Origin of the sequence: Caulobacter sp. D5 (assembly GCF_003185805.1) — a bacterium.
Classification (GTDB): domain Bacteria; phylum Pseudomonadota; class Alphaproteobacteria; order Caulobacterales; family Caulobacteraceae; genus Caulobacter.
In genome coordinates, this window is the sequence record NZ_QHJY01000112.1 from 1 (window position 1) to 40663 (window position 40663).

44 protein-coding genes and 1 pseudogene are annotated in these 40663 nt (G+C 68.4%); 17 read left to right on the top strand and 28 right to left on the bottom strand.

What is annotated here, in order from left to right:
* From DMC18_RS08320 to DMC18_RS08350, 7 genes and pseudogenes are all read right to left on the bottom strand, one after another.
* Positions 1 to 424 (bottom strand): annotated as a pseudogene (locus tag DMC18_RS08320) (hypothetical protein); the annotation flags it as partial.
* A 269-nt stretch (positions 425 to 693) separates the two neighbouring features.
* Positions 694 to 2265 (bottom strand): DUF4139 domain-containing protein, encoded by a 1572-nt coding sequence (locus DMC18_RS08325; protein ID WP_110132852.1) that lies wholly within the window; start codon positions 2263 to 2265, stop codon positions 694 to 696.
* Positions 2266 to 2426: 161 nt separating this feature from the next.
* The gene (locus tag DMC18_RS08330) at positions 2427 to 3809 is read right to left on the bottom strand and encodes a DUF4139 domain-containing protein (protein WP_110117881.1); all 1383 of its coding nucleotides are present in this window, start codon (positions 3807 to 3809) and stop codon (positions 2427 to 2429) included.
* Positions 3810 to 4025: 216 nt separating this feature from the next.
* Positions 4026 to 4607, bottom strand: coding sequence for a peptide-methionine (S)-S-oxide reductase MsrA (msrA, locus tag DMC18_RS08335; RefSeq protein ID WP_110117893.1), 582 nt, complete (start codon positions 4605 to 4607; stop codon positions 4026 to 4028).
* 64 nt (positions 4608 to 4671) lie between these two features.
* Positions 4672 to 4947, bottom strand: a complete 276-nt coding sequence (locus tag DMC18_RS08340; RefSeq protein ID WP_370443970.1) for a hypothetical protein — start codon at positions 4945 to 4947, stop codon at positions 4672 to 4674.
* The gene (locus DMC18_RS08345; protein ID WP_110117883.1) at positions 4944 to 5240 is read right to left on the bottom strand and encodes a hypothetical protein; all 297 of its coding nucleotides are present in this window, start codon (positions 5238 to 5240) and stop codon (positions 4944 to 4946) included. The genes DMC18_RS08340 and DMC18_RS08345 overlap by 4 nt, the downstream gene beginning before the upstream one ends.
* Before the next feature lie 378 nt (positions 5241 to 5618).
* Positions 5619 to 6809, bottom strand: a complete 1191-nt coding sequence (locus DMC18_RS08350) for an acetyl-CoA C-acyltransferase (RefSeq protein ID WP_110117884.1) — start codon at positions 6807 to 6809, stop codon at positions 5619 to 5621.
* Positions 6810 to 7054: 245 nt separating this feature from the next.
* Here DMC18_RS08350 and DMC18_RS08355 point away from each other — a divergent pair, with 245 nt between their 5' ends.
* Positions 7055 to 7561, top strand: a complete 507-nt coding sequence (locus DMC18_RS08355; RefSeq protein ID WP_110117885.1) for a helix-turn-helix domain-containing protein — start codon at positions 7055 to 7057, stop codon at positions 7559 to 7561.
* A 20-nt stretch (positions 7562 to 7581) separates the two neighbouring features.
* On the opposite strand, the gene DMC18_RS08360 is transcribed toward DMC18_RS08355, so the two are convergent.
* Together DMC18_RS08360 and DMC18_RS08365 are read right to left on the bottom strand one after the other, a co-directional pair.
* Positions 7582 to 7794 carry an MbtH family NRPS accessory protein gene (locus DMC18_RS08360; RefSeq protein WP_110117886.1) on the bottom strand — a complete coding sequence of 71 codons (213 nt, stop codon included), beginning with the start codon at positions 7792 to 7794 and terminating at the stop codon, positions 7582 to 7584.
* Between the two features lie 471 nt (positions 7795 to 8265).
* A complete protein-coding gene (locus DMC18_RS08365) occupies positions 8266 to 8718 on the bottom strand; it encodes a DUF3617 family protein (protein WP_110117894.1) in 453 nt (150 codons plus the stop codon).
* 214 nt (positions 8719 to 8932) lie between these two features.
* On the opposite strand from DMC18_RS08365, the gene rpmB reads away from it, so the two are divergent.
* Complete coding sequence (rpmB, locus tag DMC18_RS08370) at positions 8933 to 9235, top strand: 50S ribosomal protein L28 (protein ID WP_109100091.1); 303 nt, start codon at positions 8933 to 8935, stop codon at positions 9233 to 9235.
* 116 nt (positions 9236 to 9351) lie between these two features.
* Here the strand turns inward: rpmB and DMC18_RS08375 are convergent, their stop codons facing one another.
* The 4 genes from DMC18_RS08375 to DMC18_RS08390 form a co-directional block, all read right to left on the bottom strand.
* Positions 9352 to 10236, bottom strand: coding sequence for a GyrI-like domain-containing protein (locus DMC18_RS08375; RefSeq protein ID WP_110117887.1), 885 nt, complete (start codon positions 10234 to 10236; stop codon positions 9352 to 9354).
* A 98-nt stretch (positions 10237 to 10334) separates the two neighbouring features.
* Positions 10335 to 10532: a hypothetical protein gene (locus tag DMC18_RS08380; RefSeq protein WP_110117888.1), complete on the bottom strand. Its 198-nt coding sequence runs from the start codon at positions 10530 to 10532 to the stop codon at positions 10335 to 10337.
* A gap of 149 nt (positions 10533 to 10681) precedes the next feature.
* Positions 10682 to 10984 carry a hypothetical protein gene (locus DMC18_RS08385; RefSeq protein WP_110117889.1) on the bottom strand — a complete coding sequence of 101 codons (303 nt, stop codon included), beginning with the start codon at positions 10982 to 10984 and terminating at the stop codon, positions 10682 to 10684.
* A 288-nt stretch (positions 10985 to 11272) separates the two neighbouring features.
* On the bottom strand, positions 11273 to 11584 hold the full coding sequence (locus DMC18_RS08390) for a hypothetical protein (RefSeq protein ID WP_110117890.1): 312 nt from the start codon (positions 11582 to 11584) through the stop codon (positions 11273 to 11275).
* Positions 11585 to 12066: 482 nt separating this feature from the next.
* On the opposite strand from DMC18_RS08390, the gene DMC18_RS08395 reads away from it, so the two are divergent.
* Positions 12067 to 15012 carry a TonB-dependent receptor domain-containing protein gene (locus DMC18_RS08395; protein ID WP_110117891.1) on the top strand — a complete coding sequence of 982 codons (2946 nt, stop codon included), beginning with the start codon at positions 12067 to 12069 and terminating at the stop codon, positions 15010 to 15012.
* 283 nt (positions 15013 to 15295) lie between these two features.
* Here the strand turns inward: DMC18_RS08395 and DMC18_RS25615 are convergent, their stop codons facing one another.
* From DMC18_RS25615 to cobT, 3 genes are read right to left on the bottom strand one after another with little or no spacing between them, the layout of a single operon-like run.
* Entirely contained in the window at positions 15296 to 15493 is a 198-nt protein-coding gene (locus tag DMC18_RS25615) for a hypothetical protein (protein WP_146218016.1), read from the bottom strand.
* A gap of 45 nt (positions 15494 to 15538) precedes the next feature.
* On the bottom strand, positions 15539 to 16609 hold the full coding sequence (locus DMC18_RS08400; protein WP_110117892.1) for an esterase-like activity of phytase family protein: 1071 nt from the start codon (positions 16607 to 16609) through the stop codon (positions 15539 to 15541).
* Positions 16606 to 18534, bottom strand: coding sequence for a cobaltochelatase subunit CobT (gene cobT, locus DMC18_RS08405; protein WP_110132853.1), 1929 nt, complete (start codon positions 18532 to 18534; stop codon positions 16606 to 16608). The genes DMC18_RS08400 and cobT overlap by 4 nt, the downstream gene beginning before the upstream one ends.
* Before the next feature lie 110 nt (positions 18535 to 18644).
* Between cobT and DMC18_RS08410 the strand changes: the two genes are divergently transcribed.
* Complete coding sequence (locus DMC18_RS08410; RefSeq protein WP_110121042.1) at positions 18645 to 18824, top strand: DUF1328 family protein; 180 nt, start codon at positions 18645 to 18647, stop codon at positions 18822 to 18824.
* A gap of 131 nt (positions 18825 to 18955) precedes the next feature.
* Here the strand turns inward: DMC18_RS08410 and DMC18_RS08415 are convergent, their stop codons facing one another.
* From DMC18_RS08415 to DMC18_RS08445, 7 genes are all read right to left on the bottom strand, one after another.
* On the bottom strand, positions 18956 to 20095 hold the full coding sequence (locus tag DMC18_RS08415) for a DUF3089 domain-containing protein (RefSeq protein WP_110121041.1): 1140 nt from the start codon (positions 20093 to 20095) through the stop codon (positions 18956 to 18958).
* Between the two features lie 95 nt (positions 20096 to 20190).
* Positions 20191 to 21138, bottom strand: a complete 948-nt coding sequence (locus DMC18_RS08420; protein WP_110121040.1) for an intradiol ring-cleavage dioxygenase — start codon at positions 21136 to 21138, stop codon at positions 20191 to 20193.
* A gap of 254 nt (positions 21139 to 21392) precedes the next feature.
* Positions 21393 to 22298: a flagellin gene (locus DMC18_RS08425; RefSeq protein WP_110132854.1), complete on the bottom strand. Its 906-nt coding sequence runs from the start codon at positions 22296 to 22298 to the stop codon at positions 21393 to 21395.
* 2 nt (positions 22299 to 22300) lie between these two features.
* Positions 22301 to 24028 carry a flagellar hook-associated protein FlgK gene (gene flgK, locus DMC18_RS08430; protein WP_110121037.1) on the bottom strand — a complete coding sequence of 576 codons (1728 nt, stop codon included), beginning with the start codon at positions 24026 to 24028 and terminating at the stop codon, positions 22301 to 22303.
* 4 nt (positions 24029 to 24032) lie between these two features.
* Positions 24033 to 24359 carry a hypothetical protein gene (locus DMC18_RS08435; RefSeq protein ID WP_110121036.1) on the bottom strand — a complete coding sequence of 109 codons (327 nt, stop codon included), beginning with the start codon at positions 24357 to 24359 and terminating at the stop codon, positions 24033 to 24035.
* 5 nt (positions 24360 to 24364) lie between these two features.
* Positions 24365 to 25642, bottom strand: a complete 1278-nt coding sequence (gene flgE / locus DMC18_RS08440) for a flagellar hook protein FlgE (protein ID WP_110132855.1) — start codon at positions 25640 to 25642, stop codon at positions 24365 to 24367.
* Between the two features lie 12 nt (positions 25643 to 25654).
* Positions 25655 to 25981, bottom strand: coding sequence for a flagellar hook capping FlgD N-terminal domain-containing protein (locus tag DMC18_RS08445; RefSeq protein WP_110121034.1), 327 nt, complete (start codon positions 25979 to 25981; stop codon positions 25655 to 25657).
* 323 nt (positions 25982 to 26304) lie between these two features.
* Here DMC18_RS08445 and DMC18_RS08450 point away from each other — a divergent pair, with 323 nt between their 5' ends.
* The 7 genes from DMC18_RS08450 to DMC18_RS08480 all read left to right on the top strand — a co-directional run bounded on the left by DMC18_RS08450 (position 26305) and on the right by DMC18_RS08480 (position 31728).
* Positions 26305 to 27144 carry a flagellin gene (locus tag DMC18_RS08450; protein ID WP_110121033.1) on the top strand — a complete coding sequence of 280 codons (840 nt, stop codon included), beginning with the start codon at positions 26305 to 26307 and terminating at the stop codon, positions 27142 to 27144.
* A gap of 97 nt (positions 27145 to 27241) precedes the next feature.
* Positions 27242 to 28930 carry a flagellar filament capping protein FliD gene (gene fliD, locus DMC18_RS08455; RefSeq protein ID WP_110121032.1) on the top strand — a complete coding sequence of 563 codons (1689 nt, stop codon included), beginning with the start codon at positions 27242 to 27244 and terminating at the stop codon, positions 28928 to 28930.
* Positions 28917 to 29288 carry a flagellar protein FliS gene (locus tag DMC18_RS08460; protein WP_110121031.1) on the top strand — a complete coding sequence of 124 codons (372 nt, stop codon included), beginning with the start codon at positions 28917 to 28919 and terminating at the stop codon, positions 29286 to 29288. Before fliD ends, DMC18_RS08460 begins: the two co-directional genes overlap by 14 nt.
* 116 nt (positions 29289 to 29404) lie before the next feature.
* The gene (locus tag DMC18_RS08465) at positions 29405 to 30073 is read left to right on the top strand and encodes an RNA polymerase sigma factor (RefSeq protein WP_110121030.1); all 669 of its coding nucleotides are present in this window, start codon (positions 29405 to 29407) and stop codon (positions 30071 to 30073) included.
* Positions 30021 to 30236: a hypothetical protein gene (locus DMC18_RS08470; RefSeq protein ID WP_110121029.1), complete on the top strand. Its 216-nt coding sequence runs from the start codon at positions 30021 to 30023 to the stop codon at positions 30234 to 30236. The genes DMC18_RS08465 and DMC18_RS08470 overlap by 53 nt, the downstream gene beginning before the upstream one ends.
* Positions 30237 to 30320: 84 nt before the next feature.
* Positions 30321 to 30758, top strand: a complete 438-nt coding sequence (locus DMC18_RS08475; protein ID WP_233245309.1) for a lysozyme inhibitor LprI family protein — start codon at positions 30321 to 30323, stop codon at positions 30756 to 30758.
* Between the two features lie 331 nt (positions 30759 to 31089).
* On the top strand, positions 31090 to 31728 hold the full coding sequence (locus DMC18_RS08480) for a helix-turn-helix domain-containing protein (protein ID WP_110121028.1): 639 nt from the start codon (positions 31090 to 31092) through the stop codon (positions 31726 to 31728).
* 78 nt (positions 31729 to 31806) lie between these two features.
* Here the strand turns inward: DMC18_RS08480 and bfr are convergent, their stop codons facing one another.
* Together bfr and DMC18_RS08490 are read right to left on the bottom strand one after the other, a co-directional pair.
* Entirely contained in the window at positions 31807 to 32289 is a 483-nt protein-coding gene (gene bfr / locus DMC18_RS08485; protein ID WP_058349593.1) for a bacterioferritin, read from the bottom strand.
* A gap of 152 nt (positions 32290 to 32441) precedes the next feature.
* Positions 32442 to 32627: a bacterioferritin-associated ferredoxin gene (locus DMC18_RS08490; RefSeq protein ID WP_110121027.1), complete on the bottom strand. Its 186-nt coding sequence runs from the start codon at positions 32625 to 32627 to the stop codon at positions 32442 to 32444.
* A 248-nt stretch (positions 32628 to 32875) separates the two neighbouring features.
* Here DMC18_RS08490 and thiE point away from each other — a divergent pair, with 248 nt between their 5' ends.
* Together thiE and DMC18_RS08500 are read left to right on the top strand one after the other, a co-directional pair.
* Positions 32876 to 33523 (top strand): thiamine phosphate synthase, encoded by a 648-nt coding sequence (thiE, locus tag DMC18_RS08495; protein WP_110121026.1) that lies wholly within the window; start codon positions 32876 to 32878, stop codon positions 33521 to 33523.
* 83 nt (positions 33524 to 33606) lie between these two features.
* A complete protein-coding gene (locus DMC18_RS08500; RefSeq protein ID WP_110121025.1) occupies positions 33607 to 34020 on the top strand; it encodes a hypothetical protein in 414 nt (137 codons plus the stop codon).
* Positions 34021 to 34195: 175 nt separating this feature from the next.
* On the opposite strand, the gene DMC18_RS08505 is transcribed toward DMC18_RS08500, so the two are convergent.
* Both DMC18_RS08505 and DMC18_RS08510 read right to left on the bottom strand, forming a co-directional pair.
* Entirely contained in the window at positions 34196 to 35053 is an 858-nt protein-coding gene (locus DMC18_RS08505; RefSeq protein ID WP_110121024.1) for a sigma-70 family RNA polymerase sigma factor, read from the bottom strand.
* A 156-nt stretch (positions 35054 to 35209) separates the two neighbouring features.
* Complete coding sequence (locus tag DMC18_RS08510; protein ID WP_110132856.1) at positions 35210 to 35536, bottom strand: hypothetical protein; 327 nt, start codon at positions 35534 to 35536, stop codon at positions 35210 to 35212.
* Between the two features lie 260 nt (positions 35537 to 35796).
* Between DMC18_RS08510 and DMC18_RS08515 the strand changes: the two genes are divergently transcribed.
* From DMC18_RS08515 to DMC18_RS08525, 3 genes are all read left to right on the top strand, one after another.
* On the top strand, positions 35797 to 36594 hold the full coding sequence (locus DMC18_RS08515) for an inositol monophosphatase family protein (protein ID WP_199228554.1): 798 nt from the start codon (positions 35797 to 35799) through the stop codon (positions 36592 to 36594).
* A gap of 128 nt (positions 36595 to 36722) precedes the next feature.
* Positions 36723 to 37805 carry a glycerophosphodiester phosphodiesterase gene (locus tag DMC18_RS08520; protein ID WP_110121021.1) on the top strand — a complete coding sequence of 361 codons (1083 nt, stop codon included), beginning with the start codon at positions 36723 to 36725 and terminating at the stop codon, positions 37803 to 37805.
* A gap of 105 nt (positions 37806 to 37910) precedes the next feature.
* Positions 37911 to 38246, top strand: coding sequence for a hypothetical protein (locus DMC18_RS08525; protein WP_110121020.1), 336 nt, complete (start codon positions 37911 to 37913; stop codon positions 38244 to 38246).
* Here the strand turns inward: DMC18_RS08525 and DMC18_RS08530 are convergent.
* Entirely contained in the window at positions 38243 to 40096 is a 1854-nt protein-coding gene (locus DMC18_RS08530) for an ABC transporter transmembrane domain-containing protein (RefSeq protein WP_199228553.1), read from the bottom strand. The genes DMC18_RS08525 and DMC18_RS08530 overlap by 4 nt on opposite strands.
* Positions 40097 to 40211: 115 nt before the next feature.
* Between DMC18_RS08530 and rpmE the strand changes: the two genes are divergently transcribed.
* On the top strand, positions 40212 to 40439 hold the full coding sequence (rpmE, locus tag DMC18_RS08535) for a 50S ribosomal protein L31 (RefSeq protein ID WP_110121023.1): 228 nt from the start codon (positions 40212 to 40214) through the stop codon (positions 40437 to 40439).
* Positions 40440 to 40663: the final 224 nt, after the last annotated feature.

The following is a 40663-nucleotide window of genomic DNA, read 5'->3' on the forward strand; positions in this document are numbered from 1 at the left end:
CCAGGGCGCGGACCTCGTCCAGGGTGATGGTCCCGGCGTGGCGCAGGCGCTTGGCCGCCGCCGGCTCGGCCAGCAGGGTCAGCAGGACGCGATAGTCGGCTGCTGGCCAGGCGATCTCGCCCAGGTGCTCCAGCGCCCGGCGCAGGCCTTCGGGGGCGGGGTCGACGACCCGCCGCACGATCTTGCGCAGCGGCTCGTCCAGCAGGCGGGCGACGTCCAGCGGCGCGGCGTCGCGCGGCTCGATCGCCAGCATCAGGCAGACGAGGTGGCGACGCGCGGCCGGCGCGGTCAGGAACGGCGTATGGGGCGACGGCCACAGGGTGGCCAGCGTGTCGGCGTAGTCGGGCGCGATCAGGCGCAGCAGAGGCGAGGTAGTATGGGGCGAGGCGGTCAGGGACGGCCCGGCCAGAGGCAGGACGGACATCGAAAAGCTCCGGACGCGGCCGGAGCGGCCGCGATCAGCGGTTGGAAATTGTGGGGCGAAGGGCCGGGCGCGCCTTGGTCGACGCGCGCCATTCCGCCGGCATCGGCGGCTTCAGCTGTGCGACGAGGAAGGTCATGCGGCGGTTCGGCTCCGGAGACTGATCGGGAGCCGGCTGATCCCACGAGGCGCGGGTGAAGCGCAAGACCGGTGTTCGCCGATTTTGCGCATCGTCCGGTTGCTGTGGCGCTTGGGACACGCCAGGGGCGGCTTCAGCCCGCGTGTCTCACGACGTAGCGGAAGAGCCGCGTCTCGCCCGGGGCCAGGGTCACGCGCCAGGCGACCTGGCCCTGGCGGATGTCGTGTTTCGCGGGTTCGGACACCACCTTGAAGAACTCGACGCCCGGATCGTGGCGGATCTCGAAGGTGACCGGGATCGACTTGTCGTTGGCCAGGTCGACCTCGTAGGTGCGGCGGACCATGGTCTTGCCGGCCCGCTTGTCCTCGACGAGGCGCGGGCGGGCGCGGACGTCCATGCCCTCGCCGATCACCAGGTCGGCGGGCTCGCCCACGGCGACGTCGCGCACGGCCTGCTCGCCGGCGAAGGTCGGCAGGCCGCCGACCGTCTCCATCACCGACAGGGCGCCGGAGGGCAGGGGCTTGCCCAGGCCTTCGGCGGCCTTGTTGTCGAGGCGCAGCACCACCTGCGGGGCGTTGGTCTCGTCGTCGTCCGCGTAGTCTCCCCAGGGGCTGACCGGCACGACATAGAGCCGCTGGTAGCGGACGTCCTTCAGGTCGAGGAAGGCCATCTGCTTGGTCTGGCGAGCCGCCACCGTCACCGGTTCGGGCAGGGTGTAGAGCTTGTAGTCGCCAAGGTCGGACTGCTCGGCGAGAGCCCGCTTGCGGGCGCCGGTGACCGCCACGGACTGCTGGACGGCGCGGTTGGCCATCATGACCGGCGCGGCCCTCGGCGGGGGAGGCGGCGGTGGGGGAGGGGGCGGCGGTGGCGGCGGCGCGCCGTGGGTCGTGGTGTCCATCGGCCAGCAGGCGCGGCTGGCCCGCACCACGCGCGGTCTGGGCGTATTGACCGGCACGCGCGACAGCTTGCCGGCCACCAGCTGGGTCGGAGCGTCGGCGAAGGTCGAGCCGGAGCTGTTCATCACGGTCAGCCAGCCCAGCAGGTCCAGCGTCTTGCCGTCGGGATTGAGGGTGGCGACGTAGTCGGCCTGCCAGTTCACGCCGATGGCCAGGTAGGTCAGGGTCAGGCGGTAGTCGCCGCCGGTGGGCACGTCGACCAGGGCCGACAGGGTCGGCTTGCTGGAAAGGCCGTCGGGCGCGCGCTCGAACACCAGGCGCTCGGGCCCGCCCGAGCAGCCCAGGGCCTCGACCCCGTCGGCGGTCCGGACCATCAGGCCGTCCGGGCCCTGGATCAGGGTGGCGTCGACCGTCACCTGGCGGCCGGTCTCGCGGTTGGTGCGCACCACCTTGACCGGCTGGTCGAGAGAGCGCTCGACCAGGGTTCCGGGGCTGAGCAGGGCGTAGTCGTAGTTGCGCTCGACCGCGCCCTGCGGCAGGCCCTCGATGGCCGCGCTCTGCGGGATCAGGCCCTCGGCGACGCCGTCGAAGCGCAGCACGTGGCGGCCGGCCGGCAACGCGACCGTGCGGGTCTCGCTGACCATCACCAGCCCCTGCTCGGCGGCCCGCTGTTTCTCCCAGGGCGACAGCGTCTGCACCGGCCCCTGGCCGTCGCGATAGAGGGTGACGGCCACGGCTTCCGGGGCGGCGGAGGGGATGGTTTCGGCGCGGGCGGCGATGGGCGCGCAGATGAGGGCGAGGGCGAGCATCAGACCCTCCCCCTTCGGGGGGAGGTGTCGGCGAAGCCGACGGAGGGGGAAGTGGTCGCCGCTTTCAGCGATCGCACTCACCTCCGCAGGGACGTCCCCCTCCGGCCCTCCGGGCCACCTCCCCCTTCGGGGGGAGGGTCTATCCGCGCGGCCCATCAGCCTCACCAGCCGTTGTCCACCGTGAAGGTCAGGACGGTCTCGCCGTTGGCGGGGACGGGCACGCTCCAGCCCAGGGTGCGGGCGTCGATGCGGCGGCTGGGCAGGCTCTCGTCGCTGACCTTGCCGTCGCGCAGCAGGCCGGCCTGGCGCAGCTCCACCGTCACGGCCTCGGGCCGGGCGTTGCGCACCACGTACTTCATGACGTAGCGCGAGCGGGTCTTGGACAGCTTCTCCTGCGAGACCAGGGTGGCCTGGCTGGAGACGTCGAAGGCCTCGCCGGTCCTGATCGACAGCTCCGAGCCGGCCGAGGTGTGGCCGATCTGGTTCTCGCCGATGAACTTCGGGTCGCCCGCCTGGTCGCGCATGTAGACGCGCATCGTCCCGGCCGGCAGCTGGTCGCCCAGACCCTTCAGCTTGGAATTGCTGAACTGGATTGCGGTGATGGCCTTCTGCGGGTTCTCGTCGCTGGAGAAGCCGTATTCGCGCACCTCGTAGACCTTCTGGGCCGGCACGGCCTGGGCGCTGAGGAAGCCGACCTGCTTGTTCTGGTTGGCGGCGATCGTGGTGCGCTCGGGCAGGGGATAGATGTAGTAGTCGGCGATGCGCTCGCGGCCGCTGCTCTCGGTCCCGGCCGAGACCGAGCCGCGCACCGACGATCCGCCGCCGTTGAACTGGTTGACGTTGCCGGCCACCAGCTGGGTCTGGGCGTTGTCGAAGGCCGTGCCGGAATTGTTGCGCAGGGTGATCCAGCCCTGCAGGTCCAGCGCGTTCTTCTTCTCGTCGAACAGGGCGACATAGTCGGCCGCCCACGACAGGCCCGAGGTCAGGTAGCTGAGCGTCACGGGCGTGGGGCCGGCCTTGTCGGCGTTGACCGTCACCGACAGGGTCGGGCGGGCGCGCAGGGTCTCGGGCACCTTGTCGAAGATCACCCGGGTGGGCACGCCGTCGTCGCGCAGCACCTCGATGCGGTCGCCGATCTTCAGCACCACGCCCTCGTTGGCGGCCAGCACCGTGGCGGTCTCGGTGGTCTCCTTGCCGTCGCCGGGATTGGTGCGGACGATCTTGATCTGCCGCCCGACCGCCTTCTCCATCAGCTTGTCGGGGGTCAGCAGGTCGTAGTCGAAGTTCTGCTCGACCACGCCCAGGTTGGGCGAGGACAGGCTGACGGTCTCGGGGCGGATGGCGGCCGAGACGTCCTTGAACTCCAGCCGCTGGCGGCCGGCGGAGACGTCGATCGTCCGCTGGTCCTGAACCAAGGCGAGGTTGTTGTTGTAGATGGTGACCGAGACCTTCGGCGGCGATGCGGTCTGGACGGGAGCGGTCTGAGCGACAGCGGTGGAAGCGGCGGCCACGCAGACGGTGGCGAACAAGGCGGCCCGAAGCATCGGCGCGACGTCTCCCTACTCTCTTTGCGGCCACGGTTTCACGGCTGCGCGGGAAAGTCGAGAGATTATGGGTGTAATATTAGACGCTCCCCCTGAAGGGGGAGCTGTCGCGGAGCGACTGAGGGGGATCTGATCTGTGAGCCGGCGGCCGCTCTGACCTCAGCAGGGACTTCCCCCTCCGGCCCTCCGGGGCCACCTCCCCCTTCAGGGGGAGGATCATTTCCCCCAAACCTGCGCCAGCCGGCGATCCCGCCCGCACCCCGTGCGGTAGAGGTGGTACTCGACCGAATTGTTCTTCGCGTAGTCGCGGTGATAGGCCTCGGCCGGCCAGAAGGTTTGCAGCGGCAGGATCTGGGCCTTCATCGTGCCGGTCTTCAGGCGCTTGGCGGCCTCGGCGCGGGAGCGCTCGGCGGCGGGGCGCTGCTCGGCGTCGACGAAGACGGCGGGGCGGTAGGAGGGGCCGCGGTCGCAGAACTGGCCTTCGTCGTCGGTCGGATCGACCAGCTTCCAGTAGCGCTGCAGCAGGAAGGCGTAGGGCAGTTTGGCCGGGTCATAGGTGACGCGGACGGCCTCGTAGTGGCCGCTGCGCTCGCTGGTCACGTCGCGATAGGTCGGGTTCTTCACGTGGCCGCCGGTGTAGCCGCTCTCGACCTTTACGACGCCGGGAATGCCCCGCATGTCGTTCTCCATGCACCAGAAGCAGCCGCCGGCGAAGACGGCGGTCCTGGTCGGCGCCGCCAGGGCCGCGACGGGGAGGGCGGTCGCGAGGGCGATCAGCAGCAGGAGGCGGCGAAGCATGGGCGGTCCTTTCGAGGCGTCGTCCATAGATACGGCCAAGCGGGCCGAAAGGTTTTGAACGAGCCTATCGCCAACCGTGGCCGACGCCGCGCACCGCCGGAACCGCCGCCAGGCGCGCCGCGAGCGTGTGGGCCCGGTCGTCGCCCTGGTCGTCGATCTCCAGGCGGATGGCGATGTCGGCGCCCTCAGGCTGGGCGGTCAGGGCGCGCAGGCGCACCTGCTGCACGCTGGCCACGCCCAGCACCCGCATCAGGGTGTCGGGCGTGTCTTCAGCGGTGACGAGGAAGAGGCGGCGCCGATCCTCGCGAAATTTGTCGTCTTCCGGTTTGAGAAGGCTCAAGGCCGCACCCACTGATGTTCCACGCTGGCCGAGTTGACGCCGGGCCAGGCGGCCAGGTCGCGGGCGAGGAGGCGGGCGGCCTGGTCGCCCAGGTGGCGCACGCGCAGGGAGGCCTCGACCAGCTGGCCGACGGGCTTCAGGGACAGGTTGCACAGCTCGGCGCCGCTGTCGGCCAGGCTCTGGCGCACGGCGTCCAGCGCGCTGGGGGCGTCCTGGGCGCAGAGGAACAGCTGGTGGACCGTGACGCCGTCATGGTCGCTGTGGAAGGCTGGTGGGGAAGGCAGGTAGCTCATGTTCGAAGATCCTTTGAGTTTTTGAAGGACCGTCGGATCGCGCAACGAAAAAGCCCCGCTCCTTTCGGAGGCGGGGCTTTTTCAGATCTTGCGATCCTTCGGCTTGGTTTCTGGGGAACCCTTGTTCCCTAGTCTGCGCGCCGTCTTTGCCCCGTCCGTACAGGCACGGTTTTAATCTGGGTAATCTTCGACATCATGGCGCACCACATCGCGACGCCGGCGGTGAGGCCAGTCGTAAACAGCGCGATGGTGGTGAAGTTCGACAGCATGGGGTCGGAAGGGTTCCAGTAGGCTTGCAGGTCAACAGGTAACGCTTGCGGGCCCGCCGCGCAAGGTCTTGCCGCGCGACGGGCCTTAATGCCGCGGTTTGGGCAGATTTTAGGCGAGTTCGATGGCCATGGCCGTGGCCTCGCCGCCGCCGATGCACAGCGAGGCCAGGCCGCGCTTGGCCTTGCGAGCCTGGAGGGCAGAAATCAGGGTGCACAGGATGCGGGCGCCCGATGCGCCGATGGGGTGCCCCAGGGCGCAGGCGCCGCCGTTGACGTTCAGCCTGTCGTCCGGGATGCCCAGTTCCTTCTGGGCGATCATGGCCACGACGGCGAAGGCCTCGTTGACCTCGAACAGGTCGACGTCGTCGACGCTCCAGCCGGCGCGGGCCAGGGCCTTTCTCATGGCCGGCACGGGGGCGGTGGTGAACAGGCCCGGCTCATGGGCGTGGGCGGCGTGGCTGACGACGGTGGCGACCACCGTCAGGCCCAGGGCCTCGGCGATGCTCTTGCGGGTCATGACCAGGGCCGCGGCGCCGTCGCTGATCGAGCTGGAATTGGCCGCCGTGATCGACCCGTCGCGGGAGAAGGCCGGACGCAGGGTGGGGATCTTGGCCGGATCGGCCTTCAGCGGCTGCTCGTCGGTGTCGATGGTTTCGACGCCCTTGCGGGTGGTCACCGTCACCGGCGCGATCTCGGCGGCGAAGGCTCCGCCCTCGACGGCGGCCTTGGCCTTGAGCAGGCCGCGCGTGGCGTAGTCGTCCATCGCCTCGCGGGTGAACTGGTAGTCGGCGGCCGTGTCCTCGGCGAAGGCGCCCATCAGCTTGCCGGGGGCGTAGGCGTCCTCCAGGCCGTCCAGGTACATGGAGTCCCAGATCTGGTCGTGGCCGATGCGGGCCCCGCTGCGGTGCTTGGCCATCAGGTAGGGCGCCCCGGTCATGCTCTCCATGCCGCCGGCAACGACCACGTCGGCGCTGCCGGCCAGCAGGGCGTCGTGGGCCATGATCGCCGCCTGCATGCCGCTGCCGCACATCTTGTTGACCGTCGTGGCCTCGACCGACTTGGGCAGGCCCGCGCCCAGGGCGGCCTGGCGGGCGGGGGCCTGGCCCAGGCCGGCCGGCAGCACGCAGCCCATGATGATCTGGTCGACCTTGTCACCCGAGAGCCCCGCGCGCTCCAGGGCCGCCTTGACGGCCGTCGCGCCCAGCTCGGTGGCCTTCACCCCGCCCAGCGCGCCCTGGAAGCCGCCCATCGGCGTGCGGGCGAAGCCGGCGATCACCACCGGATCGGCGTGCTTGGACATGGTTGAGCTCCAGATTGGTTTGTTTTGCGGCGGAATAGGCCCCGGATCGGCGCGCTTGCGCAAGCGTCTTGCCGAAATCTTTCCGAGAGCAAGAAGCGGCCGGCGGCGGAAGGGCGGCTCCCGTCGTCGGCCGGTCAGTCGAGCAATGAACCGAGAGAGTCAATTGCGATTAGAAACCTACTCTGGTTCGTACTCAAAAGCAACGGCCCTTGCATTCCCTCGCGGAACGCCGCACTTTCCTCCGTATGGGTCGCACCGCCGATTACAGCCGCCAACGCTGCGCCATCGCCGCCACCCTCGAGGTCGTCGGCGATCCCTGGACCCTGCTGATCCTGCGCGACGCCTTCCAGGGCGTGCGGCGGTTCGAGCAGTGGCAGGACCGCCTGGGCGTGGCCCGCAACGTGCTGGCCGCCCGGCTCAAGAGCCTGGTCGGTCACGGGGTGATGGAGACCCGCCGCTATTCAGAGCGGCCGCCGCGCCATGAATATGTGCTGACCGCCAAGGGGCGCGATCTGTCGGCCGTGCTGCTGACCATGGCCGAGTGGGGCGATCGCCACGTCTATGGCGTGGGCAATGGGCCGGTGCGCTTCGTGCACAAGGCCTGCGGCTGCGACTTCCATCCCAAGCTGGCCTGCGAGGCCTGCGGTCAGGTGGTCGACAGCCGCGACCTGTCGCGGGTGATCCACGAGGGCCAGTCCCCGACCGTGGGGGAAGCGCTGGACGCGGTCGCGGTGAAGACGGCGGCCGAGTAGGGCGCGCCGCTTTTTCGATCTCAGCCCTGGCCGTCCATGGCGCGCCGCAGGCTCAGCGGGCGCATGTCGGTCCAGACTTCCTGGATATACTGCAGGCAGGCGGCCTTGGTTCCGCGGAAGCCCGCCTCGTTCCAGCCCAGGGGCAGTTCGCGACCGACCGGCCAGATCGAGTACTGCTCCTCGTGGTTCACCACCACGAGGTACTCGGTGGTGTCTTCCCGTTCTTCGCGCATCGTTTCCCCCGCCGTTCTTGTACTTGGCGTGGCGTGAGCCTTGGCTGGGGCGGGGCGACTGTCAATCGCATAGGAAGAGTCGTATCGGCGCGCGCCGAAAGGTTGCGCCGATGGGGTGGTTTGCGATGGATGCCTGGGGGTAAGCGCCGTGCATCCACAGCCAAGTTAACGGCAAGGCTTGAAGGGCGGGAACGCGCGCGAAACGAATCAGGACCGAATCGCTGACTCGGTCCGATTCGGGATTTGTTCCCTACAAGCTATTGTAGCTTAACGGCGATTAACCACAACGGTGTTCGGCGAGGGGCCTGTTACACCGCGCGCCCCACATCCGTCCTTCCCCGCGAAGGCGGGGAGCCGAGCGGGCTGTCGGGGCGTGGCGCGGCCGTGGCTATCCACGGACTCGGCTTGGATCCCCGCCTTCGCGGGGATGCTCGATATATAGTGTCGTGGATGTCGGTCAGGACCGCGGGGCTACTTCGCCTCGGCCGGGCAGGTGGCCGACAGGCGCTTGGCGTTCATGACGCCGGCCAGCGGCAGGCCGTCGACCGTCTTCAGCTTGATATCGAGCTTGAAGCTCTCGGGGGTGTAGGTCCCCTTGGCGTTGACCGGGGCCGCGCGGCCCTTCTTGTCGGTCCAGGTTCCCTTCAGCGCGATCTTGCCGTCATCGACCTGGTTGGTCGTGTATTCGCACTTGTAGCGACGGGTGCAGATGCCCTTGGAGAACTGGGCGGCGTCGGTCGGCTTTATGCACTTGTCCTCGCTGCCCACCGGGATGATGCCGATGCGGTAGCTGTATTCCCAGTGGCCGGGCAGAATCGTCGTCTTCGGCGCGGCGGCGCTCGCCGGGGCGGTCGCGGCGAATCCCACCGCCAGGGCGGCCAGGGAAGCGGCGAGAGCGGAGGCGGCGAGGGCGGTCGGACGCATGCTGTGGAACTCCTTCATGGCCGTGCATATAGGAAGTATCAGATGAACCGCGCTTGAAGGCGGGCTGATGGCGAGGCCCGAGGCTTTGCCGCCTTGACTCCGCAAGGCTCCATCGCCTATATCGCCCCCTCTCGCGCGGCGGACCTCGGTTCGGAAGCGCGCCTGACATTATGTTCGCGGGGCCTTCGGCTTCGCCTAGCCCAAGGTACTCGTCATGTCGCGCCGTTGCGAACTCACGGGCGTCGGTCCGATGATCGGCCACAACGTGAGCCACTCGAACATCAAGACCAAGCGCCGCTTCCTGCCGGCTCTGTCGCCTGCTTCGCTGCAGTCGGACTCGCTGGGTCAGACCTTCAAGCTGCGTATCAGCAACGCCGCCCTGCGCACCCTCGACTTCAAGGGCGGCCTGGACGTGTTCCTGCTGGGCGCCAAGGACGAGCAGCTGTCGCCGCGCGCCCTGAAGATCAAGGCTCAGGTCAAGGCCAAGGCCAAGGCCGCCGCGCAAGCCGCCGCCTAAGTCTTTCGGTCCTCCGGGGCCGATACGAAAAGCCCGCCGAGTTCGCTCGGCGGGCTTTTTCGCGTTTGGCGATCTGTAGGGGACGGCGACCCTGACAGGGCCGCCGTCCGCAGACGCTATTCCAAGGGCAGGAACAGCTCGACCACCACCTCGTGCACCGGCGCGTTGGGCGGGAACGAGAAGTGCCGCTGGCAGTAGATCGGGAAGTCCCGCGCCTCCTCGCCGCTGGCCGGCAGCCACTCGCGATAGAGATAGAGCGCGGCTGGCTCCAGATTGTGGGTGTCGTGCATCACCCGCAGCACCGCGCAGCGCCCGCCGGGAATCACGCCGGCCTTCATCAGCTCGTCGTCGGGATCGATCGGCCGGTCGGTCCCGATGCACAGGTCCATGCTGTAGTCGTCAGGGTTCTCGGGAATCCGTTCTGACCGGAAGATGTTGAAGGTCGGGTTGGTCTGCGGCGACAGGCCGGCGGCCTTGCGCCAGGCGATGAACCGCTCGATCGAGGCGCTAAGCAGCGCCCGGTCGCCGCGATGCTCCATGATCGCCACCGGGGTGGGCGGCAGGTCGCGGATCGTCACCTGGTCCTGGTCGTAGAGGGTTGGCATCAGCTTGCTCCTGGCGTTGTCCATCGGCCCGAAGGCCGCGAGCCACGGCGCCCAGTCGGGCGCCTTGCGGAACGAGGAGGGCGACTGCTTGAACCTGCGCCGAAAGGCGCGGGCGAAGGCGTCCGGCGCATCATAGCCGGCGTCCAGCGCGATCTCCGTGACGCTCTGGGCGTCCTCGGCGACGAGCTGGCGCGAAGCGCGCTTCAGGCGGGCGAGCTGGACGTAGCTGTGCACCGACAACCCGAAGGTCGCCATGAACTGCCGGTGGAAATGGAACTTCGAGAAGGCGGCCACGCGGCTCACCGTCTCCAGGTCCAGCTCGCCGTCCAGATGCTGGTCGATATGGTCCAGCACCCGCTGCATCCGGGCTGTGTAGTTTTCGAGCGCCGCCTTCATCGTCCCCCGTCTCCGTGGCGCGGCCAGTTAGCCGTCGGCCGCCGGATCGTGCTCGACCGATCTTGCGGTTTGTAGGGCGCGTGAGGGAGGGGGCGGTCTCAGGCCGAGATGTTGACCAGCGTGCCGGTCAGTTCGCCGGTGGCCTGGCCGAGGGCCGCGCCGGCGGCGGCCGTGGCCTTAGCGTTGGTCTGCGCCACCGCCAGCTGGGTCAGGTCGACGATCGGCGTCGCGGCCTCGCCAGACGCGGCGGGGCGCGGCGGGGTGTAGCGGGCGGTGTTGGCGGTGGAAACCTGCACGGCGACTCCCTTCCAGGCTGCAGCGCAATCTGGTCCGCAAGCCTTAAGCGGGCCTGACCGAGCATGGTTAAGACGGCTGGCGAGCGTGCAGCAAAAAGCCGCCGTCGCGGGGCGACGGCGGCTTCTGAAGCCTTGGGAGGCTGGTCGCCTTAGCGGGCGGCCAGTTCCAGGGCCTTGGCCGGGTTGGCGGCGTTGTAGGCGGTCAGCTCGGGGTTGGCGAGCTTGGACACGGCGTCGTTCACCGACGAGCGGACGCAGGCCGGGTACAGGTACATGGCCAGCGACTCGCCGCGGACGTCCTGCCAGCAGACGGTCGAGGCGGCCTTGACGATGTCGGCGCGGACGTCGGCGGCGGCGCGGCCGGCGACCTTGACGCGGACTTCGGCGGCGCCGGCCGGAGCGGCGGCCAGCAGGGCCAGGGCGGAGAGAGCGAGAGCGGCGGAGCGGATCATCGGACGGATTCCAGGTCGGGCGGCGCTTGCAGCGCGCGGTTCAGATCGACCGCTTCCCGTCGTGTCCTCCGACGGCTGGTCCAGGATCTCGCCCGCTCTGCCGTCGAGCGGAATCTGTATCTCATCGCCGTTCAGTTATCAACAGTCATATTCGCGCAACCGACAGGCGAAGTGTTTGATTTCACGCGCTTGTTACCGGTGTCAGTGTTCGCTCTGCGGACAAGCAAAAGCCCGCGGAGCGGGGGCTCCGCGGGCTCTGGTCCCGATGGGGCTTAAGCGGTGTTCCGCTTAGCGGGCCGAGGCGGTCTTGATCAGACCGTTCGGGCGCCATTGGGTCTTGTCGTAGGCGGTCAGGGTCGTGCTGCCGACCTTTTCCACGGCGGCGCGGGTCACGTCGCGGATGCAGTAGGGCAGAACGTCGGCGCCGTAGGTGGTCGAGTCCGTGTCTTCCTTGCACACCGAGGTGGCGGCCTTGACGATGTCGGCGTGCACGGCGGCGGTGGTGCGGCCGGCGACCTTCACGGTGACTTCGCCGGCGAAAGCGGCGGGGGCGCTCAGGAGAGCGATGGCCGAAGCGGCCAGAACAAACACACGTTGCATGATCTTGATTCCGGAAAGGGGGTTGGGGTCAACCTCCTCCCGATGCGTTCCTCTGACGGCCGACCGGATCTCGCCAGTTCGTCGCCGTCACGTTCTAAATACAGTGACAACGCTGTCATTCCAAGCGGATTTTTGACTTCCGGCGTCAAATTTTTGCGACGCCGGCGAACGCTGCATGCCGGAAAGGCATGATGTACGGCAAATGGGCACCAAAAACCCGTTAGTTTCAGGTGAAATTATCCCTTTATGCTGCGCTGCGGTGAGAGGTTGGCCTCACCCTACGCCGCAGCTCGGGGCGGCCGTCCTTCGCGACGCCGCGCATCGAGGTCGAAGCCTCCAAGGCGCCCCGATGGGTGTCAGCGCGGCAATGCGAACATTGTAATATTTATATCGTATAAGATATTTGACATAAATCGTAACAATGTGCCTCTCTGCGCCAAGGCGCGACGGACACAGATCGCGCGCAGCGAGGAGGGACTGCGATGCGGAACAACAAAGAGCGCCTCAGGGCGTATGGGGGAGCGGCGGCGATCGCCCTGCTCTCCGGGCTGGCGGCGGCTCCGCTCGCCTCGGCCCAGACCACAGCTCAAGCGCCCGCAGGAGCCGAGGAGGCCTCGACGGTCGACGCCGTGGTGGTGACGGGCTCGCGGATCAAGCGGCCCAACCTGGTCTCGGCCAGCCCGATGACCGTGGTCGGCGGCGACGAGGTCAAGCTGCAGGGCGCCACCTCGATCGACAGCGTGCTGAACCGCCTGCCGCAGTTCACCGCCGATTCCAACGAGAACGGCTCCAACGGCTCGGACGGCACGGCGCGGGTGAACCTGCGCAACATGGGCTCCAGCCGCGTGCTGGTGCTGGTCGACGGCCAGCGGATGCTGCCGACCGAGGCCGCGGACGTGAACTTCATCCCCAGCGCCCTGGTCGACCGGGTCGACGTGGTCACCGGCGGCGCCTCGGCGGTCTACGGCTCGGACGCGGTGTCGGGCGTCGTCAACTTCATCCTGCGCAAGAACCTCGACGGCCTGCGCCTGGACGCCCAGTACAGCCTGGCCCAGCACACCAACGACGCCGACTATCCGCGCTCGCTGATCAGCCAGGCCAACTACAAGCTGCCCAAGAAGCACGTCACCGACGGCGAGAAGATCGACGTCAACCTGGCGATCGGCATGAACGCGCCCAGCGGCAAGGGCAACGTCACCTTCTATGTCGGCTATCGCGAGATGAAGCCGGTCACCCAGGACAGCCGCGACTATTCGGCCTGCGGCCTGAACCTGACGGGAACCAACAGCAACGCCCTGGTCTGCGGCGGCTCCAGCAACAACGAGTACGGCCTGTTCACGCTGCTCAGCGGCCCCAACGCCGGCCAGACGCTGAACAACACCAAGGACGGGAACAAGACCTGGGTCCCGTACGACAGCTCGTTCCTCTACAACTACGCGCCCACCAACTACATCCAGCGCTCGGACTCCCGCTACACGGCGGGCGCCTTCGCGCACTATGAGATCAGCCCGGCGGTCGAGGCCTACGGCAGCCTGATGTTCATGGACGATCACACCTTCTCGCAGGCCGCCCCGTCGGCGCTGTTCCAGGGCACGACGTTCAAGATCAACTGCGACAACCCGCTGATGTCGGCCTCGCAGGCCGCCACCCTGTGCGGCTCGGCGGCCGGGACCAGCGTCAGCCAGGACACGTTCATCGGCTATCGCCTGACCGGCCCGGGCAGCTCGCCCCGCCGCGACGACCTGCGCCACACCGACTATCGCATCAACGCCGGGCTGCGCGGCAAGCTCGCCCAAGGCTGGACCTACGACGCCAGCTTCCTGTTCTCGACCGTCATCCTCGACGAGAGCTACAAGAACAACGTCGACAACGCCAAGGCGATGAAGGCCCTGCAGGTGGTCAATGTCGGCGGGACCCCGACCTGCAAGTCGGTCGTCGACGGCACCGATCCCAACTGCGTGCCCATCGATGTCTTCAAGTACCAGGGCCTCAGCGCGGCGGCCTACAAGTACCTCTACGCCCCGACCTTCACCCACGGCGTCCAGCGCGAAAAGGTGCTCAGCGCCTCGCTGAACGGCGACCTTGGCCAGTACGGCGTGAAGACCCCATGGGCCGAAGACGGCGCGGCCCTGGCGCTCGGCGTCGAGCACCGCCGCGAGGAACTGAAGTTCGAGGCCGACGCCCTTGCCCAGGCCGCCGGCACCAAGGAAAGCAGCGGCGCCTTCAGCGTCAGCGAGCTCTATGGCGAGGTCGACCTGCCGCTGGTGCAGGACGCGCCGTTCATCAAGGCGCTGTCGCTGAACGCCGGCTACCGCACCTCCAAGTACGACTATCTCGACGACCGGGTCTCGACCTACAAGGTCGAGCTGCAATACGCGCCGACCTCCGACGTGCGGTTCCGCGCCAGCTACAACCGCGCTGTCCGGGCGGCCAACATCAGCGAGCTATACGCGCCGCAGGGCCTGGGCAATGTCGCGGCGGTGGATCCCTGCTCGGGTCCGACGCCCAAGGCCAGCGCCGCGGCCTGCGCCCTGACCGGCGTCACCGCCGCACAGTACGGCAAGATCCCCGACTGTCCGGCCGAGACCTGCGTCACCCAGGGCGGCGGCAACCCGAACCTGAAGCCGGAAGTGGCCGACACCCGCACCGCCGGCGTCGTGCTGACCCCCAGCTTCCTGCCGGGCTTCTCGATGTCGCTCGACTACTTCGACATCTATGTCGACCAGTACATCGGCGCGGTCGACGCCCCGACCGTCATCAACCAGTGCGTCCAGACCAGCAATCCGTACTTCTGCAGCCTGTTCCACCGCGACCCGACCTCGGGCGTGCTGTTCGGCGAGCGCGGCTACATCATCGCCACCAACCAGAACACCGGCTTCCTGCAGACCTCGGGCCTGGACGTGACGGGCGAGTACCGCCTCGACCTGTCGTCGCTGGGCGACTACGGCGACGTCGATTTCAGCTTCGTGGGGACCTACCTCAACAGCCGCAAGATCGAGCAGTTGCCGGGCCTGGGCGCCTATAACTGCAAGGGGTTGTTCGGACCGACCTGCGGCCAGCCCAACCCGGCCTGGCGTCACCAGATGCGGGCCACCTGGAACCTGCCCTGGATCGCCGCTTCGCTGTCGGCCAACTGGCGCTATTTCGGCTCGGCCGACCTCTCCAGCAACGACAGCAATCCGTTCCTGCAGGGCGACTACGTCGAGATCAACCGCAAGATCAAGGCGTACAACTACCTGGACTTCGCGGCCACCTGGAAGGTCCGCGAGCAGCTGACCCTGCGCGGCGGGATCAACAACGCCTTCGACAAGGATCCGCCGGTGATCGCCGCGGGCCTGCTCTCCTCGTTCGGCAACGGCAACACCTATCCCGGCGTCTACGACCCCATGGGCCGCACGATGTTCGTGGGCCTGACCATGGACTTCTGACGACGTCCGGCGGGGGAGGGGGCGCTGGCGCCGTCTCCCCCGAGCTTCTCCCCAACTCAAAAGCCGCCGACGCTTCCAGCGTGGCGGCTTTCTTTTTTGGACTGGCCTGCTGTCTGTCTGGTCCTGGTCCCAATCCCCCAGACCCGACTTTCCCCGCGAAGGCGGGGAGCCAAGCTGACTTTCAGGATGGCGCGCAGCCGTAGGTCATCAGCGGACTCGGCTTGGATCCCCGCCTTCGCGTGGAAACACGGACTAGGGGCGAGCCTTTGAGCCTCTATCCGCCTCAGCGGAAACGGCGCTTGCGGCGACGAATGGCCCAGCCGACCAGGCAGACGACGCCGATGATCAGGCCCAGCCAAAACGCGCGCATGGGGAGATGGCGCAGCGCCGCGCCGAAGCCCTTATCGGTTAGGTCGAAGAGAAACTGGCCGCCCAGGATTGGCAGCGCCGCCAACGGGTATTTCGTCAGGTCCCACCGCATGGGTTCACCTTAGCGCCCGATGCAACCTGCGCAATGCCCCGTCCCTCAGCGCCGCTTCTTCCTCGGCGGCGGCGTGGGGGCCGGCGGCGCGGTCGGGGGCGGCGTCCAGTCGAAGGCCAGCAGCAGGGTGCGCTGGTTCATCTCGCCGCCGTTGTCGTCCGACAGCAGATAGACCCGCGTCGCGCCGTTCGGGCCGGCGGCCAGGGCGATGCCTTCGAAGTTGTCGCGGATCAGGGCGCCTTCCAGGGTCAGGCTGGCTAGCGGGTACTGCTTATTGGCCGGGGTCATCGGGTCGGCGATGAAGCGCACCTGGGCGCGCCAACCGCGCACCGGGTCGTAGGCCCGGTGCAGCGTGGCCAGGGCCTTGCCGCCGAAGGCCGTGAAGCCCGACAGGCCCCAGGTGAAGTCGATCGGCGACTGCGGCGGGATCGGCTGGCAACTGCTCGACAGCCGGCACAGCCACACCTCGCCCTCCTCGCCGCCGACGAGATAGGCGTCGGGACCGGCGGCGGGATAGGCGGTCAGCGCCTCCATGCCCTCGTTGTCGGGGAAGACGGTGGCGGGCTTGGGGGCGACGGCTGGGCGGCTCCACAGGCCGGTGGGGCCCACGGCGTAGCGCCAGATGCGATGGTCGCGCTCGAAGCTGACCAGGCGCTCGCCGTTGGCCAGGCGGGTCAGGCCCTCGGCGTCGCCCTCGGTCTTGCCGCGCAGCCCCTGGCCGTCGACGCCGAGCAGGGGCGTCAGCTTGCCGTCGGTCAGGCCGATCAGCCTGCCGGTCGCATCGAGTTGCAGCCGCGCCGAGAAGCGGTCGCCGTCGTCGCTGACGGCCTCGACGCCGTTGGCGTCGGTCAGGACCAGGTCCGACAGGCCGTGCAGCCGGCTGGTGTCGGCGCTGGTGATGGCGATCCCGCCAGCGTAGACGAAGTTTCCGACGGCCGTCTGGTTCGGGTTCGAGGCGTTCAGCGGCACGGGCGTGACGGTCAGGCCGATCTCGGGACCGACCTTGACCGGCGCCGCGGGCACGACGACGGGCGGCGGCGGTGCGGGCTTAGGACCGCACTGGGCCAGCATGCCGCCGGCCAGGCCAAGGGCGATCAGTCCGCGCAGTCCGATCACGCCGAAGCCTTGCGCGCGGCCTTGGGAGCCTGGGGCACGACGGTGGGCGGCGGCGGCAGCAGGCCGCGGGCGCGCGCGGCGGTGCGCGGCTCCTCGTCGAACAGGGCGGCCAGCTGCTCGACCAGCACCCCGCCCAGCTGCTCGACGTCGACGATGGTGACGGCGCGGCGGTAGTAGCGGGTGACGTCGTGGCCGATGCCGATGGCGATCAGCTCGACCGGGCTCTTGCCCTCGATCTCGGCGATGACCTGCCGCAAGTGCCGCTCCAGATAGTGGCCCGAGTTCACGCTCAGGGTGGAGTCGTCCACCGGCGCGCCGTCGGAAATCACCATCAGAATGCGGCGGGCTTCGGGCCGGCCGATGATCCGCTGGTGCGCCCACATCAGGGCCTCGCCGTCGATGTTCTCCTTCAGGAGACCCTCGCGCATCATCAGGCCCAGATTCTTGCGGGCCCGTCTCCAAGGCGCATCGGCGGCCTTGTAGACGATGTGGCGCAGGTCGTTCAGGCGGCCGGGCGAGGGCGGCTTGCCGGCCTTGATCCACTCGTCGCGGCTGGTCCCGCCCTTCCAGGCGCGGGTGGTGAAGCCCAGCACCTCGGTCTTGACGCCGCAGCGCTCGAGCGTGCGCGCCAGGATGTCGGCGCAGACGGCGGCGACCATGATCGGCCGGCCGCGCATCGAGCCGGAATTGTCGATCAGCAGGGTCACGACCGTGTCGCGGAACTCCTGGTCCTCCTCCTGCTTGAACGACAGGGGGGCGGTCGGGTCGATGATCACCCGCGTCAGGCGGGCGACGTCGAGCATCCCTTCCTCGAGATCGAAGGTCCAGGCGCGGTTCTGCTGGGCCAGCAGGCGGCGTTGCAGCTTGTTGGCCAGGCGCGAGACGACGCTGGACAGGGCCGAAAGCTGCTGGTCGAGATAGGCCCGCAGGCGGGTCAGCTCGTCCGGGTCGCACAGCTCCTCGGCCGAGACCACCTCGTCATAGGCCGTGGTGAACACCTTGTAGGCCGGCTCGCCGCCTTTGTCGGCCGACGGATCGGGACGGGCCGGCTTGGCGCCGTCGCCCATGTCGGGCGCTTCGTCGCTGTCTTCCGGCTCGCCTTCCTGCTCGGACTGGACGATCTCCTCGTCGCCGGCCTGGCTTTCGCGGTCGGAGGCCTCGCTCTCCTGCTGCGAGGAGCCGTCGGGCTGCTCGCCTTCGCCCTCGCCCTGGTCCTCGTCGGAATTGTCGGTCGGCTTGTCGTCCTCGCCTTCGTCCTCGTCCGACGCCTCGGTGGCGTCGTTGACGTCGTCGCCCAGGTCGAGGTCGCGCAGGATCTGGCGGGTGACCTTGGCGAAGGCGGCCTGGTCGTCCATGGCCGCGACCAGGCGGTCGAGGTCCTTGCCGGCCTTGGCCTCGATGTCGGCGCGCAGGATGTTGACCAGGGCCTTGGCGCCATCGGGCGGGGCGTCGCCGGTCAGGCGCTCGCGGGCCATCAGGCCCAGGATCTCGGCCATCGGAGCCGACTGCTGGTCGAAGGCGACGGCGCGGGTCAGGCCCTGCTTCTCCAGCCGGGTCTCGAGCACGGTGGCCAGGTTGGCGCGCACCCCGCCGAGCGCATTGCTGCCGATGGCCTCGATGCGGGCCTGCTCCAGCGACTCGTAGATCGCCTGGGCGTCGGGCGCGGCCGGGCGCGAGCGGGCGTGGGTCGATGGGTCGTGATGGGCCAGACGCAGGGCGATCTGGTCGGCCATGCCGCGCAGGCGGGCGGCCTCGGGGCCGGACAGATCGCGCGGCGGATGCGGCAGCACGGCGCGCTTGCCCACCAGCCCCGGCGACTCGCCGGAAAACACGATCTCGAGGTCCGGCGTCTCGGCGAGCGAGCGGGCCGCGTGCGCCAGGGCGCGCTTGAAGGGTTCGGTCGGGTTTTCGGGCTTGGAGGCCATGGCTTTGGAGTTAGCGGCGCAGGCCCGCGAAGACAAGGAACGACGCGTGCCAAGGCGACGTTGTTGCGCTGAAGCCTGCGCAGCGCAGGTCCAGTGCAAGGAGCTTTCCCATGCTGAAATGGGCCCTGATCTTCGCCGTGGTCGCCATCATCGCCGGCGCCCTCGGCTTCACCGGCATCGCCGGCGCCGCGGCCGGCGTCGCCAAGATCCTGTTCTTCCTGTTCCTGGTGGTCTTCCTGGTCGTGCTGGTGCTCGGCCTGGGCGTCTTCAAGGGCGTGACGGGGAAGTAGAAACGCTACCCTCCCCCTGAAGGGGGAGGTGGCCCGGAGGGCCGGAGGGGGAAGTGATTTCCCGCCGGCCGACTTCCCCCTCCGTCGGCTTCGCCGACACCTCCCCCTTCAGGGGGAGGGTCTTGAGGGCCTCACTTCCAGCCCTTCCCCTGCGCCTCGACCAGCGCCACCAGGTCCCCCATCGCCAGGTTCACGTCGGCCAGGTGCAGGCCCCAGGCCTTCAGCGGCATGCCCATGACCAAGAGGTCGCCGGGGATGTCGTCGACGCGCGGGTCGGCCGGGTCGCCGTGGACCTTGATGGCCAGGTAGTCGTAGGGGCCGCTGGTCGCGCATTGCGCGGTGACGAGGCCCGGGACCGAGACGAAGGTCGTGGTCAGGTCCTTGCCCTTCACCCACGGCGTCTTGCGCGGCGCGCCGGCGATGGTCTTGTCGCTGAAATAGCTGTGCAGCGGGGCCTCGCCGCCGGCCAGGGCCGCGGGGTTGACGCAGGCGGCGCGCTTGTCGCCCTCGGCCTTGCCGAAGAAGGCCGCGCCCTCCGGCGGGCTGGAGGCGCGGAACGACACGTAGGAGACGATGCAGCCGGTCTGGCCCGGCTTGCGGCACATCTTGATCGAGCCGTAGCTGTCGGTCGCCGGGTCGACCATCGTGTTCATGCCGATGATCAGGGCCGAGACCAGCTGCTTCTGCACCGGCTTGCCGTCGATTTCCTGCGCCAGCAGGCGCAGCAGCACGCGCGAGCCCTGCGAGTGGCCGATCAGCACCACGCCGCGGCCCTTGTTGTCGCGCGCCAGATAGTCCTTCCAGGCGTCGAGCACGTCGCCATAGGCAAGGTTCTCGTCCCCCGGCGAGGCCTGACCGCGCATCACCTGGCGCAGCGCCGCCAGGGTCACCTGCCGGTACATCGGCGCGAACACCCGGCAGGCCTGGCCAAAGCGCGCGGCCTGCTGCTCGGCGACCGTGGTCTCGGCCGGGTCGATGGTCATGTCGCTGTTGCCGCCGGGATCGGTCGACACGGTCGGATAGACGTAGAAGCAGTCGATCGGGGCCTTGGGATCGGCCTTGAACGGCTCGACCTTGGTGGACCCGTCGGCGGCGACGACGGTGGTCGTCTGGTCCTGGGCGCAGGCGTCCTGGCGGCCTGGCCGGCACAGCCAGGCGGCGTCCTGGGTGTAGTCGTTCTTCGGCTGGGGACCTGCGGGCGCCGGCTGGGCGCAGGCCGCGCTCGCCAGGCTCATGGACACCGCCAGCGCGGCCCAGATCGTCTTGCTCATTTCCACCCCTTGCGGCCGAACGGCCGTTTGGAGCGGAGGATGGCGCGTGGCGGGCGAGACGAAAAGCCTTTCCTTCTCCCGCAAGGGGAGAAGGATCAGAGACCCGGAACGATCGCCTTGAGCCGCGCTTCGCCGGTCAGCGCCTCGTGGTGCGGCGGACCCATGCCGTCGTGCGGCGAACCGCCTTGCTGGCCATTGGGGAAGCCGCCGGGCGGCGGGCCGGGCGGGCGGCCGTTCGCGCCGCCATTGGGCATGCCGCCAGGGGGCGGACCCATGCCCGCGGGAGGAGGGCCCATGCCGCCGGGAGGCGGACCGCCCGGTCCACCGCCCGGTCCACCCATCCCCGCGTCGTCCTTCCAGTCGGCGGCGGGATCGACGCCGAGCACCAGGGCCAGGACGTAGCCGTCCTTGCCTTCCTTGACGCTGGCGACCATGGCCTCGCCGCCTTGCAGGGCGATGCCGTCGTGGCGGTTGAAGGTGTCGCGCTGGCGGGGGCGCTTATAGGCCGGGACGTTCTTGTAGAGATATTCCGACAGGGCGTCCGGAATGAACAGCTGCGCCGTCAGTACGGTGCGGGCGTCCAGGTGCGCCTTGATGTGGATGTGCGGGGTGCGGCCCTCGTACCAGCCCGGCCAGATGGTCTTGAAGACAACCTTGCCGGCGCTGTCGCTGATCTGCGCCCCGCGCAGGAAGGTTGCGCCCTTGGCGGCGGTCTTGTGGTCGTCGCCCTGGCCTTCGTAGCCGGAATAGATCCCCTGCGCGTCGCAGTGCCAGATATCGACCCGCGCACCCTTCAGCGGCCGGCAGGCGCCGTCGACTACGGTCAGGGCCACGGTGACGGGCGCGCCCTTCCGGCCTTCGGTGATGTCGGCGCGGTCCAGCTTCGGATCGAACCAGTAGGGACCCTGGGTGACCTGCGGAGTGATGGCGCAGACGCCCTCGGCGGCTGCCGCCGGGCGCGAGCCCACGGCGACGGCGGCGAAGGGAACGGCGCCGGCGAGGGCCAGCAGGCCGCGACGGCTGGGGGAAACGGTGGTGGGCATCGGCGCTCCGAAACGAGAGGCCGCTCTTCTGACCGGACGATTGTGCCGCCGTATGTCCGGTTCTTGCGGGATTGCAAATTTGGTCGCCGCAAGTGGGGCGACGCATCGCGACCCTCCCCCTGAAGGGGGAGGTGGCCCGGAGGGCCGGAGGGGGAAGATCCTGATGACCCGAAGCCGTCGCCGCCGCAGGCAGTCACTTCCCCCTCAGTCGCTTCGCGACAGCTCCCCCTCCAGGGGGAGCATCCTTCTGAATTCTACAGATACTTGCTCAGGCTCAGCGACGAGAGGGTGCTGATCATCGAGTACATGGCTTCCAGCTGGGTCTCGTACTGGGTGGCCAGGACGGCGGTCTCGGCGAGGTCGGCGTCCTTGAGGTTGGACGACAGGGTGTCGATGCTGTCGATCTTGGCCTCGTTGCGCGAGGTCAGGTCCGAGAGGGTGGAGGCCTGCAGCGAGACCTGCTCCTGCAGCGAACCGACGCCGGTCACCGCGTCGCTGACCATGTCGTAGGCGCTGGAGATCACCGTGGTGTCGCTGGGCGAGGCGATGACCATCTTCAGCGCGCGGGCCAGCTCCTCGAAGGCCGAGGAGTCGGCGGTGACCGACAGGTTGATGCTCTGGCCGTCGGTGGTGGTGAAGGTGCGGCCGGCGCTGGAGCCCTGGTAGTAGTTGGTGTCGGCGACGCTGGTGTCGGCCGGCGGGTCGTAGTCGGTGTCGCTGTAGTCGACGGCGGCGGCGTCGCCGGCCGTGCCCGAGAACAGGTAGACCCCGGCCGAGTTGCTGTTGAGCAGGGCCTGCAGGTCGTTCAGCCAGCTGGTGGCGTACTGGACGGTGGTGTCGGCGTCGGTGGTCGTGCTCGACATCATCGAGGCCAGCTGGCTCTTGATGGTGGTGGCCAGGTCGGCGATGTCGCCCAGGGCCGAGTAGGACGCGTTGACATAGGCCGTCGCGGTGCTGGCCGCGCTGTTCTCGGCCGTCAGGGCCGCGCTCTGGCTGGACAGGCGCAGCAGGCTGCCGGTGTCCTTGCCCAGGCCCCCATAGGTGGTCGACTTCAGGCCCGAGGCGGTCTGGGCCTGCTGGTCGGCCAGCTTGGCCTGCACCTTCAGGCTGGCCGTCAGCATGGTGTTGGAGTGGTTGAAGGTGGCGATGCGGCTGATCATGGTCAGCTCACCATGCTGATCAGGGCTTCGAACAGCTCCTTGGCCATCGAGACGAGCTGGGCGGTGGCCTCGTACTGCGACTGGTAGGTCGTCAGCAGGGCCAGCTCCTCGTCGACATTGACGGCGGTGGTGTTCTGCAGCCGGCTGGTGGCCGCCTCGTAGGTGGCCTGGGCGGTCTCGGAGTTGGAGGAGGCGTCGGAGACCAGGGTCGCCGCGCCGGCGACGAAGCTGGCGGTGTAGGACGACAGGGTGACGGTCTTGGCCGGCTGGTCGCCGGCCGCCGCGAAGGTCAGGGTCCCCGACAGCATCGAGGTCAGGGCGTCGACGGTGGTGCTGTCGGAGGTCGACAGGGCGCGGTCGCCGGCCGACAGCGTGGTCGAGGTGTCGAGCGCGCCGGTGGCCAGCAGGCTGTAGTCGTTCGCCAGCTTCGACGAGATCGAGATGTCGGCGGCGGTCGAGCCCGAGAACAGGTCGTTGAAGCCGAAATAGTCGGAGACGCCTTGCGCGTCGTCGCCGACCGAGGCGCCGATGTCGCCCATGGCCACGCCGTTGGCGCTGTCGTCGGCGGTGATGGTCAGCTTGCCGTCCGTGCCGATGCTGGCCGACAGGCCGTCGATGGCGTCGAGGGCGTTCACCAGATCATCGACGCTGGAATAGGACGACAGGTCCAGGTCCTCGGTCGAGATCGTGGTCCCGCTGGAATCGACCACGGCCACCCGCAGCGTGCCGCTGGCCGAGAAGCCGTCGCTGCCCGACACCGTGCCCGCGCTGGTCAGGGTGGTGGGCGCGGGCACGGCCGAGCCGGCGTTGGTGATGGCGTTGACCTGCGAGATCAGGGTCGACGCCATGGCGTCCAGCTCGGCCTGCTCGTCGACCAGGGTCTCGTCGCGCAGGGTGATCAGCGCGCCCAGCTGGCCGGAATCGACGCTCTCGGTGATGTCCTTGCCGTTCAGCGTGATCCCCGAGATCGTGTCGGGATAGACGCTGGTCGCGCCGAGGGCGCTGGAGGCGGTGTAGCTGAGCTTGGCGGCGGTGGTGCCCAGGAGCTGGTCGCCGCCGATGGTGTAGACCACCAGCTTGTTGTCCGACGTCGTGTAGCTGCTGATGCCGATCAGGCCCGACAGGGTGGTCAGGGCCGAGTCGCGCTGATCCTGCAGGCTGGTGACGTCGCCGCCCTGGGCGGTAACCGACGAGATCTGGTCGTTCAGCGAGGCCAGGGTCGACAGGGTCGAGTTGATGGTGTCGACCGTCGTGGAGATGTCGGTGTTGGCCTGGGTGCGCAGGTCCTGGATCGAGGCCGACAGGCCGCCGATGCTGGCCGCCAGCGACGAGGCGGCCGAGACCACCGAGGCCTTGGCCGTGTCGCTGTCGGCGCTGGCCGACAACGAGGTCAGGGCGCTGGTGAAGGTGTCGAGCAGGCTGGAGAGGTCGCTGCCGGCGTCCACCGAGCCGAGGGCGGCGTCGTAGGACTGCATGTAGCTGTCGATCGTCGAGGCGTAGCCCGCGCCGGCCGCCGTCTTGACCACGGTCTTGGCCAGATAGGTGTCGGCGGCCCGCTGGATCGTGGTCGTCGAGGCCGAGTTCAGCGCCGTCGTCGCGGTCGAGCTGACGCTCTTGCGCGTGTAGGTCAGGTCGTCCGCGTTGGCCACGTTGGCGTTGGCCACCGCGATCTGCATCTGCGTGCTGGACAGCGCGGACGAGGCGGAGCTGATGATCGACGACAGCGACATGGCGCTAGTCCTTGCGGCGGCGGTGGTCGCGCAGGGCCCGGACGCTGCCGCGATAGCCGGCGGTGGCGCTCAGGCCGCGGGTGACGGCCTGGATGCGTTCGCGGCTCTCGGCCATGTCGGTCTCGAGCGCGGCGACGCGGGTTTCCAGCACAGTCTGCACGTCGTGCAGGTTCGACAGCATCAGCAGGCGCTGGTCGTCCGACAGGGCCGACAGGCCCTCGGCGATGCTCCGCGCCAGGGCCCGCGCCTCCTCGACCGAGGAGACCACCGGCGTGTCGCGGTCCCGGCGCGCCTTCTGGGCGCGGGTATGCAGGCGTTCGATGGTGCCCATGGCGCTCACCGCACCGCCTGGATCAGGGTGTCGAACATGTCGCTGGTGGCGCTGACGACCTGCGAAGCGGCCGAATAGGCCTGCTGGGCGATGATCATCTTGTTGAACTCGGTGGCGGTGTCGGTGGTCGAGCCTTCGAGGGCGCTGGCCACCAGGCTGCCGGCGCTGCCTTCGCCCGGAAGGTTCAGGTGCACCTGGCCGGCGGCCGAGTTCTCATCATACACCGTGCCCGAGACGTGGGTCAGGCCGTTGGGGTTGCTGAAGGTGGCGACCGGGATCTGGTAGATCGCCAGGCTGACCCCGTTGTCGAAGTTGGCCGTGACTAGGCCGCTCTCGTCGATGGTGATGCCCGACAGCTCGCCGTAGTTGGCGCCGTCCTGCTCGAAGGTCGGGCTCAGCGACAGCGTCGAGGAGGTCGAGGCGAACTGGGTCAGGCCGTCGGTGCCGCCGGTGTCGCCCAGGTCCAGCGTAATGGCGCTGTCGGCGGCGCCGGTGGAAAAGCCGGTGATCGACAGGTCGACGGGCGACGGGTCGGTCGAGGCCAGGCTGCCGTCGGAATTGAAGGTGACGGTCACCGAGCTGGGGCTGATCGTGCCCGAGGTGGTCGAGCTGTCCGACGTCAGGGTCGGATCCGACAGGCTCAGCGTCCAGGTGTTGTCGCCGGTCTTGGTCCAGGTCTGGCCGACGGTGTGGCTGACGCCCAGGGAGTCGATGACCTCCATGCTGGTGTCGTAGCTGTCGCCGGTGACCGTATCGGCCGGCAGGTTGGCGGCCATGGTCACCGTCGAGGTGGCCTTGGCCGTGCCGCTGATCGAGTCGAGGTTGATCGCCGACAGGCTGGTCAGGTCGCTGGTGTTGGACGTCAGGATGTTGCCATCCGAGTCCGTCGCGTAGCCCATCAGGTAATAGCCTTCGCTATTGACCAGATAGCCGTCGGAATCCGTCGAGAAGCTGCCGTTGCGGCTGTAGACGAGCGCGCTGCCGGTGTCGCCCGGATCGGCCGCGACCACGAAATAGCCCGAGCCGTCGATGGCGACGTTGGTCGAGACGCTGGTCGACGAGATCGTGCCGGTGACGTTCAGCGCCTGGCTGGTCTTGGCCGCCACCGAGCTGGTCGAGGTGTTGGAGTTCATCGCGCCGCTGACCAGCGACTGGAACGAGACCTCGGAGGTCTTGTAGGCCGTGGTCGAGGCGTTGGCGATGTTCTCCGAGATCGCGGACAGGGCCACGCTCTGGGCGGTCAGGCCGGAGACGGCCGTGGAGAGGGCGGAGGAAAGGCTCATCTCGGCTCGCCCTTATTCGCTTTGCGAGGCCAGCAGCTGGACCTGGGTCAGCAGCGACGAGAGGTTGTCCGACATGCTGGTGGTCGTGTCGGACAGGGTCGACATGGTGTCCGACAGCGAGGTCAGGGTGTCGTTGGTGCTGATCTGCTGCTCCAGCGAGGCGTAGCTCGCCAGCTGGCTGGTGAACTCGGTCGGATCGGTCGGATCCAGCGGGTTCTGGTTGGTCAGCTGGGTCATCAGCAGCGACAGGAAGTCGGTCGTGCCGAGCTGCAGCGTGCTCGACGCGCTGGACGTGCTCGCGGTGCTGGTCGTGCTCGTCGTCGAAGAGACGGTGGTCATGGAGAGATCTCCGGTGAAATCGGTCCGACGCCCTGGGCGCCGATCGATGGGTTCAACGGAGGCTCCGCCGCGGATGGGGCGGTTTATTTTTCGCGGACCGTTTTCGGCCTCGCGGAAGAGGGGGCTACGCGCGCGTTCCTCATACGGGGCGACGCGGTCCGGACGGCCCGGCGGGAAGGACCCGCAAAAAGCGAAAAGAAAAACCGCCCCATCCTTCGGGGACGTCCCGTTCAACCCGTCGAAGCCAGGCCGTCAGAACGGCGGACAGCTTCCCGGCCGGACTCTCCCCCGGACGGACTCCAGACAGAGAACCGGACTAGAACATGCCAGTTATCTCCACCAACACGGCCGCCAACACCGCCCTGCGCTATCTGAACAACAACTCGACGGCGCAGAGCGAGTCCCTGGCGAAGCTGTCGAGCGGCTCGCGGATCGTCAGCGCGAAGGACGACGCCTCCGGCCTCGCCATCGCGACCTCCATGAACGCCGACGTGACCGTGCTGAACCAAGCCGCCACCAACGTGACCAGCGGCACCTCGGTGCTGAACACCGCGGACGGCGCGCTGTCGAACATCGCCGACATCCTGCAGCGTATGAAGTCCCTGACGGCCCAGGCCCAGTCGGGGAGCTCGAGCTCTGACGACATCAGCTACATCGACGCTGAATATCAACAGCTGCTCGAGGAAGTGGACGACATCACCACGTCGACCACCTTCAACGGCATCACGCTGCTGGATGGCACGAGCGACTACTACTCCGCCGACGGCGTTACGGGCGGCGTCGACTTCCTGGTCGGCACCTCGTCGAGCGACGTGATCACCGTGAAGCTGGGCGATGCGGACACCACCGCTCTGTCGCTCAACAGCACCTCGATCACCTCGACCTCGGCGTCGGGCCTGATGGACAAGATCGACGACGCGATCACCGACATCTCGAAAATGCGAGCCGACGTGGGCGCCACCCTGTCGCGTTTCGAATTCCGGGGCGACGTGATCTCGACCTCGCTCGAAAACCTGGAGTCGGCCGCGTCGGCCATCACCGACGTGGACATCGCCAGCGAGCAGACCAACTTCACCAACGCTCAGACCCTGACCAGCGCAGCGATTTCGGCCCTCAGCCAGGCCAACTCGATGAGCCAGTCGCTTCTGAAGTTGCTGCAGTAGTCGGCTCATGCCGTGACGGCGCGGGCCAGCCCGCGTCGTCCTGCAGACTGGGCGGGAGGATTCTCTGGATCCTCCCGCCGACTTTCCGGACATCGCCATGACGACGACCAGCACCGTCTCGACCTCGGGGTCGACGACCTACCTGACCGGCACGATCTCGGGGCTCGACACCGACTCGCTGATCGAGGCCGCCGTCGCGCAGAAGACCGCGCGAGCCGACACCATCGACGCCAAGGTCACGACCAACGAGACCAAGATCGCCTCCTATCAGGAGCTGCAGACGCTGCTGCAGGCGGTCTCGGACTCCATGGAGTCGCTGGCCTCGACGACCTACAGCTCGGTCTCGACCACCACCAACGCCTTCGACGAGAAGAGCGCCTACCTCACCGCCTCGGACGGCACCGACGCGACGGACGTGCTCGCGGTCAGCGCCGACGCCGACGCGGTCGCGGCCTCCTACTCGATCACCGTCACCCAGCTGGCCAAGGCCATGAAAGTCGCCTCGACCGCCCAGACGGCCGACACGGTCCTGGGCCTGGACGGGGTGTTCTCGTTGAACACCACCGACGGCACGGCCGCCGAGATCACCGTCACCTCGGACATGACGGTCGAGGACCTGGCCGACGCCATCAACAACGCCAGCGGCGACACCGGCGTCGTCGCCACCCTGATCGCCAGCTCGACCGGCACGCGCCTGGTGCTGTCGACCAGCGACACCAACCAGGAAATCACTCTCTCGACCGTCTCGGGCGACGACATCGGCCAGAGCGTCGGCCTGACCGACAGCGCGGGCGACTTCTCCAACGTGCTGCAGGAAGCCCAGCCGGCCATCGTCACCATCGACGGCGTCGAGATCGAGAGCGACAGCAACGAGCTGACCGACACCATTCCGGGCCTGTCGATCTCGCTGCTGCAGGCCACCTCGGGCCAGACCATCACCCTCGACATCGAGGCCAATTACGACGACATCAAGACGGCGATCACCGACTTCATCACCGCCTACAACGCGTTGCGGTCGTTCGTCGTCACCAACCAGACGGTCGGTTCGGACGGCACGGTCTCGGACGACGCGGTGCTGTTCGCCGACAGCATCCTGCGCGACGTCAACCGCCGCCTGAGCGACATGCTGGGCGGGACCGCCGGCTCGGACGACGAGCTGACCGACCTGTCGGCCCTGGGCGTCACCATCAACGCCGACAACCAGCTGGAGCTGACCGACGAGACGACGCTCGACAACCTGCTGCTGACCGACCTGTCGAGCGTGGCCAAGTTCTTCGAGACCGGCTTCTCCAGCAGCAACAGCAATCTGAAGCTGCTGAAGAACGACACCACCGTCTCGTTCGACTTCGACATGCAGGTCAACGTCACCGACGGGGCGATCTCCAGCGTGTCGGTGAACGGCGACTCCAGTCTGTTCACGATCTCCGGCAACCGGATCATCGGCGCGACCGGCTCGATCTACGAGGGCCTGTCCTTCGCCCTGGCCTCGCCGACCTCCGGCACGATCTCGGTCGAGATCAACCAGGGCTTCGCGAACATGATCACGAGCCTGATCGACGACTACGCCAACACCTCCAGCGGCGTGATCCAGCAACGGATCGAAAGCCTGGAGACGGTCAACGAAGACCTCACCGACCAGTCCGACCAGATCCGCGACGACGCGGAGACGTACCGGACCAAGCTGATCTCGAAATACTCGGCGATGGAGACCGAACTCTACGCCGCCCAGATCCTCCAGCAGCAGATCGCAGCCATCTTGGGAGCCGACAGCAGTGACGACGACTAACCAGGCGCTCAGCGCCTACGCGGCTTCCAGCCGCCTCACCGCCAACCCGCGCGACGTGCTGGCTTCCGTGCACGAGGAGCTCTACCGCGCGATCGCCTCGGCAAAATTCGCCCACGAGCAGGGGCGGCTGGATCAAATGTGCCGACACGCCATGCGCGCCACCCAGATCCTGACCGCCCTGTCGACGACGCTGGATTTTTCGGCGGCCGGCAAGGACGGCGCGACGTTGCGAAAGTTCTACCAATACGTGCTCGACGGCCTGCTTCGCGCCAGTCGCAGCAAAGATGTGTCCAGTGTGTATCAAATCGTACTGGACTTGTTGCGCCCGTTTTGCAAAGAACTTCGTTCTGAAAAATAGCAATGTACCGATAGTATCGGAAATGTATCGATCAAATACAGTAATGTAGTTATTCGATATATGGCACGCTGTTTGCCTGTTCCATTGCGATACAGCGATGGAGGCGAGTAATCGCCATGGCGAATTCAGCGACGATTGCGACGACGGGCGAGTTTGGTCTGTCTGACGTGCGCTCTGACGAGGAGCTGTTCCTGGCTTGCCGCGACGGCGACCAGACGGCTTTTCGGGTTCTGGTCGACCGGCACCTGCGGATGGTGCGGCGACTGGCGCTCAACGTTCTGGGCGACGTTCAGGAGGCCGAGGACGCGGCCCAGGAGGCATTTATTGCCGCCTGGCGCGCTCGCGAGCGCTGGACGCCGGACGCCCGGTTCTCGACCTGGCTGCACCGCATCGCCGTCAACAAGGCCATCGATCGTCGCCGGGTCCGCAAGGCGGTTCCGGAATCCCAGGAGGTCATCACCCGCCTGGCCGACGCCGAAGTTCAGGCGCCGGCCCAGGCCGACGCCCTCGCCAATCTCGAACGCACGGAGACCGCCAAGACGCTTCAGAAAGCCCTCGACAAGCTTCCCGACACCCAGCGCCAGGCGCTGACCATGTTCTATTTCGAAGAGCTCGACGTCGGTAGAATCGCCGACGCCATGGACTGTTCGGAACAGGCGGTGCGCTCGCTCCTGAAACGGGGCCGGCAAACCCTCAAGACTCGACTCCAGAAACAGAAGAAGATCTGTGGCTATGGACCTGAAACTATTCGAAGCCCGGCTGAAGGCGCTGGGTCCCGCGCTTGACCGCTGGCCGCCCGACGAGGCTGAGGCGGCGATCGCGCTGATGTCGGCCTCGGAAGAGGCCCAGGACCTGTTTGCGACCATGACCGCCGAGGATCTCGGGGTGTTCGACGACCCCGGCGGCGACCTGTCGGCCCTGGCCGATCGCATCGGCAAGGCGCTGTAGGGGAGGGCGGCCGCGTCCGCGCGCCTTGAAGCCGTCGTGATCGGCGGCGCATGCTGGGCGTCCTGCAACGCAAGGACGCGCCACATGCTCTTTCGACGCTCGATCCCCGCCGTGCTGCTGCTGGCCCTGGCGGCCGCGACGCCGGCCCTGGCGCAGCCGTCTGCCCGGGCGATGGGGATCGATCCCGAGAAGGAATACTCCCCGGCCTACGACCGCTGCCTGAACAGCGGCGACGCCCTGAAGGGCGTGACGGTCGCCATGGCCGGCTGCACCAACGTCGAGCTCCAGAAGCAGGACGCCCGCCTCAACCGCGCCTACAAGGCGGCCATGGCCAAGCGCTCCAAGCCCCAGCAGGCCAGCCTGCGCACCGCCCAGCGCGCCTGGATCAAGCGCCGCGACGCCGAGTGCCAGGAAGACCTGACCGGCGGCACCATCGACATGCTCAACATCGGCGGCTGCCACCTGAGCATGACCACCGTGCGGGCCGTGGAGCTGGAGCGGATGGTCAAGGCGCGGCGCTAGGGGCCGGGCTCCCGATATATTGAAGATGCCTTCCTGGGCCTTGCGCCCAGGATCATGCTGGCGGCAGGCCATGACTTTGTCGTCTTGCGGAGCCGAAGGTCCGAGGGCGCACGCCTCACTCCGCGGACGCTGAACGATGGATCCTGGGCGCAAGGCCCGGGAAGGCGGGCTTTTTTGCCTCCCCCACGCCCCGCCGCCGCCCCTCCGAATTTGCGTCTACGCAAAAACCCTTATGCGCGGCCCCCGAATTTACCCCTACGCGGAGAAGGGGGAATGTGCCGGCGTCACGGGGCGGTCTCCCCACCGCCTCCTTCCTCCCCGGGAGCCTCCGATGCTGTCGCCCCTCCGTTTCGAGCCCGCCTCCGCCCAACCGGCCCTGCCGGGCGTCTCCGCCGGCGTCATCCGCTACGCGGCCGGCGAGGAGATCTTCGCCGAGGGCGACGCGGCCGATCAGGTCTATGAACTGGTCGAGGGCACGGTGCGCACCGGCCGGCTGCTGCGCGACGGCCGCCGCCAGATCGACGCCTTCCACTTCGCCGGCGAGGCCTTCGGCTTCGAGGCCGGCGACATCCACCGCACCACGGCCGAGGCCGTCGGCGACGTCGCCGTCCGCATCGTCCGCCGCCGGGCGCTCAGCGACCTGGCCGCCCGCGACGGCGACGTGGCCCGCAAGCTCTACCAGGTGACCATCGCCGGCCTGCAGCGCAGCCAGGACCACGTGCTGATGCTGGGCCGCCGCAGCGCCTGCGAGCGGGTGGCGGGCCTGCTGCTGCTGCTGGCCGACCGCAAGGGCGAGGCCGCCTTCGATCTGCCGATGAGCCGCCAGGACATGGCCGACTATCTGGGCCTGACCATCGAGACGGTGTCGCGCACCCTGACGGCGTTCCTGCAGGAAGGCCTGATCGCCCTGCCCACCGTGCGCCACGTCGAGCTGCTCGACCGCGACGCCCTGGAAGCGCTCTGTGAATAGGCTTGGGCGAATAGCAGAACGGCCTCCCCGCGGATGCTGGGAGGCCGTTCGACAGTCTTCGAAGTCTCGTGAGGCGGATCAGGCCGCCGGCAGTTCGCCCATGGCGCTCTGCAGGTAGTTCTGCTCGCCGAGCGACTTGATCAGCGACAGCTGGGTTTCGAGGTAGTCGATGTGCTCCTCGGTGTCGTTGAGGATCTCGCGCAGCAGTTCGCGGCTGATGTAGTCGCGGGCCTGCTCGCACTGCACAATGCCGGGCACCAGCAGTTCGCGGTTGAACAGCTCGATCGACAGGTCGGCGGCCAGGCATTCCGGCACGGTCTCGCCGATCTTCAGCTTGTGCAGGTCCTGCAGGTTGGGCAGGCCCTCGAGGAAGAGGATGCGGTTGATCAGCTTGTCGGCGTGCTTCATTTCGCCGATCGACTCTTGATAGACGATCTGGCCGAGGCGCTTGAAGCCCCAGTTGTCGTGCATGCGGGCATGCAGGAAGTACTGGTTGACGGCCGTCAGCTCGTTGGTGAGCACAGCGTTGAGGACGCGGATAACGCCGGGATCGCCTTGCATGGCGGCCTCCTAAGGTTCGAGTTCGCCCGCACCCTTAAGCTGCTTTTCAAGCGCTTCAACAGTAATGTCTGCAAGTGTTTCGCAGCCTCACAGAAAAGCGTGAGAGTGCTTCGCGGTTACTGGAAATCGGCGACTTTGCGTCGCAAGACGCCTTATTCGGCGGCGAAAGCCAGAGCTTCGCGGGATTCCTGGATCATCTGGCGCATCTCGCACACGCACTTGGCGCATTGGGCCTGGCAGCCCTTGTGGCGGAAGATGTCGGCCGGACGAGTCGCGCCCGCGTCGATCGCGGCGCGGACTTCACGCTGGCGGATGCCGTTACAATTGCAGACGTACAAGGAAAGAACGCCCTACCGAATGATTGTCATTCTCATCTAACAGTTTTCCACCGGTTTGCAACTGACTCTCAGTCGAGTTCGCAGCGGCGCGTCGTCACGGGCGAGCCCTTCGACAGGCTCAGGATGAGGATCAGGGGCGGGCGATTTGAAAACCTCATCCTGAGCTTGTCGAAGGACGAGGTTTTCACGCACCGGCGCCAATCGCCCCCAAAGTCGCGTTTCGGGCCAAATCGGCGTAAAGGCGGCGCATGACGCTCGACTGCCGCCTTTATCTCATCACCCCGCCGTCCCTGCCGGACCTGGCCGCCTTCGGCCGCCAGCTGGCCCGCGCCCTGGAGGGCGGCGACGTGGCGGCCCTGCAGATCCGCCTCAAGGACGTGTCCGACGACGTCGTGGCCGCCGCCGTCGCGGCCCTGGCGCCGATCGCCCGCGCCCGCGACGTGGCGGTGATCCTCAACGACCGTCCCGACCTCGCCGCCCGCCTCGACTGCGACGGCGTGCATGTGGGGCAGGGCGATACGCCCTACGCGAGCGCCCGCAAGCTGATGGGCAAGGACCGCATGGTCGGCGTCACCTGCCACGACAGCCGGCACCTGGCCATGGAGGCCGCCGAGGCCGGAGCCGACTACGTGGCCTTCGGGGCCTTCTTCCCGACCACCACCAAGGACGCCCCGATCGTCGCCGAGCCCGACATCCTGTCGATCTGGCAGGAGACGATGGAGGTCCCGTGCGTGGCCATCGGCGGCATCACCGCCGCCAACGCCGCGCCGCTGGCGAGCGCCGGCGCCGACTTCCTGGCCGTCTCGGGCGGGGTCTGGGCCCATCCGGAAGGCCCGGACGCGGCCGTGGCGGCGCTCAACGCGGCCATCGCCGAAGGGCTCGCCGCCCGGGCCTAAGACTGCATAACGGCGTTCTCTTGCCGTGGTTGTACGACAGGCATAGCCTCCTCCCCAGCGAACGATAACGGGGAGGGACCGCCATGAAGAAGCGGCTCGTAGCGTGTTTGCTTAGCGTACCCATGCTCGGCTTGGCGATGCCGGCCCTGGGAGAAAGCTGGAAGCCGGCCCCGGGCGAGGCCAAGACCTATTACGACGCCGATTTCCTGAGGGTGGACGAGAGCTCCGGCCTCGTCGTCCTGCGCATCGCCGAGGGCAAGGGCGCCGGCGGGCCCTACAAGTCGTGGCCGGCCGGCAAGGGCCCGATCATGATCTTCGCCCTCGACTGCGCCGCCGACAAATGGATGGACCTCGGCATGGACTTCGCCGGCGACAAGGGCCTGCCCAAGAACTGGCGCAAGGAAGCCAAGCTCGACGACATCTCCGGCGCCGCGGGCAAGGCCGGCAAGATGGCCTGCGAGACCAGGGACAGCCTGCCCAAGGCGACGCTGCCTTGAAGACCCCTCTCCCCCTGCGGGAGAGGGTGGCCTCGCGGAGCGAGGTCGGGTGAGGGGTCTCTCAGAACTTCAAAGCTGCATGCGGCTGTGAGGCCGGGCGGAGCGTCTCGATTTTGAGAGACCCCTCATCCGTCATCCTTCGGATGACACCTTCTCCCGCGAGGGGAGAAGGATTCTACGCCCGCACCCGCGCCAGCTTGTCGGGGTTGCGCATGGTGTAGACGGCGGCGATGCGGCCATCGACGATGTCCAGGCCCATGGTCTGGAACACCACGCCGTCATGGGCCATCACCACCCCCGGCTGGCCGTTGATGCGGGCCAGGCGCGCGGTCGTCCCGTCGGGATGGGGCCACTTGCGGGCGATGCCTTCCAGCAGCCGTACGGCGTTGTCGAGGCCGAACACCGGGTTCATGGTCGCCGAGACCTTGCCGCCGCCGTCGGCGTGCATGACCACGTCCTTGGCCAGCAGGCCGCGCAGGGTCGCCGCGTCGCCGCTGAGGGCGGCCGCGACGAAGGCCTCGGTCAGGCGGCGCTCCTCGTCGGCGCTGGGCTTGTAGCGGGGCTTGCCGGCCTTGACGTGCTCACGGGCCCGGGCGGCCAGCTGGCGCACGGCCGCCTCGGAGCGGTCCAGGGTGGCGGCGATCTCGGAAAAGGGCGTGTCGAACACGTCGTGCAGCAGGAAGGCCGCCCGCTCCAGCGGGGTCAGGCGCTCCAGCGCCAGCAGGAAGGCGACCGTCAGATTCTCGCCCAGGCCGAAGGTCTCGTCGACATCGACCACCGGCTCGGGCAGCCATTCGCCGACATAGAGTTCGCGCCGGGCGCGGGCCGACTTCAGGCGGTCCAGGCAGAGGCGCGAGACCACGCGGTTGAGAAAGCCGGCCGGGTTGCCGATCTCGGCCGTCTCGACCTCGCGCCAGCGCAGCCAGGCGTCCTGCACCACGTCCTCGGCCTCGGCCCGCGAGCCCAGCATGCGATAGGCCAGGCCCGTCATGGCGGGGCGGCGGTCTTCGAAGATCGTGTCGGCGGCGCTCATGGTCGATCCCTCGGTTTGCCCGACAGGGCGAGGCGAAGGCGCCAGACGTGACATGGCCGCGAGCTTTTTTCCCGCGAATTCCGCGCCGGCCTTTTTCTGCCTTTGGCGGCTTACGCCGCCGGGGAGGGATCCCGGCGGCGCGGCGGGGGAGGCCGTCTACTCGGCGGCGCTGGCGGCGGCCGAACGCAGGGCGGCGTAGTCGGCGCGGGCCTGGCCGAGGGTCTCGGTCACGCACGAGGCGTAGTTGGGGTGGCGGCTGCCCTTCAGGGCCGCGCTGCACACCTGGCGGGCGGCGCGGGTCAGCTCTTCGCTGACCACGGTCGAGGACTTGCCGGTCACCGAAATGCGCTGCGAGGCGCCGGCGGCGGCGTGGGTCGCCGCGGTCAGGGGAACCTCGGCGGCGGCGGGTTGGGCCAGGGCCAGCAGGGCGGCCGCGGCGGCGGCGATCAGGGGAAACTTGGTCATGTTGGTCGTGTCGGTCATTGGGGGAGGACTCCTTCTATGCGCGTAGTTTGCGCGTGGCCTGACCCCTCGCTTTGCGCTGGATCAATTGCCGCCTCTAAAATTGACCGATCGGTCCCCTTTTTCAAGCGACGCAGGGTTGACCGCGACAATTCGCCCCGTCTTGCCTTCGCGTGGCCCCGCGTCTAGGTTCCGCGCCCGCTCTTTCCCACTGCCATCGTCCGTCTCCCGCCGCCGCGCGTCCGCGCGTCGGTACAGGGAATTCCATAGGATATCCGCCCGTGCCCACGCCTTCCGCCCTTCTCAACGTGATGATCGACGCCGCGCGCAAGGCCGCCCGGGGTCTGGCCCGCGACTTCGGCGAAGTCTCCGAGCTGCAGGTCTCCAAGAAGGGCGCGGGCGACTTCGTGACCAACGCCGACCTCAAGGCCGAGCAGACCCTGTTCGAGATCCTCAGCAAGGCGCGTCCGGGCTACAGCTTCCTCGGCGAGGAGCGCGGCCTGATCGAGGGCACCGACAAGACCCACACCTGGATCGTCGACCCGCTGGACGGCACCACCAACTTCCTGCACGCCATCCCGCACTTCGCGGTCAACATCGCCCTGCAGCGCGAGGGCGAGGTCGTCGCCGGCGTCACCTATAACCCGATCACCCACGACCTGTTCTGGGTCGAGAAGGGCAAGGGCGCGTTCCTCGGCGCCGAGAAGCGCCTGCGCGTCGCCGCCCGCAAGCACATGGACGAGGCCGTGCTGGCCACCGGCGTGCCGTTCATCGGCAAGCCCGGCCACGGCCAGTTCCTGAAGGAGCTGCACCAGGTCAGCCAGAAGGTCGCCGGCGTGCGCCGCTTCGGCGCGGCCGCGCTCGACCTGGCCTGGGTGGCCGCCGGCCGCTTCGACGCCTTCTGGGAACGCAATCTGAAGCCCTGGGACGTCGCGGCCGGCGTGCTGATGGTCCAGGAATCGGGCGGCAAGGTCAGCACCATCGAAGAGCACGGCGATCCGGTGGAAGGCTCGTCGATCCTGGCCGCCAACCAGGATCTGCACCCCCTGGTGCTGAAGGCCCTGCACGCGGCGGGCTGAGGCTTCGAAGGTTCGATTTGAAGAGGGCTCCGGGACGAGGTTCCGGAGCCCTTTTTCATGGGCAAGGCGCCGCGGAAGCGACGCACGCCCCTCGCCAAACCGTCACATCCGCGCGCTAATCAGCGGCCATGACCCTACTGACCCGCCGCGCCATGACGACCGCCGCCCTCGCCGGCACGATGGGCGCCAGCATGATCCCCGCCATGGTCCGCGCCGGCGTGCGCAAGCCGATCGTCATCGCCCACCGCGGCGCTTCCGGCTATCGGCCCGAGCACACCCTGCTGGCCTACGGCCTGGCCATCGAGCAGGGCTGCGACTTCATCGAGCCCGACCTCGTGGTCACCAAGGACGGCCACCTGGTGGTGCGCCACGAGAACGAGATCGGCGGCACGACCGACGTCGCCTCCCGTTCCGAGTTCGCCGCCCGCAAGGCGACCAAGACCATCGACGGCGAAAGCCTGACGGGCTGGTTCACCGAGGACTTCACCCTGGCCGAGATCAAGACCCTGCGGGCCCGCGAGCGGCTGCCGCAGCTGCGTCCGGCCAGCGCCGCCTATGACGGCAAAGCCCAGGTCCTCACCTTCGACGAGGTCGTCGCCTTCGCCCGCGCCGAGAGCAAGCGCGTCGGCCGCACGATCGGCGTCTATCCGGAGATGAAGCACCCGGCCTATTTCGCCTCGGTCGGCCTGCCGATCGAAGGCCGCATGGTCGAGGCGCTCAAGCGCAACGATCTCAACTCCAAGACCGCCCCGGTGTTCGTGCAGTGCTTCGAGGTCGGGCCGCTGAAGACCCTGCGCCTGAAGACCGCCGCGCGCCTCGTCCTGCTGGTCGCCGGCCAGGGCGGCCCGGCCGACCTGCCGACCGTCAAGTACGCGGACCTCGTCACGCCCGAGGGCCTGAAGGGCGTTGCCGCCTATGCCGACGGCCTGGGTCCGGAAAAGACCATGGTCGTGCCGCAGGACGCGCAAGTCCTGCTGCCGGCCACCTCCCTCGTGAAGGACGCCCACGCGGCGGGCCTGCTGGTGCATCCCTGGACGGTGCGGGCCGAGAACTACTTCCTGCCGGCCACCCTGCGCAAAGGCGACCCGGCCGCCGCCGACTACCTGGCCAAGGCCGGCGATGCGACCGCGGTGCTGAAGGCGCTCTACGCCGCCGGCGTCGACGGGGTGTTCAGCGACTTCCCGGACCTGGCGGCCGCCGCCCGCGGCTGACCCGAGATTGGGCGAGACCGGCGTTTCTGTCGGTCCGCCGCGTCATTCGTCACACGCAGGCGTTGCAAAGGCGGCATGCTGGCCCTTCCAGATCGGGAGGCCCCCATGTCCGAACCGTTCCAGCTTTCCCTCGCCCCGCGCCAGCTGACCCAGACCATCAATCCGTGGTCGTGGAGTTTCGGCGACTTTTCCCTGTTCACGATCAATCTGGGCCAGTCGGGCAAGCCCGAGGTCGAGGCCCGGGTGCTCGACGAGGTCGGCAGCTACGGCCGCCAGATCGGCCGCATCGGCGAGGCGCTGGAGAAGCTGATCGACTGGGCCGAGAAGCAGGACCCCGCCCTGGTCGGCACGCCCGCCTTCGAGGAACTGCGCAAGCAGCTGCTCCACGTGTCTCTGATCAAGGAGCAGGAGACGGCGAAGGCGGAGAAGGCGAGCGCCTAAGCCGCCTCCACCCCGAACTGCAGCCGCGCCAGGCGGGCGTAGAGGCCGCCGCGGGTGACCAGGTCGGCGTGGGCGCCTTCCTCGACCACGCGGCCCTCGTCCATGACCACGATGCGGTCGGCCTGCAGCACGGTGGCCAGGCGGTGGGCGATCACCAGTGTGGTGCGCCCGCTCATGGCCGCGTCGAGGGCCTGCTGCACCAGCCGCTCGTTCTCGGCGTCCAGGGCGCTGGTGGCCTCGTCGAGCAGCAGGATCGGGGCCTGGCGCACCAGAGCGCGGGCGATGGCCAGGCGCTGGCGCTGGCCGCCCGACAGGGTCTTGGCGCGCTCGCCCACCGGCGTGTCGAAGCCCTGGGGCAGGGCGGTGATGAAGCCCGTGGCCTGGGCGGCCTCGGCGGCGGCGCGGGCCTCCTGCTCGGTGGCGTCCTCGCGGCCGAAGCGGATGTTGTCCATGGCCGAACCCGAGAACAGCGGCGAGTCCTGGGCCACCAGGGCCATGGCCGCGCGCACCTCGGCGGGCTCGGCGTCGCGCAGGTCGACGCCGTCCAGGCGCACCGCGCCGCCCTGAGGGTCGTAGAAGCGCAGCAGGAGGCGCAGGACGGTGCTCTTGCCCGCCCCCGAGGGACCGACCAGGGCGACGGTCTCTCCGGGCCTCACGGTCAAGCTGAAGCCGTTGAGCGCCGGCAGGTCGGGGCGGCCGGGATAGGCGAAGGCCACGTTCTCGAAGGCGATCTCGCCGCGCACCGGCGACGGCAGGGTCCTGGGCGCTTCCGGCGGGGCGATGCCGGGGCGGGCGTTCAGCAGGTCGGAGATGCGGTCCATGGCCCCGGAGGCCTTCTGCACGTCGCCCCAGACCTCGCCCAGGGCGCCGACCGAGCCGGCGGCCATCACCGCCAGCATGGCGAACTGGGCGAGCGTGCCCGGCGTCATCTCGCCCGACAGCACCATGCGCGCCCCGAACCACAGCAGCAGGGTCACGCCGCCGAAGGCCAGGGTCATGACCAGCACCGTCATGCCGGCCCGGGCGCGGATGCGGCGCACCGAGGCGTCGTAGGCCGTCTCCACCGCCGAACCGAACCGGCGGCCGGCCTCGCGCTCGCGCACGAAGGCCTGCACGGTGTCCAGCGCGTCCAGGCTCTCGCCGGCGTAGCCCACCGCGTCGGCGAAGCGGTCCTGGGCGGTGACCGACAGCTTGCGCACCTTGCGGCCGACGAAGAACATCGGGGTCAGCACCACCGGCACCATCAGCACGATGAAGCCCGCCAGCTTGGGGCTGACCACGGCCATGTAGCCCAGGCCCCCGATCAGGCTGAGGGTGTTGCGCAGGGCGATCGAGGCCGAGGCCCCGACCAGCTGGTCGATCAGCGAGACGTCGGCGGTCATCCGCGACAGCACCTCGCCGGTGCGGGTCTTGAGGAAATAGGCCGGGTCCAGGGTCAGGACGTGGTCGTAGAGCGAGCGGCGCAGGTCGGCGACGACGCGCTCGCCCAGGCGCGTGACGAAGAAGAAGCGCGAGGCCGTGGCCACGGCCAGCACCAGGGCGACGGCGGCCAGGGTCAGGAAGGTGTGGTTCACCGCCCCTTCGCCGCCCTTGGCGAATCCCTTGTCGATGACGTTCTTGAACGCCCCCGTCAGGCCCAGGGTCGCGCCGGTCGAGAACAGCAGGAAGAACCCGGCGGCCAGGGCGTCGCCGATATGGCGGCGCACGAAGGGCAGCAGATGGGCGAGCGGCCGGATGTCCTTGCGGCGCGGGCGGCGGGCGGCCGATTCCGACAGGCTCTGGGCCAGTTCGGCGCCGGCGCCGGGGCGGCCTTCGACCGAAATCTCGCCGCCGTTAACGTCGCTCATCAACAGGGTCCTTGCCAAAAACGCGCGGGTTCTTTATAGCCGCGCGTCTTCGAGGGCCACCCCGCACGGCGGCGCTCACTCACATTTCACGCCGCCCTCTAGTCGGTTGGACCGCCCGATGAAACAAGACATTCACCCCGACTACCACTTCATCAACGTCACCCTGACCGACGGGACGAGCTACCAAACCCGCTCGACCTACGGCAAGGAAGGCGCGAACCTGGCGCTCGACATCGATCCGCGCACCCACCCGGCGTGGACCGGCGGCAACGCCCAGCTGATGGACCGCGGCGGCCGCGTCTCGCGTTTCAACGCCAAGTTCGCCGGTTTCACCGCGAAGAAGTAAGACCGCAAGGTCTCGCCGTAAGGGCGACGAAAAGCCGGCTCCGCGTTCGCGGGCCGGCTTTTTCTGTATCTGGACCCCAGATCCTCCTCTGGGGGGGCGTTTTCAGCCGCCGCAGCGCCGGCCTTTTTTCCCGTAAAATCCCCGCGAAAGCGGGTTTCGCACCGGATCCCTCTCCCCTTGCGGGAGAGGTTGGCCCTGCGGAGCAGGGTCGGGTGAGGGGTCTC

Coding starts and splice junctions, on each gene's coding strand:
- DMC18_RS08325 (WP_110132852.1), bottom strand. CDS start 2,265: ATGCTCGCCCTCGCCCTCATCTGCGCGCCCATCGCCGCCCGCGCCGAA.
- DMC18_RS08330 (WP_110117881.1), bottom strand. CDS start 3,809: ATGCTTCGGGCCGCCTTGTTCGCCACCGTCTGCGTGGCCGCCGCTTCC.
- msrA (WP_110117893.1), bottom strand. CDS start 4,607: ATGCTTCGCCGCCTCCTGCTGCTGATCGCCCTCGCGACCGCCCTCCCC.
- DMC18_RS08345 (WP_110117883.1), bottom strand. CDS start 5,240: ATGAGCTACCTGCCTTCCCCACCAGCCTTCCACAGCGACCATGACGGC.
- DMC18_RS08350 (WP_110117884.1), bottom strand. CDS start 6,809: ATGTCCAAGCACGCCGATCCGGTGGTGATCGCCGGCTTCGCCCGCACG.
- DMC18_RS08355 (WP_110117885.1), top strand. CDS start 7,055: ATGGGTCGCACCGCCGATTACAGCCGCCAACGCTGCGCCATCGCCGCC.
- DMC18_RS08360 (WP_110117886.1), bottom strand. CDS start 7,794: ATGCGCGAAGAACGGGAAGACACCACCGAGTACCTCGTGGTGGTGAAC.
- DMC18_RS08365 (WP_110117894.1), bottom strand. CDS start 8,718: ATGCGTCCGACCGCCCTCGCCGCCTCCGCTCTCGCCGCTTCCCTGGCC.
- rpmB (WP_109100091.1), top strand. CDS start 8,933: ATGTCGCGCCGTTGCGAACTCACGGGCGTCGGTCCGATGATCGGCCAC.
- DMC18_RS08375 (WP_110117887.1), bottom strand. CDS start 10,236: ATGAAGGCGGCGCTCGAAAACTACACAGCCCGGATGCAGCGGGTGCTG.
- DMC18_RS08385 (WP_110117889.1), bottom strand. CDS start 10,984: ATGATCCGCTCCGCCGCTCTCGCTCTCTCCGCCCTGGCCCTGCTGGCC.
- DMC18_RS08390 (WP_110117890.1), bottom strand. CDS start 11,584: ATGCAACGTGTGTTTGTTCTGGCCGCTTCGGCCATCGCTCTCCTGAGC.
- DMC18_RS08395 (WP_110117891.1), top strand. CDS start 12,067: ATGCGGAACAACAAAGAGCGCCTCAGGGCGTATGGGGGAGCGGCGGCG.
- DMC18_RS25615 (WP_146218016.1), bottom strand. CDS start 15,493: ATGCGGTGGGACCTGACGAAATACCCGTTGGCGGCGCTGCCAATCCTG.
- cobT (WP_110132853.1), bottom strand. CDS start 18,534: ATGGCCTCCAAGCCCGAAAACCCGACCGAACCCTTCAAGCGCGCCCTG.
- DMC18_RS08410 (WP_110121042.1), top strand. CDS start 18,645: ATGCTGAAATGGGCCCTGATCTTCGCCGTGGTCGCCATCATCGCCGGC.
- DMC18_RS08415 (WP_110121041.1), bottom strand. CDS start 20,095: ATGAGCAAGACGATCTGGGCCGCGCTGGCGGTGTCCATGAGCCTGGCG.
- DMC18_RS08420 (WP_110121040.1), bottom strand. CDS start 21,138: ATGCCCACCACCGTTTCCCCCAGCCGTCGCGGCCTGCTGGCCCTCGCC.
- DMC18_RS08425 (WP_110132854.1), bottom strand. CDS start 22,298: ATGATCAGCCGCATCGCCACCTTCAACCACTCCAACACCATGCTGACG.
- flgK (WP_110121037.1), bottom strand. CDS start 24,028: ATGTCGCTGTCGTCGATCATCAGCTCCGCCTCGTCCGCGCTGTCCAGC.
- DMC18_RS08435 (WP_110121036.1), bottom strand. CDS start 24,359: ATGGGCACCATCGAACGCCTGCATACCCGCGCCCAGAAGGCGCGCCGG.
- flgE (WP_110132855.1), bottom strand. CDS start 25,642: ATGAGCCTTTCCTCCGCCCTCTCCACGGCCGTCTCCGGCCTGACCGCC.
- DMC18_RS08445 (WP_110121034.1), bottom strand. CDS start 25,981: ATGACCACCGTCTCTTCGACGACGAGCACGACCAGCACCGCGAGCACG.
- DMC18_RS08450 (WP_110121033.1), top strand. CDS start 26,305: ATGCCAGTTATCTCCACCAACACGGCCGCCAACACCGCCCTGCGCTAT.
- fliD (WP_110121032.1), top strand. CDS start 27,242: ATGACGACGACCAGCACCGTCTCGACCTCGGGGTCGACGACCTACCTG.
- DMC18_RS08465 (WP_110121030.1), top strand. CDS start 29,405: ATGGCGAATTCAGCGACGATTGCGACGACGGGCGAGTTTGGTCTGTCT.
- DMC18_RS08470 (WP_110121029.1), top strand. CDS start 30,021: ATGGACCTGAAACTATTCGAAGCCCGGCTGAAGGCGCTGGGTCCCGCG.
- DMC18_RS08475 (WP_233245309.1), top strand. CDS start 30,321: ATGCTCTTTCGACGCTCGATCCCCGCCGTGCTGCTGCTGGCCCTGGCG.
- DMC18_RS08480 (WP_110121028.1), top strand. CDS start 31,090: ATGCTGTCGCCCCTCCGTTTCGAGCCCGCCTCCGCCCAACCGGCCCTG.
- bfr (WP_058349593.1), bottom strand. CDS start 32,289: ATGCAAGGCGATCCCGGCGTTATCCGCGTCCTCAACGCTGTGCTCACC.
- thiE (WP_110121026.1), top strand. CDS start 32,876: ATGACGCTCGACTGCCGCCTTTATCTCATCACCCCGCCGTCCCTGCCG.
- DMC18_RS08500 (WP_110121025.1), top strand. CDS start 33,607: ATGAAGAAGCGGCTCGTAGCGTGTTTGCTTAGCGTACCCATGCTCGGC.
- DMC18_RS08505 (WP_110121024.1), bottom strand. CDS start 35,053: ATGAGCGCCGCCGACACGATCTTCGAAGACCGCCGCCCCGCCATGACG.
- DMC18_RS08510 (WP_110132856.1), bottom strand. CDS start 35,536: ATGACCGACACGACCAACATGACCAAGTTTCCCCTGATCGCCGCCGCC.
- DMC18_RS08520 (WP_110121021.1), top strand. CDS start 36,723: ATGACCCTACTGACCCGCCGCGCCATGACGACCGCCGCCCTCGCCGGC.
- DMC18_RS08525 (WP_110121020.1), top strand. CDS start 37,911: ATGTCCGAACCGTTCCAGCTTTCCCTCGCCCCGCGCCAGCTGACCCAG.
- rpmE (WP_110121023.1), top strand. CDS start 40,212: ATGAAACAAGACATTCACCCCGACTACCACTTCATCAACGTCACCCTG.